At 68.0% G+C, this 53,298-nt stretch carries 48 protein-coding genes and 1 tRNA gene; 18 read left to right on the top strand and 31 right to left on the bottom strand.

What is annotated here, in order from left to right:
- Positions 1–1,002 (top strand): AMP-binding protein (locus VFG40_RS01660; RefSeq protein ID WP_324894220.1); only part of this gene is annotated, 1,002 nt, incomplete at its 5' end.
- A 54-nt stretch (positions 1,003–1,056) separates the two neighbouring features.
- Positions 1,057–1,731 carry a response regulator transcription factor gene (locus VFG40_RS01655; protein ID WP_324894218.1) on the top strand — a complete coding sequence of 225 codons (675 nt, stop codon included), beginning with the start codon at positions 1,057–1,059 and terminating at the stop codon, positions 1,729–1,731.
- A gap of 20 nt (positions 1,732–1,751) precedes the next feature.
- Here the strand turns inward: VFG40_RS01655 and VFG40_RS01650 are convergent, their stop codons facing one another.
- On the bottom strand, positions 1,752–5,222 hold the full coding sequence (locus tag VFG40_RS01650; RefSeq protein WP_324894223.1) for a hybrid sensor histidine kinase/response regulator: 3,471 nt from the start codon (positions 5,220–5,222) through the stop codon (positions 1,752–1,754).
- A gap of 83 nt (positions 5,223–5,305) precedes the next feature.
- On the opposite strand from VFG40_RS01650, the gene VFG40_RS01645 reads away from it, so the two are divergent.
- Positions 5,306–5,941 (top strand): 4'-phosphopantetheinyl transferase family protein, encoded by a 636-nt coding sequence (locus VFG40_RS01645; RefSeq protein WP_324894216.1) that lies wholly within the window; start codon positions 5,306–5,308, stop codon positions 5,939–5,941.
- 102 nt (positions 5,942–6,043) lie between these two features.
- Entirely contained in the window at positions 6,044–6,787 is a 744-nt protein-coding gene (locus VFG40_RS01640; RefSeq protein WP_324894214.1) for a pyridoxine 5'-phosphate synthase, read from the top strand.
- 101 nt (positions 6,788–6,888) lie between these two features.
- Here VFG40_RS01640 and VFG40_RS01635 read toward each other — a convergent pair whose 3' ends face one another.
- From VFG40_RS01635 to dnaA, 9 genes are all read right to left on the bottom strand, one after another.
- A complete protein-coding gene (locus tag VFG40_RS01635) occupies positions 6,889–7,290 on the bottom strand; it encodes an ExbD/TolR family protein (protein ID WP_324894212.1) in 402 nt (133 codons plus the stop codon).
- A gap of 5 nt (positions 7,291–7,295) precedes the next feature.
- The gene (locus tag VFG40_RS01630) at positions 7,296–7,709 is read right to left on the bottom strand and encodes an ExbD/TolR family protein (protein ID WP_324894210.1); all 414 of its coding nucleotides are present in this window, start codon (positions 7,707–7,709) and stop codon (positions 7,296–7,298) included.
- An 11-nt stretch (positions 7,710–7,720) separates the two neighbouring features.
- The gene (locus VFG40_RS01625; RefSeq protein ID WP_324894208.1) at positions 7,721–8,455 is read right to left on the bottom strand and encodes a MotA/TolQ/ExbB proton channel family protein; all 735 of its coding nucleotides are present in this window, start codon (positions 8,453–8,455) and stop codon (positions 7,721–7,723) included.
- A 47-nt stretch (positions 8,456–8,502) separates the two neighbouring features.
- Complete coding sequence (locus VFG40_RS01620) at positions 8,503–9,162, bottom strand: energy transducer TonB (RefSeq protein ID WP_324894206.1); 660 nt, start codon at positions 9,160–9,162, stop codon at positions 8,503–8,505.
- A gap of 198 nt (positions 9,163–9,360) precedes the next feature.
- Positions 9,361–10,653, bottom strand: coding sequence for a tetratricopeptide repeat protein (locus tag VFG40_RS01615; protein WP_324894204.1), 1,293 nt, complete (start codon positions 10,651–10,653; stop codon positions 9,361–9,363).
- Between the two features lie 232 nt (positions 10,654–10,885).
- Positions 10,886–13,306: a DNA topoisomerase (ATP-hydrolyzing) subunit B gene (gyrB, locus tag VFG40_RS01610; protein WP_324894202.1), complete on the bottom strand. Its 2,421-nt coding sequence runs from the start codon at positions 13,304–13,306 to the stop codon at positions 10,886–10,888.
- 75 nt (positions 13,307–13,381) lie between these two features.
- Complete coding sequence (gene recF, locus VFG40_RS01605; RefSeq protein ID WP_324894200.1) at positions 13,382–14,455, bottom strand: DNA replication/repair protein RecF; 1,074 nt, start codon at positions 14,453–14,455, stop codon at positions 13,382–13,384.
- 96 nt (positions 14,456–14,551) lie between these two features.
- On the bottom strand, positions 14,552–15,652 hold the full coding sequence (gene dnaN, locus VFG40_RS01600; protein WP_324894197.1) for a DNA polymerase III subunit beta: 1,101 nt from the start codon (positions 15,650–15,652) through the stop codon (positions 14,552–14,554).
- 253 nt (positions 15,653–15,905) lie between these two features.
- Positions 15,906–17,267, bottom strand: a complete 1,362-nt coding sequence (dnaA, locus tag VFG40_RS01595) for a chromosomal replication initiator protein DnaA (protein ID WP_324894195.1) — start codon at positions 17,265–17,267, stop codon at positions 15,906–15,908.
- Positions 17,268–17,473: 206 nt separating this feature from the next.
- Between dnaA and rpmH the strand changes: the two genes are divergently transcribed.
- The 4 genes from rpmH to mnmE all read left to right on the top strand — a co-directional run bounded on the left by rpmH (position 17,474) and on the right by mnmE (position 21,189).
- Positions 17,474–17,608: a 50S ribosomal protein L34 gene (gene rpmH, locus VFG40_RS01590; protein WP_008211413.1), complete on the top strand. Its 135-nt coding sequence runs from the start codon at positions 17,474–17,476 to the stop codon at positions 17,606–17,608.
- 14 nt (positions 17,609–17,622) lie between these two features.
- Positions 17,623–18,003 (top strand): ribonuclease P protein component, encoded by a 381-nt coding sequence (gene rnpA / locus VFG40_RS01585; RefSeq protein WP_324894183.1) that lies wholly within the window; start codon positions 17,623–17,625, stop codon positions 18,001–18,003.
- A 61-nt stretch (positions 18,004–18,064) separates the two neighbouring features.
- Positions 18,065–19,786 (top strand): membrane protein insertase YidC, encoded by a 1,722-nt coding sequence (yidC, locus tag VFG40_RS01580; RefSeq protein ID WP_324894181.1) that lies wholly within the window; start codon positions 18,065–18,067, stop codon positions 19,784–19,786.
- Between the two features lie 53 nt (positions 19,787–19,839).
- A complete protein-coding gene (mnmE, locus tag VFG40_RS01575; RefSeq protein WP_324894179.1) occupies positions 19,840–21,189 on the top strand; it encodes a tRNA uridine-5-carboxymethylaminomethyl(34) synthesis GTPase MnmE in 1,350 nt (449 codons plus the stop codon).
- 11 nt (positions 21,190–21,200) lie between these two features.
- On the opposite strand, the gene rbsK is transcribed toward mnmE, so the two are convergent.
- The 12 genes from rbsK to VFG40_RS01515 all read right to left on the bottom strand — a co-directional run bounded on the left by rbsK (position 21,201) and on the right by VFG40_RS01515 (position 33,862).
- Positions 21,201–22,097, bottom strand: coding sequence for a ribokinase (gene rbsK, locus VFG40_RS01570; protein ID WP_324894177.1), 897 nt, complete (start codon positions 22,095–22,097; stop codon positions 21,201–21,203).
- A gap of 474 nt (positions 22,098–22,571) precedes the next feature.
- Entirely contained in the window at positions 22,572–23,186 is a 615-nt protein-coding gene (locus tag VFG40_RS01565) for a hypothetical protein (protein ID WP_324894174.1), read from the bottom strand.
- Between the two features lie 36 nt (positions 23,187–23,222).
- Positions 23,223–24,560, bottom strand: coding sequence for an ATP-dependent protease ATPase subunit HslU (gene hslU, locus VFG40_RS01560; protein WP_324894172.1), 1,338 nt, complete (start codon positions 24,558–24,560; stop codon positions 23,223–23,225).
- Between the two features lie 155 nt (positions 24,561–24,715).
- Positions 24,716–25,249: an ATP-dependent protease subunit HslV gene (hslV, locus tag VFG40_RS01555; RefSeq protein ID WP_324894170.1), complete on the bottom strand. Its 534-nt coding sequence runs from the start codon at positions 25,247–25,249 to the stop codon at positions 24,716–24,718.
- An 81-nt stretch (positions 25,250–25,330) separates the two neighbouring features.
- On the bottom strand, positions 25,331–26,449 hold the full coding sequence (locus VFG40_RS01550) for a glycosyltransferase family 9 protein (RefSeq protein WP_324894168.1): 1,119 nt from the start codon (positions 26,447–26,449) through the stop codon (positions 25,331–25,333).
- Positions 26,450–26,552: 103 nt separating this feature from the next.
- Positions 26,553–27,437 (bottom strand): tyrosine recombinase XerC, encoded by an 885-nt coding sequence (gene xerC / locus VFG40_RS01545; protein WP_324894166.1) that lies wholly within the window; start codon positions 27,435–27,437, stop codon positions 26,553–26,555.
- A 1-nt stretch (position 27,438) separates the two neighbouring features.
- Positions 27,439–28,128, bottom strand: a complete 690-nt coding sequence (locus tag VFG40_RS01540; protein ID WP_324894164.1) for a DUF484 family protein — start codon at positions 28,126–28,128, stop codon at positions 27,439–27,441.
- The gene (gene dapF, locus VFG40_RS01535; RefSeq protein ID WP_324894162.1) at positions 28,125–28,970 is read right to left on the bottom strand and encodes a diaminopimelate epimerase; all 846 of its coding nucleotides are present in this window, start codon (positions 28,968–28,970) and stop codon (positions 28,125–28,127) included. Before dapF ends, VFG40_RS01540 begins: the two co-directional genes overlap by 4 nt.
- 3 nt (positions 28,971–28,973) lie before the next feature.
- A complete protein-coding gene (gene lptM / locus VFG40_RS01530; protein WP_324894160.1) occupies positions 28,974–29,234 on the bottom strand; it encodes an LPS translocon maturation chaperone LptM in 261 nt (86 codons plus the stop codon).
- 22 nt (positions 29,235–29,256) lie between these two features.
- On the bottom strand, positions 29,257–31,368 hold the full coding sequence (locus VFG40_RS01525) for a S9 family peptidase (RefSeq protein ID WP_324894158.1): 2,112 nt from the start codon (positions 31,366–31,368) through the stop codon (positions 29,257–29,259).
- Positions 31,365–33,488 carry a prolyl oligopeptidase family serine peptidase gene (locus VFG40_RS01520; protein WP_324894156.1) on the bottom strand — a complete coding sequence of 708 codons (2,124 nt, stop codon included), beginning with the start codon at positions 33,486–33,488 and terminating at the stop codon, positions 31,365–31,367. Before VFG40_RS01520 ends, VFG40_RS01525 begins: the two co-directional genes overlap by 4 nt.
- Positions 33,489–33,568: 80 nt before the next feature.
- Positions 33,569–33,862 (bottom strand): hypothetical protein, encoded by a 294-nt coding sequence (locus VFG40_RS01515; protein WP_324894154.1) that lies wholly within the window; start codon positions 33,860–33,862, stop codon positions 33,569–33,571.
- 209 nt (positions 33,863–34,071) lie between these two features.
- Between VFG40_RS01515 and VFG40_RS01510 the strand changes: the two genes are divergently transcribed.
- A complete protein-coding gene (locus VFG40_RS01510; RefSeq protein ID WP_324894152.1) occupies positions 34,072–34,656 on the top strand; it encodes a lipocalin family protein in 585 nt (194 codons plus the stop codon).
- A 10-nt stretch (positions 34,657–34,666) separates the two neighbouring features.
- Here the strand turns inward: VFG40_RS01510 and VFG40_RS01505 are convergent, their stop codons facing one another.
- Together VFG40_RS01505 and VFG40_RS01500 are read right to left on the bottom strand one after the other, a co-directional pair.
- Positions 34,667–35,563: a patatin-like phospholipase family protein gene (locus VFG40_RS01505; RefSeq protein WP_324894150.1), complete on the bottom strand. Its 897-nt coding sequence runs from the start codon at positions 35,561–35,563 to the stop codon at positions 34,667–34,669.
- A 2-nt stretch (positions 35,564–35,565) separates the two neighbouring features.
- Entirely contained in the window at positions 35,566–36,549 is a 984-nt protein-coding gene (locus VFG40_RS01500) for a helix-turn-helix transcriptional regulator (protein ID WP_324894148.1), read from the bottom strand.
- Between the two features lie 10 nt (positions 36,550–36,559).
- Here VFG40_RS01500 and VFG40_RS01495 point away from each other — a divergent pair, with 10 nt between their 5' ends.
- From VFG40_RS01495 to VFG40_RS01475, 5 genes are all read left to right on the top strand, one after another.
- On the top strand, positions 36,560–37,330 hold the full coding sequence (locus VFG40_RS01495) for a LolA family protein (RefSeq protein WP_324894146.1): 771 nt from the start codon (positions 36,560–36,562) through the stop codon (positions 37,328–37,330).
- Positions 37,331–37,419: 89 nt separating this feature from the next.
- A complete protein-coding gene (locus tag VFG40_RS01490; protein WP_324894144.1) occupies positions 37,420–38,031 on the top strand; it encodes a hypothetical protein in 612 nt (203 codons plus the stop codon).
- A 45-nt stretch (positions 38,032–38,076) separates the two neighbouring features.
- The gene (locus tag VFG40_RS01485) at positions 38,077–40,968 is read left to right on the top strand and encodes a molybdopterin oxidoreductase family protein (protein WP_324894142.1); all 2,892 of its coding nucleotides are present in this window, start codon (positions 38,077–38,079) and stop codon (positions 40,966–40,968) included.
- Entirely contained in the window at positions 40,965–41,744 is a 780-nt protein-coding gene (locus VFG40_RS01480; protein ID WP_324894140.1) for a 4Fe-4S dicluster domain-containing protein, read from the top strand. Before VFG40_RS01485 ends, VFG40_RS01480 begins: the two co-directional genes overlap by 4 nt.
- Before the next feature lie 65 nt (positions 41,745–41,809).
- Positions 41,810–42,736 carry a dimethyl sulfoxide reductase anchor subunit family protein gene (locus tag VFG40_RS01475; RefSeq protein WP_324894138.1) on the top strand — a complete coding sequence of 309 codons (927 nt, stop codon included), beginning with the start codon at positions 41,810–41,812 and terminating at the stop codon, positions 42,734–42,736.
- 24 nt (positions 42,737–42,760) lie between these two features.
- On the opposite strand, the gene hemC is transcribed toward VFG40_RS01475, so the two are convergent.
- The 4 genes from hemC to VFG40_RS01455 form a co-directional block, all read right to left on the bottom strand.
- Complete coding sequence (gene hemC, locus VFG40_RS01470) at positions 42,761–43,678, bottom strand: hydroxymethylbilane synthase (protein WP_324894136.1); 918 nt, start codon at positions 43,676–43,678, stop codon at positions 42,761–42,763.
- Positions 43,679–43,835: 157 nt separating this feature from the next.
- Complete coding sequence (locus VFG40_RS01465; RefSeq protein WP_324894133.1) at positions 43,836–44,564, bottom strand: LytR/AlgR family response regulator transcription factor; 729 nt, start codon at positions 44,562–44,564, stop codon at positions 43,836–43,838.
- 13 nt (positions 44,565–44,577) lie between these two features.
- On the bottom strand, positions 44,578–45,627 hold the full coding sequence (locus VFG40_RS01460; protein ID WP_324894132.1) for a sensor histidine kinase: 1,050 nt from the start codon (positions 45,625–45,627) through the stop codon (positions 44,578–44,580).
- Between the two features lie 3 nt (positions 45,628–45,630).
- The gene (locus tag VFG40_RS01455) at positions 45,631–46,305 is read right to left on the bottom strand and encodes an alpha/beta hydrolase (RefSeq protein WP_324894130.1); all 675 of its coding nucleotides are present in this window, start codon (positions 46,303–46,305) and stop codon (positions 45,631–45,633) included.
- 189 nt (positions 46,306–46,494) lie between these two features.
- Between VFG40_RS01455 and VFG40_RS01450 the strand changes: the two genes are divergently transcribed.
- Positions 46,495–47,358 (top strand): pirin family protein, encoded by an 864-nt coding sequence (locus VFG40_RS01450; RefSeq protein WP_324894128.1) that lies wholly within the window; start codon positions 46,495–46,497, stop codon positions 47,356–47,358.
- Between the two features lie 28 nt (positions 47,359–47,386).
- Here the strand turns inward: VFG40_RS01450 and VFG40_RS01445 are convergent.
- The 3 genes from VFG40_RS01445 to dtd all read right to left on the bottom strand — a co-directional run bounded on the left by VFG40_RS01445 (position 47,387) and on the right by dtd (position 50,099).
- A tRNA-Ile gene (locus tag VFG40_RS01445) sits at positions 47,387–47,459 on the bottom strand.
- 108 nt (positions 47,460–47,567) lie between these two features.
- Positions 47,568–49,427 carry an RNA polymerase sigma factor RpoD gene (gene rpoD, locus VFG40_RS01440; protein ID WP_324894126.1) on the bottom strand — a complete coding sequence of 620 codons (1,860 nt, stop codon included), beginning with the start codon at positions 49,425–49,427 and terminating at the stop codon, positions 47,568–47,570.
- A 231-nt stretch (positions 49,428–49,658) separates the two neighbouring features.
- Positions 49,659–50,099 carry a D-aminoacyl-tRNA deacylase gene (gene dtd, locus VFG40_RS01435; protein WP_324894124.1) on the bottom strand — a complete coding sequence of 147 codons (441 nt, stop codon included), beginning with the start codon at positions 50,097–50,099 and terminating at the stop codon, positions 49,659–49,661.
- A gap of 90 nt (positions 50,100–50,189) precedes the next feature.
- Between dtd and VFG40_RS01430 the strand changes: the two genes are divergently transcribed.
- From VFG40_RS01430 to VFG40_RS01420, 3 genes are read left to right on the top strand one after another with little or no spacing between them, the layout of a single operon-like run.
- Positions 50,190–51,110, top strand: coding sequence for a lauroyl acyltransferase (locus VFG40_RS01430; RefSeq protein WP_324894122.1), 921 nt, complete (start codon positions 50,190–50,192; stop codon positions 51,108–51,110).
- Positions 51,107–51,700, top strand: coding sequence for a PH domain-containing protein (locus VFG40_RS01425; RefSeq protein ID WP_324894120.1), 594 nt, complete (start codon positions 51,107–51,109; stop codon positions 51,698–51,700). The genes VFG40_RS01430 and VFG40_RS01425 overlap by 4 nt, the downstream gene beginning before the upstream one ends.
- Positions 51,684–53,213, top strand: coding sequence for a PH domain-containing protein (locus VFG40_RS01420; protein ID WP_324894117.1), 1,530 nt, complete (start codon positions 51,684–51,686; stop codon positions 53,211–53,213). The genes VFG40_RS01425 and VFG40_RS01420 overlap by 17 nt, the downstream gene beginning before the upstream one ends.
- The last annotated feature ends 85 nt before the right edge of the window (positions 53,214–53,298 follow it).

Raw genomic sequence — 53,298 nt, 5'->3', positions numbered from 1 at the left:
GTGGTGTACGGTCCGCTCGCCAACGGCGCCACCACGGTGATGTTCGACGGCGTGCCGAACTACCCGGACACCAGCCGCTTCTGGAACGTGGTGGACAAGCACAAGGTCACGCTGTTCTACACCGCGCCCACCGCGATTCGCGCGCTGATGCGCGAGGGCGAGGGCCCGGTGAAGGCCTGCTCGCGCGCCTCGCTGCGGGTGCTCGGTTCGGTCGGCGAGCCGATCAACCCGGAGGCGTGGGAGTGGTATTACCGCGTAGTCGGCGACGAGCGCTGCCCGATCGTCGACACCTGGTGGCAGACCGAAACCGGCGGCATCCTGATCACCCCGCTGCCCGGCGCCATCGACGCCAAGCCCGGCTCGGCGACGCTGCCGTTCTTCGGCATCAAGCCGGCGGTGGTCGACGCCAACGGCGAGGTGCAGGAAGGCGCGTGCGAGGGCAACCTGCTGATCACCGATTCGTGGCCGGGCCAGATGCGCACGGTGTACGGCGACCACCAGCGCTTCATCGAAACCTATTTCAGCGCCTATCCGGGCAACTACTTCACCGGCGACGGCGTGCGCCGCGACGAAGACGGTTACTACTGGATCACCGGCCGCGTCGACGACGTGATCAACGTGTCCGGTCACCGCATCGGCACCGCGGAGGTGGAAAGCGCGCTGGTGGCGCACCCCAAGGTGGCCGAGGCGGCGGTGGTGGGCTGCCCGCACGAGATCAAGGGTCAGGGCATTTACGCCTATGTCACCCTGGTCGCCGGCGAAACCGGCTCGGACGAGCTGCGCAAGGAGCTGGTGGCGTGGGTACGCAAGGAGATCGGCCCGATCGCCACGCCCGATTACCTGCAGTGGGCGCCGGGCCTGCCGAAGACCCGCTCGGGCAAGATCATGCGCCGCATCCTGCGCAAGATCGGCGAGAACGCGACCGACCAGCTCGGCGACATTTCCACGCTGGCCGATCCGGGTGTGGTGAAGAACCTGGTCGACGAGCGGCTGATCAAATGACCAGCACCCCCCGCGCTCTGCGTTGCTGCGCACGCCACGCCTACAATGGTCGTTATGCCTGACGTCCTGATCGCCGACGACCATCCGCTGTTCCGCGATGCCCTGCGCCGCGCGGTGATCACCGCGCTGCCCGATGCACACACCCACTGCGCCGACAGCGTGCACGCCCTGCTCGGCCTGATCGAGCAGTACCCGGAAGCGGACCTGCTGATGCTGGACCTGCACATGCCAGGTGCGCGCGGCTACTCGGCGCTGGCGCATATCCGCGGCCAGTACCCCGGGCTGCCGACCATCGTGGTGTCCGGCCACGAGGAGGCGCAGGTGGCGCGGCGGGCGCTGGCGCACGGCGCGTCCGGCTACATCCCCAAGTCGACCCCGGGCGACGAGATCGTCCAGGCGATCCACTCGGTGCTCGAGGGCAACACGTGGCTGCCGCACCAGCTGGTCGGCGGCGACATTGCGCTGAAGAATGACGAAGCCGATGTCGCCGCGCGCGTGGCCTCGCTTACGCCGCAGCAGTTTCGCGTGCTGACGATGATCGCCGAAGGCCAGCTCAACAAGCAGATTGCCTGGGACCTGGGCGTGTCCGAAGCCACGGTGAAGGCGCACATGACGGCGATCATGCGCAAGCTCGGGGTCAACAACCGCACCCAGGTGGCACTCGCCGCCAGTCAGCTGGCGGTGGACCCGGGCGCGATGCAGCCGTTGCCGGACGACGAGTCGGAATAGCGCAACCCGAAGGGCCTCGCTCAGCCGTTGCTGGCCTGCTTGCGCAGCAACGCGCCCAGCAGCGCGCGCAGGGCAGCCGGGCGCACCGGCTTGTGCAGCAACGGATAGCCCAGTTCGCGGGCACGCTGTTTCAGCTCGCTGCTGCCGTCGGCGGTAATCATCGCCACCGGCGGCAGCTTGCCCAGGCGCATGCGCAGGTGTTGCAGCGCCTGCAGCCCGTCGACGCTGTCGGCCAGGTGGTAGTCGGCCAGCAGCAGGTCGATCTCGCCACCGCGCAGCTGCGCCTCGGCCTGGGCCACGTCCTCGGCCAGCCGGCAATCCACGCCCCAGCGCTTGAGCAGGGCCTGCATGCCATCGAGGATGGTCGGGTCGTTGTCCAGGCACAGCACGGTCAGCTCCAGCTGTTCGCCAGTAGGCAGCCGCGGCGTGACCGCGGGCCGGCGCGGTACCGCCGGAACCCGCGGCACCACCACCGCGAAACAGCTGCCGTGGCCCACGCGCGAGGAAAGCTCCACCCGGTGGCCAAGGATGGCGGTGATGCGGTCGCAGATCGACAGTCCCAGGCCCAGCCCCTTTTCGCCCCAGGGCGAGGGCCGTTGCAGGCGCTGGAACTCGTCGAAGATGTTGGCGCGCTGCTCCGGCGCAATGCCTGGGCCGGTGTCCCACACCTGGATGCGCACCTCGTCGCCGGCCCGGCGCGCGCCAAGCAGCACGCTGCCCTCGCGGGTATAGCGCAACGCATTGGAAAGGAAGTTCTGCAGCACGCGTCGCAGCAGCTGCGCGTCACTGCGGATCGCCAGGTCGGTGGGCACCACGCGCAGGCGCAGGCCCCGCTGCTCGGCCACCACCGCGAACTGCGCCTTGAGCGAGTCGAACAGGTCCGCCAGCGCGAAGTGGCTGAACTCCGGCTGGTAGCGACCGGCGTCGAGGCGGGATACGTCCAGCAGCGCGTCGAGCAGGTCTTCGGCGGCGCGGAAGGACGCGTCGATCCGCTCGGCCAGCCGGCCCGACTCCTCGTCCAGCGCCGGCTGCTGGCGCAGCGCCGACGTGAACAGCCGCGCCGCATTGAGCGGCTGCAGCAGGTCGTGACTGGCCGCGGCGAGAAAGCGGGTCTTGGAAACCACCGCCATTTCCGCCTCGCGCTGCGCGCGCGCGGTTGCCGCCAGCGCTTCGCTCAGTTCGGCCGTACGCTGCTCCACCCGCTGCTCCAGGGTTTCGTTGGCCTCGATCAGCGCGAGTTCGGCGTGCTTGTAGGCGGTGACGTCGGTGTAGGTGGTGACGTAGCCGCCACCCGGCAACGCGCGGCCGCGCATCTCGATCACCGTGCCGTCCGGCCGCACGCGCTGGAAAAGATGCGGCGTGCCCGCGCGCAGATGACCTATGCGCTTGGCCACGTGGGCCTGCACCTCGCCCGGTCCGCACTCGCCGTGCTCGGCGTTCCAGCGGATCAGGTCGGCCACCGGTACGCCGATGTAGACCATGCCGTCGGGGTAGTCGAACAGCTCCAGGTAACGGCGGTTCCAGGTGACCAGGCGCATGCGCGCATCCACCACGCTGATGCCCTGCGAGACGTTCTCCAGCGTGGTGGAGAGCAGCTCACGGTTGAAGCGCAGCTCCTGCGACGCCTCGTCCATCAGCGCCATGGCTTCGGCGATGTCCAGGCCGGAGCCGGACAGCGCGCCCATCAGGATGCGCCGCGCACTGGCCGCACCCACGGCGCCGGCCAGCAGGCGCTCGGTGAACTGGATCAGCCCGCGTTCGGCCGACTCGCTCGGCTCCAGGGCCTTGCCCTGGCGCAGGCCGTACTCGGCGAATGCGCGCTGCGAACTGCGCTCGCCGACGATGCGGCCGGCAATGGTCAGAAGATCGCCCACCGCGACGCGGCCACGCCAGTCGCCGGCGCTGGAGGTACTGGTGACGAACGGGTCGACGAACATCGCTGCGTGGATGCGCTCGGCGAGCGTGGGGCGAAAGCGCAGCGAGATGAACACCAGGCAGGCCACGTTGACCAGCAACGACCAGAACGTGCTGTGCATCACCGGGTCCCAGCCGCTGAGCTGGAACAGCGCCTGCGGCCGCAGCCAGCCGATGCCGAACGGCCCGGACTGCAGCCAGGCGGCATGGCGGTCGATCGCCGGCAGCAGCAGGGTGTAGATCCAGGTGGCGAAGCCGGCGAGCAGGCCGATCGCCACGCCGGCCTGGCTGGCACCACGCCAGTACAGCGCCGCAATGATCGCCGGCGCGAACTGCGCAACGGCGGCGAACGCGAGCAGTCCGGTCGCGGCCAAGTTGGCATTGTCCGCCACGACCAGGTAGTAGCCGTAGGCCAGCAGCACCAGCGCCAGGATCGCCACCCGGCGAATGCGCAGCAGCAGCAGCGAGAGGTCGTGGCGCTGTTCCAGGCGCAGGCGGCGGATGCGCAGCAGCGCAGGCATCACCAGGTCGTTGCTGATCATGGTGGACAGCGCCACGGTGGAGACGATCACCATGCCGGTGGCCGCGGAGAACCCGCCCAGAAAGGCGACCAGCGCCGCGCCGCGATCGCCGTAGGCCAATGGCAGGTTCAGCACCCACGCGTCGGCGAGGCCGCCGCGTACCGAGGGCAGATGCATGCCGGCAGCCACGATCGGCAGCACGCCCAGGCTGATCAGCAACATGTACAGCGGGAACATCCAGCGCGCGCGCCGCAGGTCGCGTGGGTCTTCGCACTCCACCACGCCGATCTGGAACTGCCGAGGCAGGCAGAACATCGCGCAGAACGCGAGCAGGGTCTGCGCGAGGAAACCCGGCGACTGACCCTGGGTGAGCGGCACGTGCGGCATCTGCATCAGTGTCTGCAGCCCGGGACCGCGCCACAGCGCGTACGCGCCGAGGCCGAGAAAGGCCAGCAGCTTGATCAGCGATTCCAGCGCGATCGCGAGCATCATGCCGTGGTGATGCTCGCTGGCGTCGATGCTGCGCGTGCCGAACAGGATCGCAAACGCGGCCAGCAGCAGCGCGCACCACAGGGCGCTATCGGTGGAGGGCACGATCGACAACGGGCCGTTGCCCGACAGCACGTCCACCGACATCGCCATCGCCTTGAACTGCAGTGCCAGGTAAGGCACCACCGCCGTCACCGCAATCAACGCCACCAGGGCGGCGAGACCGTGCGACTTGCCGAAACGGGCGCCGATGAAGTCGGAGATCGTGGTGATGTTGCGTTGCCCGGCCACGGTGACCAGCCGCGTCATCAAGCCGAACCCGAACAGGAACAACAGCGCCGGGCCGAGGTAGATCGGCAGATAGCCCAGCCCACTGCGGGCGGCCGTGCCGACCGCGCCGTAGAAGGTCCACGAGGAGCAGTACACGGCGAGCGCGAGGCTGTAGACCACGGGGCGCAAACGCGCCTTGCGCGGATACAGGGGATTGCGATCGCCTTTCCACGCGACCACGAACAGCAGGCCCACGTAGAGCGCTGCAACGACCAGCAGCAGCCAGCCTGAAATCACGTCTTGCCCCTCGCCCGATGCGTGCGCTTCCATCGCGCGAAACGTCTCTTGTGCTGCGCCGTCACGGACAGTCACCATGCCGCATGCCCGGCAGCGCGCCACCGACCCGCAAACTAGCAGAGCCCCTGCGCCTTGACGAGGTTCACCTCTGGTCGGTGCCGTATGCGCGCGAGCGGCATCGCGCGCCATTGCGGCTTGTCCTGGGCAGCTACCTGGCCGCTGGCATCGACGGGGTCGAGCTGGTGGAGGATTCCCACGGCCGACCGATGCTGCGCGACTCGGCCGATCTGCGGTTCAACTGGTCACACAGTGGGCCGCGCGCGCTGATCGCCCTGGCTCGCGGAGTGCAGCCAGGCATTGACCTGGAGTGCTTCCCGCCACGCAGGTCGCGCGACGTGTTGGCCCTGGCGCGGCGGTTCTTTGCGGGGACGGAGGCAACGATGCTCGAGGACATGCCGGCGCACCAGCGTGAGCTGGGGTTCCTGCATCTGTGGACCGCGAAAGAGGCCATGCTCAAGGCCCACGGACGCGGACTGGCGTTCGGGCTCGACCGCGTCTGTGTCGATATCAGCACGGGTGCGCCGCAGTTGATGGCGTTCGCTGGCGACGAGCCCGCCGCGTGGCAGCTCCATGCGCTGAACCCGGGCGGGAAGTACATCGCTGCGCTCGCCTGGCGTGGCGGTCCACGCACGATTCGCTGGATGACGCCTTCGGGCTAGGTATTGCGGGGGCATACGGCGGCGCCTTGGCGTACTCTTGGTCTCCGCCCGCGCGGCCGGTTTGCGCGGCGGTCATCCCATGGCCCGTTGGTATCGCATCCGATGACCCTGCTCAGCGTCAACCTCAACAAGATCGCCGTACTGCGCAATTCGCGCGGTGGCGAAGAGCCGTCGCTCGCCCGCGCGGCGCAGACCTGCATCAACGCCGGCTGCGGCGGCATCACCGTGCACCCTCGCCCGGACCTGCGGCACGTGCGTCCGGACGACGTGCGCATGCTCGCGGCGCTGCTGCGCGGCCGGGTGGAATACAACATCGAGGGCAATCCATTTGCGCCAGCGCGGGGTGCCTATCCGGGGCTGGTCGAACTCGTCCGGGAGGTGCGTCCGACCCAGGTCACCCTGGTGCCTGACAGCGACGGCCAGATCACCTCCGACCATGGCTTCGACCTGGCGCGCGACGCAGAGCGGCTTGGTCCGCTGGTCGATCAGCTGCGAAACCTGGGCTGCCGCGTCAGCCTTTTCGTCGATCCCGGCACCAGCGACTTCGAACCTGCCGTGCGCATCGGCGCCCAGCGGGTGGAGATCTATACCGGTCCGTACGCCGAAGCGTTCGCAGGAGGCCGTGTCGACGAGGCGCTCCCGGCCTGCGCGGAAACCGCGCGGCGCGCGCAGCAGGCGGGTCTGGCCGTCAATGCCGGGCACGACCTGAGCCAGGCAAACCTGGGCACTTTCAAAGCCGCCATACCGGGGCTGGCGGAGGTCTCCATCGGTCACGCCTTGATCGGCGAGGCGCTCTACGACGGACTCGCGCAAACCGTACGACGGTACCGCCAGATCCTCGACTGACTCGCTTCGAGTCAACGGCACAGGCAGCCAAAAAAAATCCCCGCACATCCGCGGGGATTTTTTCGCCCCCAAACAAGGGGAGACCATCGCGCCAGGAAAGCTTATTCCTCGGTAAAACCAATCTTGGTCAAACCATAGCTCTTGGCGTCAGCCAGTACCCGCGCCACCGACTCGTAAACCACCGTGTCGTCCGCGTTGATCTGGATCTCTGGCTGGTTGGTCTGCTGTGCGATCACCGCCATCTGCGCCTTGAGGCCGCTCTCGTCGACCGGAACGTCGTTCCAGTAAAGCGAGCCCGAGGCGTCGATCTTGAGGCGAACCGGATCCACCGACTCCGGCGGGTTCGGGTTGTTCGTCGGCTGAGGCAGATCGATCTTCACGTCATGGGTCACGATCGGCGCGGTCAGCATGAAGATGATCAGCAGCACCAGCATCACGTCGACCAGCGGCGTGACGTTTATGTCAGCCATGGGGCCTTTGCCGCTTCCGGAACTGAATGCCATGGTCGTTACTCCTTGCCAGTCGTGATGAAGCCGACGTGGACCATGCCCTGACCCTTCGCATCGGCGAGGATCTTCTTCACGATCTTGTACTCGGTCGTCTTGTCCGCGCGAATCTGCAGCTCGGGCTGGGGCGACTTGGAGGCGGCCACCGCAAACGCGGCCTTCAGCTGGTTCTCGTCGACTTCCCGGTCGTCCAGATACATGCTGCCGTCCGGGGTCACCGCCAGATCCATCGGCTCGATGTGCTTGTCGTCGGTCGCCTTCGGATTGGCCGTGGGTAGCTTCACGTCAATCCTGTGGCTGGCCAGCGGTGCCGTGATCATGAAGATAATCAACAGCACCAGCATCACGTCGACCAGCGGCGTGACGTTGATTTCCGACATCGGACCGCCGGAACTGTCACCGGTGCTCATGGACATGGATCAGGCCCTCACTTGCCTTCGACGCGCGCGCCGGTGGCGAAGAAGTCGTGCAGGTCGTGCGCGAATTCGTCGAACTGGGCGTACGTCAGTCGGTTCGAGCGGTTGAAGAAGTTGTACGCAAGCACGGCCGGAATCGCGGTGAACAGACCGATGGCGGTCATGATCAGCGCCTCACCCACCGGGCCGGCCACGGCGGTCATCGACGCGTTACCCGCGGCCGCGATGCCGATCAGGGCGTTGTAGATGCCCCACACCGTACCCAGCAGACCGACGAACGGTGCCGACGAGCCGACCGTTGCCAGCAAGGTCAGGCCGCCTTCCAGACGCAGGCTCTCTCGAGCAACTGCCTGGCGCAGCGCGCGATCGATGAACTCGGACCGGCTCAGCGTCTGCGCAAGACCGTTGCCGCCGGCAGCAGCCTGCTGGTGATGCGCTACAGCCGATGCCGCGTCCAGCGCGATCTTGGAGAACGGCTCGCTCTTGGGCTGCGCTTCCAGCTCGCGAATCGCTTCCTGGGTCGAGCCGGTGTTCCAGAAGCCGGCAATCACCTTGTCGGCACGCGACCGGACCATGGCGTTACGGATGGCATTTGCCACGATGAAGTACCACGAGGCCACCGACATGATCACGAGCGTGACCAGCACGATCCAGCCAATCGGGTCGAGGTTGTGGACGAGGTCGCTGAAGCCCATCTGCTTCATGGCTTCGGAGTTGGTCAGTGGTGCAGAGGTCTGTTGGAACATAACGCTACCCTTGGGAAGTCAAGCGTGAACTGTAACTGTAATGGGGATTACAGCTGATTGAGGTTGAAGTTGACGGGTACGCGAGCGTAGCCCTCGACCTTCTGACCATTGCGGATCGTCGGATTGAAGCGCCAGCGGCGGGCGGCATCCATGGCTGCGCGATCAAGCTCGCGATAGCCGCTGGACTGGTCCACCTTGACATCCTTCACCGTGCCGTCGATGGCCACGAGGATCAGCAACGTCACCGTGCCCTCGTGCCGCTGACGAATTGCCTGCGGCGGATACCGCGGCTGCATCCGGCTGTTGTAGCTCAAATCCTGGCTCGCCGTGATATCCGACGGCGGAGCAGGCGGGGCCGGAGGCGAAGGCGGAACCGGCGGGGCCGGATTGGTCGTCGCTTCGTCCACAGCCGGCGGCGGAGCAGGCGGCGGCGGTGTCGGCGGCGGCGTCTTCTGTTGAATGATCTTGGGTGGCGGCTGCTTCGGCGGCTCCGGCGGCGGCGGCGGCGGGGGCGGCGGCGGCGGCGGCGGCTCGATGAAGTTCACCTGGACAACGCGATCCTTCTCTTTTTCCGCCTGCTTGGGCGGCGCCATCGGCGACACCAGCATCAGGAACGCGAAGGAATGCAGCGCGATGGCAGCCGCCAACGCCCAGGTGCGCCTCCAGTTGAACGACTTGTTGTCGGTTTCTTCGTTGCGTGAGGCCATCTGTCACTATCTTGAAGCGAGTCGATCGGTGGGCGTTCACCGCAGCGTGTCGTTCGCGCATCGCCATGAAAACTGGCACAAGACACGAACTACTTTTTACGCGCGGAAAGATTCCAACGGTACATCAGCCCTTGGGCTTTGTATAGCTATCGGCCTGTGAGATAGACGTCTATCTGATCACTGGCGCAAGCGCCCGGCTTACTTGCCGGCGCCCGCCTTCTGCAGCCAGGCCTTGGCCTTGCCAGCCGTCTCGGGATCCTGCGCTGCCTTGCGCATGGCATCGATCGCCGCCGACTTGTTCTTCAGGCCACGCTCGGCCTCGGCCAGCATCATGTATGCCGATCCCTTGTGCTTGACGCCCTTCGCGATGCCCTGCTGGATGAGCGTGCGCGCATCGGTGTACTTGTTCTGCGTGAGAAGCAGCTGTCCGGCACGTATCGCAGCCTCGCCGTCAGTGGCCGTAGGCATTGCCTTCTTGTATGCAGCGATCGCGGCAGCTTCGTTGCCCGCCACGTAGTTGGCATCGCCGAGCAGCTTGTAATTATCGTAGCTGGGCGTGACCACGCCCTTGCTCATGCCATCCTCAAGCACCTGCACAGCCTTGTCGGCGCTCGGTTTCGGATCGGAGGCGTCCTGACCAGTCACAAGATAGAGCTTGGCCAGGTTGACGAAATCCTTCTCTTGCTTGAGCGTACCGTTTGCCCTTGCCTTCTCCATCAGTGCAACGGCCTGCGGATATTTCTGCGCGCTCATCAACACGGCGACGGCGTTGTTCAGCGCGCTGGCATCATTGGGATTCGCCTCGAGCTGCTGTTCCGCAAGTTCCGCGGCCTGATCGCTTTGGCCGGACTCGGCATAGCTGGCCATCAGGATCTGGTTCCAGCTCTGCTGCGGCTTGTCGGTCATGGCCATCGCCTGCTTCATCGCAGCGATCGCCTCGGGATACTTTTGCAGTCTGTAGTAGGCGTTGCCCTCGAGCGCGTGGGACTCTGCCGTGTCCTTTTTGCCCTCGTTGCGCCACTTTGCCAGCGTGTCGAGTGCCGGCTGATACTGCTCGTCGGCGAGCTGGAACTGGGCCAGCTCGTACTCCAGCTGGAAGTAGGTGTCGTTCGGCAGGATGCCCTTGGCGAGTGCCTGGCTGAGCAGGTCGATCGCCCCCTTGATGTCACCGGCGTTGTACCTGAGGCTCGCCAGGCCCTGCAGCGCCAGCGCCTGAGCATATTTGCTCTTGCTCTTCTCCAGCAGCGGCTCGAGCAGTTCCTTCGCTTTCGCTTCGTCGCCGGCGTTGACCGCGTCGAGGCCGTCGTTGAGCGCCTTCTGATCCTTGCTGCTGGTCAGGTCGAGCTTCGGCTCCTTGCGCGTGGCATCGGGATACTGAGCCTCTTTCTTCGCCTGCTCCGCGCGCGCGGCATGCGCGTCGAAGGAGTTGCCGGCCAAGGTCAGTGCAAAGGCCATACCGGCCATCAACTTGAACAGGGGGGCACGCTTCATGGCTGTCCTCTTGTCGGGATTGCGCCCGCAGGCGCAAGGGGATTAGCGAGACTACCCGGACATGCAACCGATAACAAGTTGCGGCGCCGCACGATGATTTTATAAAAATCAAACATTTAGCATGCGCCGGCGTATCGTGGGCGTGTGCCTAACCGGCAACGATTCCGACCACCCGGCGAGCTCGCCACTGGCTCCCTCGCCGCGCGACGCCCTCGGCTGCCTAGATCTCGAGCTAGATATCGAGGTTTGCCACCTTGAGAGCGTTCGCCTCGATGAAGTCGCGACGTGGCTCGACTGCCTCGCCCATCAGCATGGAAAACATCTGATCGGCGGCTACCGCGTCCTCGATACCCACTTGCAGCATGCGGCGGGTCTCCGGATTGACGGTGGTCTCCCACAGCTGCTCCGGGTTCATTTCGCCCAAGCCCTTGAAGCGCTGGATGGAGCGACCCTTCTTCGCTTCTTCCAGCAGCCAGCTGCGGGCTTCGCCAAAGCTGGTGATACCGCGCGAGCCGTTACCGCGCCGGACCACGGCATCGGCCTGGATCAACCCGGCAAGCTGTTCGCTGGCCTGGAGGATCGGGCGGAATTCCCCGCCAGCGAAGAATGGCTGGGGCAGCAACCAGGTGTGCTCCAGTCCGTGCTGTTCGCGCACGACTTCGATGGCCGGCGGCTGATCTGTGGTGGCTTCGCGCAAGCGCATCCGAAAACGCGGTTTGCCCAGGCCGCTGGCCGCGAGGCGCGCTTCGGCGCCTTTCAACCACATCTGCATCGCCTGCGGGTCGGACCAGAGCGCTGCATTCGCCGGCGCGTGTTCAAGCAATGCGGTCAGCACTGCCGAATCAAAGCGATGGCCGAGGCGGGCAATCTGATCAAGCGCTGTCTGGTAGTCGCGCAGCAGCTTCTCGAGCGCACCACCGCTGATCGCTGGCGCGGTCGGGCTGTATGCGAGCTCGGCGTTGTCGACGGCATTTGAGATCAGATAGTCATTGAGCGCCGCGTCGTCCTTCAGGTACATCTCCTGCTTGCCCTGCTTGAGCTTGTACAGCGGCGGCAGTCCGATATAGACATGGCCACGCTGGATGAGCTCGGGCATCTGCCGGTAGAAGAAGGTCAGCAGCAGCGTGCGGATGTGGGAGCCGTCCACGTCCGCGTCGGTCATGATAATGATGTGGTGGTAGCGGAGCTTGTCGGGGTTGTAGTCGTCCTTGCCGATGCCGGTGCCCAGGGCCGTGATCAGCGTGCCGACCTCCGCCGAGGAAAGCATCTTGTCGAACCGCGCTTTCTCGACGTTGAGGATTTTGCCCTTCAGCGGCAACACGGCCTGGGTTTTCCGGTTGCGTCCCTGCTTGGCCGAGCCGCCGGCCGAATCACCCTCGACCAGGAACAGCTCGCACAGTGCAGGATCCTTTTCCTGGCAGTCGGCCAGCTTGCCCGGCAGGCCGGCGATATCCAGCGCGCCCTTGCGGCGAGTCATCTCGCGCGCCTTGCGCGCCGCTTCGCGGGCGCGGGCCGCATCGACGACCTTGGAGGCGATGGCCCTGGACTCGTTCGGATGTTCCAGCAGGAACTCGCCCAACTTCTCATTGACCGCCTGCTCCACCGCAGTCTTCACCTCGGACGAGACCAGCTTGTCCTTGGTCTGGGAGGAGAACTTCGGATCGGGCACCTTGACCGACAGCACCGCGATCAGGCCTTCGCGCATGTCATCACCGGACAACGCTACCTTGGCGTTCTTCGCCAAGCCTTCCTTCTCGATGTAGTTCTGCAGGGAGCGTGTAAGCGCGGCGCGGAAACCGGTGAGATGGGTGCCGCCGTCGCGCTGCGGGATGTTGTTGGTGAAGCAGAACATCGTCTCCTGATAGGAGTCGGTCCACTGCATCGCCAGCTCCACCACGATGCCGTCGGTCTCCGACTCGGACTTCAGGCTGATCACGTGCGGGTGCAACGGCGTCTTCAACTGCGCCAGATGCTGCACGAAGGAGGCGATGCCACCCTCGTAGGCGAATCGATCATGGCGACCTTCGCCGCGCTCGTCATGCAGGTCGATCGTGACGCCGGAGTTCAGGAACGCCAGCTCACGCAGTCGCTTGGCGAGGATGTCGTAGTGAAACTCGATGTGCGTGAACGTGTCCGGGCTGGGGACGAAGCGCACACGGGTACCCCGCTGGGAGGTGTCGCCAACGACTTTCACCGGATACAGCGGTTCACCGTGAGCGTACTCCTGGAGATGCTCCTTGCCCTCCCGCCAGATCGTCAGCCAGAGACGGGAGCTGAGCGCATTGACGACCGAGACGCCCACGCCGTGCAGGCCCCCGGAGACCTTGTACGAGTTGGCGTCGAACTTGCCGCCAGCATGCAGGACGGTCATCACTACTTCCGCGGTGGATTTTCCTTCTTCCGGGTGCTCATCCACCGGAATGCCGCGGCCGTTGTCAGTCACACTGACCGAACCATCGTCGTGAATGACGACGGTGACCTGGTCGCAGTAACCGGCCAAAGCTTCATCAATCGAGTTGTCGACGACCTCGAACACCATGTGGTGCAGGCCGGTACCGTCATCGGTGTCGCCGATGTACATGCCGGGACGCTTGCGCACCGCCTCCAGGCCCTTGAGTACCTTGATGTTGCTCGAATCGTAGGTCGTGTTCATGCGGTGATCGTTCTCCGGCGCCGGAGTCCTCCCGGCGCGGCGCCATGGTGGGCCGGAGAGGGGTTAACCGGTCGATTATAGCAGGGGCGTCACGGCGCCCTGTTCCACGTGGAACATGCGCACCTGAGCTCCCAGCCCCCGGGGTCGTTCCGTGCCCGTTATCAGGAATTGCGCCCGCGCGGACAGCAGCTGTTCGATCAACGCCTGCTGATGTGAGGCGTCCAGCTCCGATGCAAGATCGTCCAGGCAGACAACAGGCCATTCCCCCTTCGCCTGCGCGTGGAGCCGCGCTTGGGCGAGCAGGCACGCCAATGCAGTCAGCTTCTCCTGACCTCGCGAAAGGTGTTCCCGCAACGGGGCGTTTTCGTAGGACAAGCTCCAGTCCGCCCGGTGCGAACCGATCGTCGTGTGGCCACGGGCCTGGTCACGAGCGCGCTGGCTTTCGAGAAGCTCTTTCAGCCCCGCGTCTTCATGCCAGCCTTGCCGATAGTGAAGCGATACCTGCCCGAGCTCCGGTACAGTGGCGGCAACTTGAGCGGCGAGAAGCGGCGCAAGCGCCTCAAGATACTGGCGACGCCATTCGCTTATCTGCCACCCCTGCTCTGCAAGCTCAAGCTCCCAGGGGACGTACACGGCAGGATCAAGGGACCCACTGCGCAGCAGCGCATTTCGTTGCTTTAGCGCGCGCTGGTACCGACGCCAGGCCTGAAGAAAATCGTGTTCCACGTGGAACACGCCCCAGTCCATGAAGCGCCGACGTTCTTCTGCGGCTCCTGCAATTAATGCGTGCGAACCTGGATCAAAGCTGGTGACGGGACACACGCGCACCAACTTACCTATGGTCGCTGTCTCTCCATCCAGGCGACCGATCCACCGACTCCCCTCTTTGCCAAGCCCGAGTCGGTGCACGCCGCCGCCGCCGCTCTCCACCGCCGCATAGATGTTCAGTGCATCGGATCCGCGCTGCAGCAAAGCATCCCGCGATCCCGCCCGAAACGACCTGCCGTGAGACAAGAGGAACGCCGCCTCGAGCACGCTTGTCTTTCCGGCGCCGTTCGCTCCCACGAACATGTTCATCCCTTCGCCGAGCTCGAGCACGACATCGTCGAGGCAACGCAGGCCCCGGACGCGCAGCTGCTCAATCCTCATGGCAAGTACGAAAACGAACAACGCCGGAGCGTCTGTGGACGACTCCGGCGTTGCTGGGTGGCAGAACCAGATCAAATAGCGCCATAAGCCCCGACGTCAGAGGCGGAGCGGCATGATGACGTGGCGAGACTGTTCCGTATCGTCCTCCTGCACCAGGCAGCTCGACTGTGCATCGCGCAGATTCAGCCGGGCCTTCTCGCCCTTCAGCGCAGCCAGTGCATCGAGCAAATAGCCGACGTTGAAGCCAACCGCGAGATCCGATACCGACGTGTCCGCTTCTACTTCTTCTACGGCCTCTTCCTGCTCCGGGTTGTGCGCAACGATCCGCAGCTTGCCGGGCGACAGCTCGAGTTTCACGCCACGATACTTTTCGTTGGAAAGGATCGCGGCACGCTGCAGTGCCCCACGAAGCACCTCACGATCGAGTGTCGCTCGCTTGTCCGCGCCAAGCGGAATCACGGCTTCATAGTCGGGGAAGCGTCCGTCGATCAACTTCGAGGTAAACACCACGTCGCCGCGACGCACACGCAGATGGTTGCGGCCGAATTCCAGCTCGACCGTACCGTCTCCGGTCTCGAACAAACCGATCAACTCGTTCACACCCTTGCGTGGAATGATGATCTGGCGTCGCGTGGAGACCGAGCTTTCGAGCTGAGTCTCCTTCAGCGCCAAGCGGTGGCCGTCGGTGGCTACGCAGCGCAGCGTGTGCTCCTGCAGATCCAGCAGCATGCCGTTGAGGTAATAACGCACATCCTGGTTCGCCATGGCGAACGCCGTACGTTCCATCAGGTCGCGCAATACCTCCTCCGGCAGACTCACCTTCTCCACCAGCTCGATCTCGTCGATCGTCGGGAACTCTGCGGCCGGCAAAGTCGCCAGGGTGAACCGGCTACGCCCGGCGCTGAGCGCGACGCGATCCCCATTAAGCTTGAGGTCGATCGTGGCGCCGTCGGGCAGTGCGCGGACGATGTCGAACAACTTGCGCGCCGGGATTGTCACCTCGCCGTCGGCAAGTTTGTCGGCCGTGGTGGTGGCAACCATCTCCACTTCCAGATCAGTGCCGGTCAGTGACACCCGACCCTCACTGACACGAACCAGCAGGTTCGCGAGCACGGGCAACGTCTGCCTACGTTCGACCACGCCCACGACCTGCTGCAGCGGCTTGAGCAGGGCTTCTCGTTGGATGCTGAATTGCATAGTTGGGTGTCCCCTAAAACTGCTTTACTGTTTTTAAAAGAAGGATAGTGGTTGTTGTAGGGGCGGTGCGTAAGCCCGGAAGGCAAGTTTTTATCTTATGGAACAGTAACTTGCGTAACATTGAGCCTGTGTCTGGCGACCCCGCCTGCCTGTGCGCCAATTGTGGATAAATTCAGCCGGCAAAACATCCCCCTGTTATCCACAGCCTGCACGGTGAGTTATCAAGAGCTTGTGGTTTCGTCGCTACTTGGCCTCAACCGGTGAGGGTCCGGATCAACTGCTCCCAGTCCTGGCGCATGCGTGCATCGGTTTCGCACAGTTTCTTGATGGTGCGGCAGGCATGCAGCACCGTGGTGTGGTCGCGTCCACCAAAGGCCTCGCCGATTTCCGGAAGGCTGTGCTCGGTAAGTTCTTTCGAAAGCGCCATCGCCATCTGTCGCGGTCGTGCCAGCGAACGCACCCGCCGCTTGGACAGCAGGTCCTGCAGGCGCACGTTGAAGTACTCGCCGACGATCTTCTGGATGTTCGGGACGGTTACTGCCTGCGCGTGGGTGGCCAGCAGATCGCGCAGCGTCTCTTCGGCGAAGTCGGTGGTGATCGGTCGCCGGAAGAAGTTCGCCTTCGCCGCCAGCGTGTTTAGCGCCCCCTCGAGATCGCGCACGTTCGAACGGATCCGCTTGGCAAGCAGCATTGCCACGCTCTCGCTGACCTCGACGCCCTTGTCCTGTGCCTTGGAAAGCAGGATCGCGGCGCGCGTCTCGAAGTCCGGAGGCTCGATTGCCACCGACAGACCCCAGCCGAGGCGCGATTTCAGCCGCGGCTCCAGCTTGTCCACTTCCTTCGGGTAGCGGTCACAGGTGAGGATGATCTGCTGCTTGGACTCGAACAGCGCATTGAACGTGTGGAAGAACTCTTCCTGGGTGGTGTCCTTGCCGGCGAAGAACTGGATGTCGTCGATCAGCAGCGCGTCCACGGAGCGGAAGCGCTGCTTGAACTGGTCCATGCTCTTGGCGCGCAGCGCCTCGATCATCGAGCCCACGAACTGCTCCGAGCGCAGATACAGCACCTTGCACTCGGGATTGCGCTCGCGCATCAGGTTGCCTGCCGCGTGCATCAGATGGGTCTTGCCCAGTCCGGTGCCGCCATACAGCAGCAGCGGGTTGTAGGCCCGCCCGGGATTGGTGGCCACCTGCATGGCGGCAGCCTTGCCCAGCTGGTTGGACTTGCCCTCGACGAACGTCTCGAAGGTGTAGTGGGGGTCCAGGTTGTGGCTGAAGGCCGGTGCCGCCGGTGGGGACTGGCTCTTCGCCCCGCTCGCCGAACCCGCATTTCGGGCCGGAGTACCCGACGCCTGCCGTGAAGGTGCCGCCCGGGGCGTGCTGGAACCGACCTCCAGCCGTACCTTCAGCTCATGTCCCGTCAGCTGCTGGAGAATCGATTCGATCAGGGGCAGGTAACGGTCGCGAACCGTATCGAGCGTGTAGGGATTGGGCGCGAACAATTGCAGCCCCGTGGTCTCGTCACGGGCCTGCAGCGGCATCAGCCAGGTATGCAGTTCGTCGGCGCCGATCTCGCCGTCCAGACGCTCCAGACAGCGCCGCCACAAATCACTCATGAATAGTCTTCTTGAACCACGGGCCAGGGCGCTTGCGCGCAGGGTGGATCGGCAAGTCTAGCAGCTGCGTCGGGCTGCTTTCACACAGCTATCCACACCTCTATCCACAGGCTTGCCAACAGCCCCGACTGGCGACGATTGACAGCGCCCCGGTTTGTTCCTCATACTTTTCAACCTTTTTCTCAACCCTTACTCAGGAGGAAGCCATGAAGCGGACCTTCCAGCCCAGCAAGCTCAAGCGCGCTCGCACGCACGGCTTTCGTGCCCGTATGGCCACGGCCGACGGTCGCAAGATCCTCAACGCCCGCCGCGCCAAGGGCCGCAAGCGCCTGATCCCGTAAGCGGCGCGCAGATGATGCGTGCCGCCGGCTTGCCGCGCGAGGCGCGGCTATGCCGCGCCGGTGACTTTGCTGCCTTGCGTCAAGCCAGCGGCCGCTTCGGCGGCCGCTGTTTTTCTGTGCGTTATCGCCCCAACGCCCTGGGCCACCCGCGACTCGGCCTGGCGATCTCCAAGCGCGTATCCAAGCGCGCCGTGGAACGCAACCGCATCAAGCGGCTCGCACGTGAATCCTTTCGGCGCATCCAGCACGAGCTGCCGGCGGTCGACATGGTCATCATGGCCCGCGAGCAGGCCTCCGGCTTGCCCGGCAGCGAGCTCCTCGCCGAGCTCGACGCGCTGTGGCGCAAGCTCTTGCCGTTGAAGCGCGACCAAGCGGCCGGCACAATCGCGCGTTGACCTTCCCTTTCCTCGCCCTGTCGTCGCGCGCAGTCGCGGCGCCCATCGGATCCGCCCCGCGATGAATCAAACGCGCACCTTCCTCCTCTTTGCCTTGGTCGCCGTGGCGTACCTGCTGTGGAACGCCTGGGAAAAGGATTACGGCCCGCAGCCGTCGACGTCGGTGACGACCTCGGCCTCGGCCGAGAAGACGGGAGCTGCCAACGGTACCGACGGCGTGCCCGGCGCCGTCACCGCGGCGAAGGTGCCGGTGGACGCAGCGCCGGCGGGCGAGACCGCCGGCCAGCTGATCACCGTGACCACCGACGTGCTGCGCCTGACCATCGATACCCGCGGCGGCAGCCTGATCCGTTCGGAGCTGCTCGGTTATCCGGTCACGCCGCGCACCAAGAAGAACCCGGACCCGGCGCCGATCCGCCTGCTGGATGATCGTGGCGAACACTTCTTCGCCGCCCAGGACGGCCTGATCAGCGCCAGCGGCGCCGCGCCGGATCACCGTACGCTGTTCCAGGCCGCGCGGACCCGCTACACGCTTGATCCGGGCCAGAACACGATCGAGATCCCGCTCACCTGGACCGATGCCTCCGGCGTGCGCGTGACCAAGCGCTACACCGTGCACCGCGGCAGCTATGTGGTCGAGCTGAGCCAGGAGATCGACAACGGCAGCGCCAGTGCCTGGACCGGGAACGCTTATCGCCAGCTGCAGCGCGTGGTGCCGCCGCCGCCGGTGCACAGCAACTTCCTGGAGAAGTTCTCCGATCAGTCGCGTTACAGCTTCTTCGGCGCGGCGTGGTACAGCCCGGAGAAGAAATTCGACAAGCTTGCGTTCGACAAATTCTCCGAAGATCCGCTCAACCTGGTTGTCACCGGCGGCTGGCTTGCGATGGAGCAGCACTACTTCGTCACCGCCTGGCTGCCGCCGGCGAACGAGGCACAGACCTTCTCCACCACGGTGCTGAGCGACCCCAACGGGCCGCGTTACCTGGTCCGCGACATGGGACCGTCGATCACCGTGGCGCCGGGCCAGCAGCAGACCAGCCAGGCCCGACTCTACGTGGGTCCGAAGCTGCGCGAGCAACTTGCCACGATCGCACCGGGACTCGAACTCACGCTCGACTACGGCATGTTCTCGATCGTCGCCAGTCCGCTGCACTGGGTGCTCAACCAGCTCGAGAAGCTCACCGGCAACTGGGGCTTCGCGATCATCCTGCTGGTGCTGTTGATCAACATCGCCATCTACAAGCTCAGCGAGGCGCAGTACGTCTCTGCCGCGCGCATGCGCAAGCTCAAGCCGCGGATGGACGCGCTCAAGGAGCGCTACGGTGACGACAAGCAGAAGATGCAGCAGGCGATGATGGAGCTGTACAAGAAGGAGAAGATCAACCCCGTCGCCGGCTGCCTGCCGGTGCTGATCACGATCCCGATCTTCTTCGCCCTGTACACCGTGCTGCGCGAGAGCGTCGAACTGCGTCAGGCACCGTTCGTGGGCTGGATCCACGATCTGTCGGCCGCCGACCCGTATTTCGTGCTGCCGGCCATCTATGTGCTGGTGATGCTTGCCACGCAGTGGATGATGCCGCAGCAGCCGGGCATGGATCCGACCCAGGCCAAGATGATGAAGTTCATGCCGCTGATGTTCGCGGTGATGTTCGCCTTCTTCCCTGCCGGCCTGGTGGTCTACTACATCGTCAACGGCCTGTGCCGGCTGGTTCAGCAGTGGTGGGTCACCCGCCGGATCGACCGCGCCGATGCCGCCAAGGGCCAGGCGATCGCCAAGGGCTGATCAAGCAGCGCGTCCGCCGTGCGGCGGACGGCGGCTGCGTGGAGTGATGCCGCATGCGTGATGCCGCACCGGTGGACACCATTGCTGCCATTGCCACCGCGTCGGGTGCGGCCGGCGTGGGAGTGGTGCGGGTGTCCGGTCCGGCAGTGCCGGCGATCGCCCGGCAGCTGCTCGGCCGCACGCCGCTGCCGCGACATGCCCACTTTGTCGCGCTGCGAGGCGGTGGCGGCGAGCTGATTGACCGCGGCCTGTTGCTGCATTTTCCCGCCCCGGCCTCCTACACCGGTGAGCACGTGCTTGAACTGCAGGGCCACGGCAGCGCGGTGCTGCTCGACGCGGTGCTGCGGCGCGTGTGCGAGCTTGGCGCCCGGCTTGCCCGTCCCGGCGAATTCACCGAGCGCGCATTCCTCAACGGCAAGCTCGACCTGGCCCAGGCCGAGGCCGTGGCCGACTTGATCGCGGCACGTTCGCAGGCGGCTGCGCGCGCGGCGCTGCAGTCGATGGAGGGCGCGTTCTCGCAGCGTGTGGCGATCCTGCTGCAGCAGCTGATCAGCCTGCGCGTGCATATCGAAGCGGCGATCGATTTTCCGGAAGAGGAGATCGATTTCCTCGCCGACCCCGAGATCACCAGCCAGCTCGATCAGCTGCGTGCCGGTCACGCCCAGCTTTTGCGCGAGGCGCGCCTTGGCCTTCGCCTCACCGACGGCCTGCGCGTGGCGATCATCGGCCGCCCGAACGCGGGCAAGTCGAGCCTGCTCAACGCGCTTGCCGGGCGCGACCGCGCGATCGTCACCGCGATCGCAGGGACCACCCGCGACGTGCTGCGCGAGAACGTCGCGCTGGATGGCGTATCGCTGGAGCTGGCCGACACCGCCGGCCTGCGCGAAACCGATGACGAGGTCGAGCGCGAGGGGGTGCGCCGCGCCCGACACGAACTGGCGGGTGCCGACGTCGCCCTGCTGGTCACCGAGCAGGACCATCTGGCGGAGGACCTGTGCCTGCTCGAGGGACTCGACGCCGCCGTCGCGCAGGTCGTCGTGGTCAACAAGATCGACCTTTCCGGCGCGTCAGCGGGACGCGACTGCGTGGCTGGACGCACCGTGCTGCGCTTGTCGGCGCGGCGCGGCGAGGGGCTCGATGCGCTGCGCGCGCATCTTCGCGAGCTCGCCGATCCCGGCGGCGGTGAAGGTGCCTTCAGCGCCCGTCGGCGACACGTTGCGGCGCTGGAGCGGGTCGGCGAACAGCTGGAGCGGGCCGACAGCGTGCTGCGCTGCCGCCGTGCCGGCGAGCTGGCGGCCGAAGAGCTGCGCCAGGCACAGCACGCGTTGGGCGAGATCACCGGCAGGTACAGCAGCGACGACCTGCTCGGTGCGATCTTCGGATCGTTCTGCATCGGCAAGTAGTGCCGGCGGGGTCAGCCGCCGGAACGCGCCAGGAAAGCCTCGAGTTCCCGCCGCGTAGGCATTCCCCCTTGCGCGCCGAGCTTGCCGACCGACAATGCGGCGGCGGCGCAGGCCATGCGGGTCGCCGCGGCGACTCCCTCGCCAAGGAACACCGCCAGCGCACCGTTGAAGGTATCGCCGGCGCCGGTGGTATCGACCACTGGCACCTCGAAGCCTGGCTGGTGGATGGCTGCAGCATCCTCCCGGTACCACGCGCCCTCTGCGCCGCGGGTCAGCACCACCGGACACGGCGCCTGCTGCATCAGCGCGCGGAAATCGTCGTCGGGCGCGGCGCCCAGCAGGGTGGCCAGCTCGTGCTGGTTGGGGGTCACGTAGCGCGCCAGCGCCAGCCAGTCACGTGGCACGCGCTGGGCCGGAGCCGGATTGAGAATGACCGGCACCCCCAGCCGATGTCCCAGCCGCACGGTCGCCTCCACCGTCTCCAGCGGTACCTCCATCTGCACCAGCACGGCATCGGCCCGGGCGATGCATGGACGGGCGCGTTCGACGTGCGTGGGCGTGAGGCGAGCGTTGGCTGCGGGAACCACCACGATCTGGTTGTCACCCTCGGCCACCGTGATCGAGGCCGTGCCGCTGCCCTCGTGCTCGAGCGTGGCGAGCTGGCCAAGGTCGATGCCCTCGCTGCGCAGGCCATCGCGCAGCTGCTGCCCGAATGCGTCCGCGCCGACTGCGCCCACCAGGGCAACTTCCGCGCCCAGGCGTGCGGCGGCCACGGCCTGGTTGGCCCCCTTGCCGCCGGGCACGGTCAGGAACCGATTGCCCAGCAGCGTCTCGCCAGGCGCGGGAAAACGAGGCGCCAGCGTGACCAGATCCATGTTGATGCTGCCGACAACGACGATGCGGACCATGCAACCTCCTAGACGCACGTGCAGCCCCTCAGCATACGCGATGGGCCTTGCTGCCTGGAGCAGCGCCTCGACAGCGATCGTGCAGTGGAATCTCTGACAAGCCCTCATCGCGGACGCCGACATGCACCTTCCGTGCCGGTGGCGACTACGCCATGGCCGACATGGGGGTGGTACCGGTGGATCGTGCCGCACACGGCGCACAGGCACGGTGCTGGAAGATTTTTCCCCACTGCCGGTGCAGATCGAGCGCGGCCGCGATTACCCCGGCGACGATCCCGCACGTGCCGTGGCGGATTCCATCATGGGAAGGCCAACCTCGCCGCCGAGGCGCAGGCCCGCAAGCACGTGTTCGGGATGGAGCTGCGCGGATCGAGATAATCACCGCGGCAGCGCGCCGGGCCGCAGTCCGGCTTGTACCAGCACGCCGCCCACCGATGACGGTGGTCCGCGCAGCGTGTGCGCCGATCGCCCGGCCTACTGAGCCCGGCCGACGCCGGAATCGCCCTGCTCGAGCGGCGGTGCGGTGCCGGCGACCGCCAGCAGCGACTGGGCGTAGCCGTCTTCGAGACTGATGGTGGAAACTTCTTCCCACGCAAAGAACGACGCCTCGCGCAGCCACTCGCCGTCAGGCGTGATCTCCTGCATGTTGAAGCCGTCTTCCTCGACGCTGATCAGGCGGCCGATGTAGCAGACCTCGGCCTCTTCCTCGCTGTCGACGTGGATGCCGATCACCGGCGCCTGCAACCCGGCGGCCTGCACCACCTCGCGAATGTTGTCCAGCGGAAACCCGCGCGGGAGCCGCGGCAGGATGCCCTTCAGGGCCAGCGCCTTCTCCATGAAGATGTGATGGGTGTCGGGCGCTTCCAGCTCGGTGATGTCGCGATGGCGCATCACGTACATGCCGTCGTAGGTGACTGCGTCGCCCACCACCCAGAGCAGGAAGAATTCACGTCCGACGCCGCCCACGTAGCCGCAGAAGCTGCCGTGTTCGAGATCGCCACGCCATAGCCGGATCAGCTGGTGCTTCTGCTGCGCTTCGCGCAGCTGGGCACGCTGGCCGGTGATTTTCAGTTCGATGACCTTGCCCATGGCGGCGATTTTAGCAGAGCGGGCGGCGGGGCTTGTTCACAGGATGTAGCGGCTCAGGTCTTCGTCCTGGACCAGTGCATTGAGGTTTTTATCCACGTAATCGGCGTCGATAAGATACTTTTCGCCACTTTTGTCGGCCGCCTCGTAAGAGATCTCCTCCAGCAGCCGCTCCATCACCGTATGCAGCCGCCTCGCGCCGATGTTCTCCGTGCGCTCGTTCACCTGGAAAGCCACCTCGGCCAGCCGGTCGATGCCGGACTCGGCAAACTCGACCGCCACGCCCTCGGTCTGCAGCAGCGCCACGTATTGCTTGGTGAGCGCGTTGCGCGGCTCGCGCAGGATGCGTCCGAAGTCACCCACGCTCAGTGCCGACAACTCCACCCGGATCGGCAGGCGCCCCTGCAGCTCGGGGATCAGGTCCGAGGGCCGCGCCAGCGAAAACGCTCCGGACGCGATGAACAGCATGTGGTCGGTCTTGACCGGCCCGTAGCGCGTGGACACGGTGGAGCCTTCCACCAGCGGCAGCAGGTCGCGCTGCACGCCCTCGCGGCTGATACCCGCGTGGCCGTGCTCGGATCGCTGCGCCACCTTGTCGATCTCGTCGATGAACACGATGCCGTGCTGCTCGGCGGCAAACACCGCCTGCGTGCGGACCTCCTCGTCATTGAGCAGCTTGCCCGCCTCCTCGTCGATCAGCAGCGGCCGGGCCGCCTTGATCGCCAGCTTCCGGCTCTGCGTCTTGCCGCCACCGAGGTTCTGGAACATCTGGCGCAACTGCGCGCCCATCTCTTCCATCCCGGGCGGCGACATGATTTCCACGCCCACGTTCTGCGCCACGTCGATCTCGATCTCGCGCTCATCCAGCGCGCCCTCGCGCAGCTGCTTGCGCAGCTTCTGGCGGGTGTCGTTGTCGCCGCCGCTGCTCGCCGTGTCATGACTCCAGTCCGACGGCGCCTGCCGACGTGGCAGCAACGCGTCGAGGATGCGGTCCTCGGCCCGGTCCTCGGCCTGCGTGCGCACGCGCCGCACCGCCTGCTCGCGGGTCAGCTTGTAAGCCACGTCGACCAGGTCGCGGATGATCGACTCGACATCCTTCCCGACGTAACCCACCTCGGTGAACTTGGTCGCCTCCACCTTCACGAACGGCGCGTTGGCGAGCGTGGCAAGCCGCCGTGCGATCTCGGTCTTGCCCACGCCGGTGGGGCCGATCATCAGGATGTTCTTCGGCGTGACCTCGTTGCGCATCTCCGGCTCCAGCTGCATCCGGCGCCAGCGGCTGCGCAGCGCGACGGCCACGGCGCGCTTGGCGTCGTGCTGGCCGATGATGAAGCGGTCAAGTTCGTTGACGATTTCGCGGGGAGTGAGCTCGGACATGACGCGGTCCTTCAAAAGCGGGGAACGGGGAACCGGGAACGTGTGATCCGTGCGTTGGCCGGAAGCACCACCGGTCGAGCATGGTCATGGCGGGAACGGTGGAGTCGCCGAGGACGGCACGTTTGCCGTCCCGGGTTTTTCGTCCCCGACACTTCTCACAGCTCTTCGAGAGACACGTTGTGATTTGTGTAGATGCAGATGTCGCCAGCGATCTTCAGCGCTTTTTCCACCACCGTGCGCGCGTCCATCTCGGTGTTCTGCAGCAGCGCCAGCGCGGCGGACTGGGCGAACGGACCGCCCGAGCCCATCGCGATCAGCCCGTGTTCGGGCTCCAGCACGTCACCGTTGCCGGAGATCAGCAATGACACGTCCTTGTCGGCTACCGCGAGCATCGCCTCGAGCTTGCCGAAGCGGCGATCGGTACGCCATTCCTTGGCCATCTCGACCGCGGCGCGAGTCAGGTTGCCGCCGTGCTTGTCCAGCTTCTGCTCGAACAGCTCGAACAGCGTGAATGCGTCAGCGGTAGCGCCGGCGAAGCCGGCCAGCACGTCGCCTTTGCCGAGGCGGCGGATCTTGCGCGCGTTGGCCTTCATCACCGTATTGCCGAGGGTGACCTGGCCATCGCCGCCGATCACGACCTTGCCGTGGCGACGCACGGAAACGATGGTGGTGGCGTGGAACGATTCCATGGGGGTTCCGTTGAAGACACGAACCGCCTCAGTGGGGCCCACCGCGATTGATTGCAAGCGCCTGACGCTCCCCCGCTGGCCTCACGTTCGGCCAGCAGCTGGATCGCCAAGCGCATCCAGAAAGGCCGTTGCCGCTTCCGCGGCGATGCATGCGGCGTGGTCTGGCTCGACCCGGATTGCGCCATCGCGCGGACCGTAGGGCCGGTATCGCGCCAGATTCGACCGGGTGAACAAGCCCAGCGTCGGTGTGCCAGTTGCGCAGGCCAGGTGCATCACCCCGCAGTCCGCGCTGATGTACGCGTCGCAAGCCGAAATCAAAGCGGCCATCCGACGCACATCGCTGGAATAAAACGCGGGGAACCTGCCATCCAGTTGCGAGCGGCCGTCCGCCGCGACCATTTCGATCACCCGCAGCGTCCGGTCGTGCGCCGACAGGCCGGCGATGAACTCGCGCCACCAGGATCCGGAAAGCCGCTTGCTTCCGGTGGCATTGGGGAAGATCGCAACCACCCGCGTGCCTCGTTCGGCAATTCCCGACGCCCCGAGCAGCTGGTCCAGCGTGGCGCGCCCATCGCGCAGTTCTTCCTCCCGCAGCCGGATCGCCAGCGACGGCATCGGCGCGGCGGACGGCTCAGTGCTGCCAAGTGCGCAACGCAGCGCATGGACCGCATCGAGGCCGAAGTGACCGTCGGCCTTGCCCCAGGCGGCGCGCCATGCGATGCCTGCGCGCGCCAGTTCAGCACCGTCGGCTGGCGGCGCGACCCACTGACGCGGCCGACACCAGTGCACAAGCCAGCGACCCGAACGCGAACCGCGGGCGCAGTCGATGGCGAGGTCATAGCGGCGGCGCCGGAGCGCGCGCAGCAGGCGAAACAGACGCACCGGATGATGGCCGGGCCGGCGCGTCAGTTGATGCACGTGGCGCACCTGCCGGAAGCCGGCGAGCAGATCACCGGCCGCCTCGCAGCCGGTCACCACGTCCACTTCGGCGCCCGGAAAATGTTGCTCCAACTCTGCCAGCAGCGGTGTCACGAGCAGCGTGTTGCCGAGGCGGTGGTTGGGCCGGAGCACCACGATGCGATGCACCCCACGCGCAACCAGCCCGCCGAGCGTGGCGCGTCCTTCCGCCCCCAGCGCTTGCGGCAACGCCAATGCGAGCGGAGAAACGGAGACGCGTTGCGGTGGGGTCGGCGCTGCCATCGAGCGGGCCTTGCGGTCGGGAGACGCCCGACTCTGGCGGCGGCGGCTTTCGCGCCGCTTACGCCGCCGCCACTGCGGCGATTCGCCATCACACGTAGGCGATCTACTTGCGCCGCGCGCGTGGATGCGCCGCGTCGTACACCTTCGACAGGTGCTGGAAATCCAGGTGGGTGTAGATCTGGGTGGTGGCGATGTCGGCGTGGCCGAGCAGTTCCTGCACGCCGCGCAGGTCGCCGGAGGATTCGAGCACGTGGCTGGCGAAGCTGTGCCGCAACAGGTGCGGGTGCACGCGCTTGAACAGGCCCTGCTGCTGCGCCAGCAACCGCAGCCGCAACTGCACCGCGCGCGGGGTGATCGGCCCGTTGCGGCCGGGGAACAACGGCGCGTCGTTCGAACCGGGTTGCGATTGCGAACGCCACTGCGCCAGCGCCGCGCGCGCATGCGACCCGACCGGCACGCTGCGCTGCTTGCGGCCCTTGCCCAACACCGTCACCAGGCCGTCGTCGAGATCCAGGTCGCGCCAGCGCAGGCCACACAGTTCCGACAAACGCAGGCCCGAGGAATAGAACAGTTCGAGCAGGGCGCGATCGCGCACGCCCAGCGCGGTGTCGGTCGGCACTTCGACCAGCACCTTGGCCTCGTCCGGATCCAGCACCTGCGGCAGCTTGCGCGGCGCCTTGGGCGGCTTGATCGCGGCGGCGGGGTTGGCCTCGATGCGGCCGTGCCTGAGCAGCCAGCGATAGAAGCTGCGGCACGCCGACAGGCGCCGCTGCACGCTCTTGGGCGAGAGCCCGCGGCGATGCTCGTTGGCGACGAACGCGCGCAGGTGCGCGGCGTCCAGCGCGTCGACCGCCATCCCCTGCGCCAGCGCCCAGGCATCCAGCGCACCGAGGTCGCGACGATAGGCATCCAGCGTATGCGCCGAGGCCTGGCGCTCGACCTGCAGGTGGTCGAGGAAGGCGTCGACCGGCGCGGTCGCGGCGTTCATCTCACGGCCGGTCGAAACGCCGCAGTGCCGTCGCCAGCGCCTCGCCCATCATCCGCAGGAACAGGGTGCCCATGCCCGGGTAGAAGCGGTTCGGATCGCGGCTGCCGACCGCGAGCAGGCCCAGGCCCGGCATCGGCAGCAAGGCGCTCGACTGCACTTCGTCGACGCGTGCGCCGTACAGCAGCGCGTTCTTGTCCGGATGCAGGCGACCGCAGATCGGTTCGGCATCGGCCAGGCAATCGCGGAAGGGCGCCAGCCGGGTATCGTCGGACGCGACCGCCTGCAGCCAGTCGACGTCGTCGAGCCCTGGCACGGGATCGAACAGCACCACCCGCACCAGGTCGCCCTGGAAATCCTCGGCCAGGGTCGCGGCCACCGCGCGCAGGGTGTCGGCGGCATTGTCCTGGCGCAGCAGGCCCAGCGTCAGCTGGTGCGTGCGCACCGCCAGCCGTTCGTTGTCCTGGGCGTTGCCGAACAGTTCGTGCAGGCGCCGGGTCAGTTCGCGGTTCTTGTCGCGCAGCACTTCGAGCTGGTAGCTGGCCAGCGACGCGGCCGGGCCGTCCTCGCGCGGCACCACCATGCTGATCGCAAGGTCGGGGAACTGCTGCAGGAACTGCGGATGCCGGCGCAGCCACGCGGCGACTTCATGCGCGCCGAGTTTTTCCTGCGCGTGCCGATCGCTGTCGCTCATGGATTCAATTCCCCTTCGAAGACAAACGTGGCCGGGCCGGCCATGCCGATGCTGACGGTATCGGCAGCCCAGTCGATGTTCAATTCGCCGCCGGGCAGAGCGACCACGACCTCGCGGTCGACGCGACCGCGCCGGATCAGGATCGCCGCGGCGGCACAGGCGCCGCTGCCGCAGGCCAGGGTTTCGCCGGCGCCACGCTCGTACACGCGCAGGGCGATACGGCCGCGCGACTGCACCTGGGCGAAGCCGACATTGACCGAATCCGGGAACGCCGCATGCGCCTGCAGGGCCGCGCCGAGCGTGGCCACCGGCGCGCGCGCGAGGTCGTCGACTTCGAGCAGCACGTGCGGGTTGCCCATCGACACCGCGCCGAACCGCAGCGACGCGCCGTCGACATCCAGCGCGTACTCGTCCTGGACCTGTCCGCAGCCCTGCAGCGGCACCGCCTGCGGCGCGAACTGCGGCACGCCCATGGCGATGCGGTAGCGGCCGCCGGCGAGCCGCTGCACCGCGTGGCTGCCGCTGGGGCTGTCGAGTTCGAATGCGTCGTCCTGCGCGGCGCCGTCGCGCACCAGCCACGCGGCCACGCAGCGCGCGCCGTTGCCGCATTGCGCGGCGGCGCTGCCGTCGGCGTTCCAGATCCGGTAACTGGCCAGCGCATGGGCGCTGCGCGGCGCTTCGATGGTCAGGATCTGGTCGCAGCCGACGCCGCGGTGGCGGTCGGCGAGATGCCGGCTCAGGGCAGGCGACGGCGGCGCGGCGCCCGCACGCAGGTCGAGCAGCACGAAGTCGTTGCCGGCGCCGTGCATCTTGCTGAAGCGCAGCGGCGCGGCATGGGCCATGGCTCAGCCGTTGCCGCCGCCATCGTCGACGGGCGGCGGTGCGTCGGGATCCGGCGCGGGCGCTGGCACGTCCGGCGTGCCGGTGTCGTCGGCGGGCGGTGGCACGGTGTCGTCGGGCGTTGCCGCCGGTTGCGGCGCCGGCGCGTGCTCGGCGGCCTGCTGTTCGGCGGCCTGGGACGGCTTGATCAACGGGCCCTTGTTGCCGCAGGCAGCCAGGCTGGCCAGTACGGCGGCGGCAATCGCATAGCGGAGGATGGTGTTCATGGCGCGAGTATAGCGGCGCCGGTTACCGGTCCGGCGCCGTGGCCACGCCAAGCTGGTCGAGCGCGAACGCATACATCTCGGCCAGTTCGCGGTAGCGGCGGAAACGCCCGGACTTGCCGCCGTGCCCGGCATCCATGTTGGTGCGCAGCAGGACCGGCCCGCTGGCCGTGTTCAGCTCGCGCAGGCGCGCCACGTACTTGGCCGGCTCCCAGTACTGCACCTGCGAATCCCACAGCCCGGTGCCGACGAACATCGCCGGATAGGCCTGCGCGCGCAGGTTGTCGTAGGGCGAGTAGCCGAGCATGTAGTCGTAGAACGCGCGCTGTTCGGGATTGCCCCACTCGTCGTATTCGTTGGTGGTGAGCGGGATGGTCGGGTCGAGCATGGTCGTGACGACATCCACGAACGGCACCTGCGACAGGATCACCCGGTATTTCTCCGGCGCGAGGTTGGCGATCGCGCCCATCAGCAGGCCGCCGGCGCTGCCGCCGTAGGCGGCGACACGATCGGGTGCGGCGAATCCCTCGCCCACCAGGAAATCGGTGACGTCGATGAAGTCGGTGAACGTGTTGCGCTTGTTGAGCAGGCGGCCGTTGTCGTACCACGCGCGACCCATTTCCTGGCCGCCGCGGATGTGGGCCACCGCATACACCATGCCGCGGTCGAGCAGGCTCACGACCGGGCCGTTGAACGCCGGGTCCTCGGAATGGCCGTAGCTGCCGTAGGCGTATTGCAGCATCGCGGCGCTGCCGTCCTTGCGCAGGCCCTTGCGGTACACCACCGACACCGGCACTCGCGTGCCGTCGCGCGCGGTCGCCCACAGGCGTTCGGTGGCGTAGGCGTCCGGTTCGTAACCGGGCACCGCCTGGCGTTTGAGCAGGCGCCGCGCGCCGCTGCCGGTGTCGAGTTCGTAGGTGGTCGCCGGCGTGGTCAGCGAGGTATAGACATACCGCAGCAGCGGCGTGTCGGGTTCGGAGTTGGCCGACAGCCCGATCGAATACGCCGGCTCGTCGACCTGCACGAGGCTGGTCCCGCCATCGCCGCGGCGCAGGCACAGGCGCTCGAGCCCGCCACTGCGCTCGGCGATGGCGATGAAGTCGTCGAACAGTTCGTAATCGTCGATGAACACGTCGTCGCGATGCGGCACCAAGTCCTGCCACTGCGCGCGCGAACCGGCGTCGCTGGGTGCGGTCGACAGCTTGAAGTTGGTCGCGCCGGCATCGTTGCTGCGGATCACCCAGCGGCCGCCGAGGTGGTCGGCCTGGTATTCGACATCGCGCGCGCGCGGGGCCAGCACCCGGAACTCGACCGGATCGGACGCCGGCGCGTAGCGCAGTTCGCTGGACACGGTGCTGTCGAGTTCGATGCACAGGAAGCGATCGTCGCGGCTGCGATCGATGCCCATGTAGAAGCTGTCGTCGTGCTCCTCGTAGACCAGCGCGTCGTCGCTGGCGGGCGTGCCGAGCACGTGCTGCTTCACCCGCACCGTCAGCAGCGTGTCCGGATCGTTCTCGACATAGAACAGGGTGCGGTTGTCGTCGGCCCAGACCAGGTTCGGCGCGACGCCGCCGATCGTCTCCGTGGCCTCCACGCCGGTGGCGAGGTCGCGGAACCGGATCGTGTACTGGCGCCGGCCGACCGCATCCTCGGCCCAGGCCAGCCGCATGTTGTCCTGGCTGATGGCGTAATCGCCGATGCTGAAATAGTCCTTGCCCGCGGCCATGGCGTTGACGTCGAGCAGCACCTGTTCGCCGTCGCTGCCGGCTTCCACCGCCGCCAGCACCGCGGCGGCATCGGCGCCGGGATGGTCGGCGCGGCGCGCATGGATCGGGTAATCCTTGCCGGCCTCGAAGCGGCTGTAGTACCACCAGCCACGCTCGCGATACGGCACCGAGGTGTCGTCCTGGCGGATGCGGCCGACGATTTCCGAGTACAGCTGCGCCTGCAGCGGCTCGAGCGGGGCCAGCAGCGCGTCGGCGTAGGCATTCTCGGCATCGAGGTGGGCGATGACTTGCGGGTCCACGCGCTTGTCGTCGCGCAGCCAGTAATAGGCGTCCTCGCGTTCCGCGCCATGCGGCGCGCGCACGACATGCGGGGTTTTTGTCGCGCGCGGCGGCTGCGGTCGATCGCTCACTTGGCCAGTTCCCGCCACAGGAACGCGTAGGTCAGCGCCCACACGTGGGCCTGCTGGGCATTGGTGGCGCCGGCGCCGTGGCCGCCCTCGACGTTCTCGTAATAGCGCACGTCCTTGTCGGCGGCGAGCATCTCCGCCGCCATCTTGCGGGCGTGGCCGGGATGCACGCGGTCGTCGCGGGTCGTGGTCCAGATGAAGGTCGGCGGATAGTCCTTCGCCGGGTCGAACAGCTGGTAGGGCGAGAAGGTCCGGATGTAGTCCCAGTCGGCGGTGTCCGGATCGCCGTACTCGGCCATCCACGACGCGCCGGCGAGCAGGTGGCTGTAGCGCTTCATGTCCAGCAGCGGCACCTGGATCACCACCGCGCCGAACAGCTGCGGGTACTGCACCAGCATGTTGCCCACCAGCAGGCCGCCGTTGCTGCCACCCATCGCGCCCAGGCGTGCGGGCGAGGTGACCTTCTTCGCGATCAGGTCCTGCGCGACCGCGGCGAAGTCCTCGTAGGCCTTGTGCCGGTTCTGCTTGAGCGCGGCCTGGTGCCAGCGCGGGCCGTATTCGCCGCCGCCGCGGATGTTGGCCACGACATAGACGCCGCCCCCGCGTTTATCGGTCGCCTCCAGCCAGCCGCGGCCGACCGTGCCCGAATACCCCGGCGTCAGCGACACCTCGAATCCGCCGTAGCCGTACAGCAGGGTCGGATGGCTGCCGTCGAGCGCCATGCCTTTGGGATGCACGATGAAATACGGGATGCGGGTGCCGTCGAGCGAGGTCGCGAAATGCTGTTCGATCACGTCGTGCGAGGCGTCGAAGAACGCCGGCATCGTCTTCAGCATTTCCGGCGCGCTGCCGAGCTGCGCCAGCGACAGCGTGCTCGGGGTCAGGTAGTCGGTGGCGACCAGCCACACCGCATCGCTGTCGTCGGGATCGACCGCAGTCACTTCCAGCGTGCCGAAATCGGGCGCGCCGACGAACGCCGCGCGCGTCCAGCCGCCGTCGCCGGGCGTGAGCACGCTCAGCCGGTTCTTGACGTCGTCGAGCACGTTCAGCACGAGGTGGTGGCGGGTCCAGGCGTAGCTCTCCAGCGAGGTGTGTTCGTCGGGCTCGAACAGCACCTCGAACGCGCGCTTGCCGGCCATGAAGTCGTCGAACTTCGCCGCCAGCAATGCGCCCGAGGCATAGGTGCGGCCAGCGACGGTCCACGGATCGCGCAGCTGCAGCAGCAGCCACTCGCGATGCACGTCCTTGCGGATCGAATCGGGGACGTCGATCTTGGCGAGCTGGTTGTCGGCGCCGCGCAGGTACAGTTCGTCGCTGTAGAAATCCAGCGTGCGGCTGACGAAGTCGCGGGCGAAGCCGGGCGTGCTGTCGTGGTAGGCGCCGATCGCCAGGTCCTCGGGCTTGCCCGCGTAGACCTGGGTCGCGGCCTCGAGCGGGGTGCCGCGCTGCCACAGCCTGGCGATGCGCGGATACCCGGACGTGGTCATGCTGTCGGGTCCGAGCTCGGTCTGCACGAACACATGGTCGCGGTCGATCCAGCCGAGCGAGCCCTTGGCCTCGGGCCGGAAGAACCCGTCCTTGACCCACTGCTTGTTCGCAAGGTCGAACTCGCGGGTGACGTCGGCATCGCTGCCGCCGCGCGACAACGCCACCAGGCAACGCGCGTAGTCGGGCTTGAGGCAGTCGGCGCCGTGCCAGACCCAGTTCTCGTGCTCGGCCTGCGACAGGGCATCGAGGTCGATCACGGTTTCCCATTGCGGTTGCGGCTTGCGGTACTCGTCGAGCGTGGTGCGGCGCCACAGCCCGCGCACGTGCTCGGCGTCCTTCCAGAAGTTGTAGTAGTACGCCCCGATCTTCTCGGCCAGCGGGATCTTGTCGCGCGAGTCGAGCACTTCGAGCAGGCGCGACTGCAGCGTTGCGAAACCCGGGTCGGCGGCCAGTTCGGCCTCGGTGCGCGCGTTCTGCTGCTTCGCCCAGGCCAGCGGCTTGTCGCCGGTGATGTCTTCCAGCCAGGCGTAGGGATCGGGGGTGGTCATGGCGGCCTCGCGCGGTGCGTCGGCGGCCTGGGCCGGTGCAAGTGCGGCGACCAGCAACCACGCCAGCGCAGCGCGTGCAACGGTCATCGATCCAGACATGGGCAGCCTCGCGGATTGATCGGAGGCCGCACGCTAGCACAGGCACGTCCCGTGCCCGCGGGGCGGAATCACGCCGCGCGCTGCATCCATGCGACCCGCCGCCGCGCGGGGGCGCGACGCCGTGCCTGCGCGTTCGGGCGACGTCGTGCGCGCGCCATCCGGGACGGCCACTGCGGCAGCCGGAAACGATGCAGCGACCACCACGCCACCAGCGGCATGCCCAGCAGCCACAGCGGCAACGCACCGAACCAGGCGCTGCTGCCACGGGCCGCCGGCAGGGCCAGCACCAGCAGCGCGCCACAGGCGACGATGCGGCGGATCAGGGATTCGAGCCGGGACAGCGTGGTGGCCTGGGCGTGCATGGTCTGGCTCCGTCGGGACTGGCCACAGGCTGCGACGGCGGGGTCTCACGGCCTGCGACCGCGCCACGGCGAAACCCGCTTGCGGTGCTTTGCAACGCACCGCGGCGCGCCGCGGCATGCGTTCCCTGCTTGACCTGCGCGGGCATACTGCATTGACACGACCTTCGCCCGCGGCCGTGGAACCTGTCGCCCCCGCCGAGGATCCGCGCATGCATCGTTTCCGTTTCCTGCACCGATGCTCGATCCGGCTGGCCGTGTTCGCGTACGCCATCGCCCTCGCGGCCTGCGCCACCCCCGGCGTGCGCGGCCAGGAGACGCCGATCGACCTGGCGCGGTTCATGGGCACCTGGCATGTGATCGCGCACGTGCCCTATGCCGCCGAACGCGGCCATGTGTCCGCGCGCGACGAATACACGCTGCGTCCCGGGGGCGGCGTCGACGTGCATTACGTGTACCGCAACGGCTTCCATTCGCCGCTGCGCGTGGTCGAGGCGACCGCATCGGTCCAGCCCGACAGCGGCAACCGGATCTGGAAGCTGCGGTTCTTCCACGTCATCCCGGCGCGGCAGCGGATCCTGGAGATCGCGCCGGATGGCGCGTGGGCGCTGATCGACTCGCCCGGACGCGAACTGGCGTGGGTGTTCGCGCGCAAGCCGACGATGGACGATGCGACCTACCAGGACCTGCTGCGGCGGCTGCGCGGCTACGGCATCAACAGCGACAAGCTGTGGCGGGTGCCGCAACTGCCGTCGCAGGTGGGCAGGCTGGGCTTCGACCGTCCGCGCGAGGAGTGAAGCGCGCGGCTCAGTAGCCGGCGGCGTCGAGCGCCTTGTCGGCTTCGCGCCGGCCCAGTGCGATCAGTTCCTTCGCGCGCCAGAACTCGTAGAACAGGCAGGCATCGCGCGGGATGCGGATCACCAGTTCCGGCGGGTCCAGCGCCAGCTGCACCCGCGAGATCTGCGCCTGCATCGTGTCCAGCGATCGCGACATCAGTTCCAGCAGGCCGATGTCGGTATCGCTGCCGACGACGCCGAGCTTGCGTTCCACCCAGCCGGCGAAACGCGAACGCAGCGACTCGGCATGCCCGCCATTGCTGTCGGCCAGCGTGCCCGGCGGCCGCTGCGGCCAGCCATGCATGTCGACCGCGATCAGCCGGTGCGCATCGGACAGCCGCGTGGCCGCGATCGGCAACGGCGCCAGCAGGCCGCCGTCGACCAGTTCGCGGCCGTGCACCGTGTGCGGGGTGAACAGGCCGGGGATCGCGAACGAAGCGCGGATCGCCTGCCACAACGGGCCGCTGCGCAGCCACACTTCGCGCTGGCGCTGCAGGTCGACCGCGGCGGCGGTGAAATGCACCGGCAGCGATTCGATCAGCGGGTCGCCGACCACTTCGCGCATCGCATGCACCAGGCGATGGCCATGCAGCAGCCCGGCCTGGCCCAGCGCCGGATCGAGCAGGCGCAGGAAATCGCCGCGGTTCATCCGTTCCAGCTCGGCGCGGAACGGCGCGAGCTTGCCCGCCGCGAAGATGCCGCCGACCAGCGCGCCGCTGGAGGAACCGGCGACCGTGACCACGTGCAGGCCACGCGCTTCGATCGCCTCGATCACGCCGATCTGCGCCAGCCCGCGCGCGCCGCCGGCACCGAGCACCAGCGCGATCTTTTCCGACTGGCGGATCTTCGGGGCTTCGGCGCCGGCCATCGTCAGCGGTCGTAGTTGCCCAGCGCCAGCGTCAGCAACGCGCGCGCCTGTTCGCGCAGCGAGGGCGGCTCGAGGATCTCGGCATCGCTGCCGTAATGCAGCACGTCCATCAGCAGTTCGCGCGGCGCGCTGTACGGCACTTTCAGTTCGTAGCGGCCATCGGGCAGGAACCGGCCCTGCTGCTGCGAATGCCAGCGCTCGTCCGCCACCCAGCGCGCCGACTTGGCGCTGAACACGATCCTGGCCCAGCCCTTGGGCGTCCCCGAGAAAATGCCGTAGCTGCCACCCAGGTGCTCGTCGAGTTGCGCGTCGTCGATGTCGCGCGCCTTCGCATCGAGCATGCGCGCGCCGGAGATGCGATCGACCGAGAAGCTGCGCAGCGCCTCGCGATCCTGGTCCCAGGCGTCGAGGTACCAGTTGTCGCGGTAGTGGGTGATGCGCTGCGGCGAGACCGTGCGCCGGGTCTTTTCGTCGGTCGAGCGTGCGCGGTAATCGAACGCCAGCTGGCGGCGCTCCAGCACCGCCGAGCACACCACCCGGAAGGCGTGTTCGTCCATCTGCCGGATGCGATGCGGGATCACCCGCACCCGCTCCACCGGCCAGCGCTTGGGGCTCCCGTCCTTGCCGCGCGAATGTTCGTCGAGCAGCTTGTCGATGCGCTGCTGCAACGGCGCCAGCGCGCCCGACAGCAGGCCGCCGCCGCTGCGCGCGAGCAGTTGCTGCGCGGCCAGCAGCGCGTGCAGTTCCTCGGAGTTGAGCCACAGGCCCGGCAACTCGAAGCGGTTGCCTTCCTGCAGGTCGTAGCGGAAGCCGGCTTCGCCGTCGCCGACCACCGGCGCCATCAGCGCGTCGCGCAGGAAGGCGAGGTCGCGATAGACGGTGGCGCGCGAGCAGCCCAGTTCGTCCTGCAATCGCGCCACGGTGACTGGCCGGCGCGCGGCCTGCAGGATGCGGTGCATCCCGATGATGCGTTCGTAACGGTCCATGCCGGCGATTATGGCGCGTCCGACCGGCGGCCGCGGCGACGGCCGCGGACTTGGCTTAGGCTTGCCCTTCGCTGATCGCCTATTCCCCATCGGAGCCATGCGCATGCAACGTCCCGCCCGCATCCTTTCGACCGCCATCGGCCTGGGCCTCGCGCTCGCGGCCTGCAAGCCGGCGACCCAACCCGGCAACGAGGCCACGGCAGGCGGCAACGTGTCGCCGCCGGTCGCGGCCGCGGCGGCGAAGCCCGAACCCGCCATCGCGATGCGCACGGCGGCCGACGCGGTCAAGGCGTCGCTCGCGAAGTTCAGCCAGGTCCACAGCTACCACGCGGCGATGCAGATCGACGGCGGGCTGGGCGCGGCCGGCGGGCACCCGGAGATCGACTTCGTCGCGCCCGACCGCTACCGGATCACGACCGCGATGGGCGCGCAGACCATCATCGGCGACACCATGTACATGCAGGTGCAGGGCCGCAGCATGAAGATGCCGATGCCCAAGGGCACCATCAGCCAGTGGCGCGATCCGGCGCGGCTGGCCGAAAGCGAAGCGGACATGACCGTGCGCGACGCCGGCAGCGACAGCCTCGACGGCGTCGCCGTGCACAAATACATGATCCATCACGAGCAACCGCATCCGGCCGATGTCACCTTGTGGATCGGCGCCGACGACCTGCCGGTGCAGATGCAGGTGCAGGGCATCGCCAAGGGCAAGATGGGCACCAGCACCATCCGCTACTCGCAGTACAACGATCCGGCGGTCCAGGTCGAACCGCCGAAATAAGCCGGCTCCTGCGAATTGCCAACACGCGCATAACCCGCGATTAACCGCGCCCTGCCCACACTCCGCGCCGGCAACGGCAGGGTGAGCGCATGCGGACAGGGACGTGGCGCGACCGGATGGTCGCGTGGGGGCTGGTGCTGGGCTGGCATGCGCTGCTGGGATGGGTGCTGGTGCGCGCGGTGCAGGGCATGCCGGACACCGATGCCGGCGATGCGCCGGCGATGCTGGCGCAGTTCATCGTGCTCTCGCCATCGGGTGCGACGCCGGCGGCGTCGCCATCGCAGCGCATCGACCCGGCACGCCACGCGCGAGCCGCGAGGCCCGCCGCGCACTCGCCCGCACCGGCATCGGCCTTGTCGGTGGTCGAACTCGACCCCGGCCCGCAGCCCCCGCCCGATCTCGCCGCACAGGTCCAGGCCCAGGCACGCCAGGACGCGCCGATCGCGTTCGGCCCGCGCGACCCCCTGGCCGATCGCACGGCGCGGCTGCCGAGCGCCAGCGATGACACGTTCCGGATGCGCAGGACGCAGCACCTCGGGCACACCGCGGTGGCGGTGATGGCCTATCTGTTCGCGCCCAAGGGTTACGACGCCGACCCCTGCCCGCGCACCCGCGACAACATCGGCAACCTGATGGCCTCGGGCGACAGCGCGGCGCTGCGGCAGGAACTGGACACCGAGCGGCGCAAGTGCCGGCCATGACCGGATGCCATGTCGCGCGCGAGGCGCGTGGTTTAACCTTGCGCGATGCGCGAGCCCACGCTCAACACCTCGCCGTCGCCCGGCGACGAGGCCAAGACCACGACCTGCTACATGTGCGCATGCCGTTGCGGCATCAAGGTGTGGCTCGCCGACGGCAGGATCCGCTACATCCAGGGCAATCCCGCGCACCCGGTCAACCAGGGCGTGCTGTGCGCGAAGGGCTCGGCCGGGATCATGCAGCACTATTCGCCGGCGCGACTCAACAAGCCGCTGCTGCGGGTCGGCGAGCGCGGTCGCGGCGAGTTCAGGGAAATCGAATGGGACGAGGCGCTGCAGCTCGCCACCGACTGGCTGGCGCCGATCCGCGCGCGCAATCCCGATGAACTCGCGTTCTTCACCGGCCGCGACCAGTCGCAGGCACTGACCGGCTGGTGGGCGCAGCAGTTCGGCACCATCAACTACGCCGCGCATGGCGGCTTCTGCTCGGTCAACATGGCCGCCGGCGGGCTGTACACGCTCGGCGGTTCGTTCTGGGAATTCGGCGAGCCGGACTGGGAACACACCCGCTACCTGATGCTGTGGGGGGTGGCCGAAGACCACGACTCCAATCCGATCAAGCTCGGCCTGGGCAAGCTCAAGGCGCGCGGCGCCAAGATCGTCGCGGTCAACCCGGTGCGCAGCGGCTATGGCGCGATCGCCGACGAATGGATCGGGATCCGCCCGGGCACCGACGGGTTGTTCGCGTTCGCGCTGATCCACGAACTGCTGCGCATGGACCGCATCGACCTGGAGTACCTGGTGCGCTATGCCAACGCGCACTGGCTGGTGATCCGCGCTCCGGGCGCGGCCGATGACGGCCTGTTCGCGCGCGATGCCGACGGCCACGTGCTGTGCTGGGACGGCCGCGCCGCGACCCGCGCCGATGCCATCGACATCTCGCCGGTGGTGGTCGGCGAATGCACCCTGCCCGACGGCCGGGTCGCGGTGCCGGTGTTCCAGCTGCTGGCCGAACGCTACCTCGACCCGCAGTTCGCGCCCGACGCGGTCAGCGAACGCTGCGGAATCCCCCCCGACACCATCCGCCGGATCGCGCGCGAGCTCGCCGCCGCCGCGTTCGACAGCAAGTTGAGCCTGCCGGTCGCATGGACCGACAGCTGGGGCCGCGAGCACGCGGAGATGACCGGCAGGCCGGTCTCGATGCATGCGATGCGCGGGATCAGCGCGCACAGCAACGGCTTCCACACCTGCCGCGCGCTGCACGTGCTGCAGATGCTGCTGGGCGCGATCGACACGCCCGGTTCGTTCCGCTACCAGCCGCCGTATCCGAAGCCCATCCCGCTGCCCAATCGCCCGGGCAAGGCGCGCAGGCCCGACGGCACGCTCGACGCCGGCCCGCTGGGCTACGTGCACGGTCCGGAAGACCTGCTGGTCGATGCGGATGGCCAGCCGCGCCGGATCGACCACGCGTTCTCGTGGGCGTATCCGCTGGCCGCGCACGGGATGATGCATACCGTGATCCGCAACGCGCACGCCGGCAACGCGCCGGGCGCCGGCGGGCAACGCATCGACACGCTGATGATGTTCATGGCCAACATGAGCTGGAACTCGGCGATGAACACCGGCGAGACGATCGCCTGGCTGACCGACAAGGATGCGGACGACAACTACCGCATTCCCCGCATCATCTATGCCGATGCCTATGCGTCGGAGATGGTCGCCTACGCCGACCTGGTGCTGCCGGACACGACCTATCTCGAACGCTTCGACGCGATCAGCCTGCTCGACCGCCCGATCGCCGATGCCGATGGCGTGGCCGACGCGATCCGGCATCCGCTGTTCGATCCCGCGACCCAGGCCGAGGGCCGCGACGTGCGCGGCTTCCAGTCGGTGCTGCTGGACCTGGGCGCGCGCCTGGGCCTGCCGGGCATGGTCCATGCCGACGGCTCGCCGAAGTACCGCGACTACGCCGACTACATCGTGCGCCACGAACGCGCGCCCGGCGTCGGCCTGCTCGCCGGCTGGCGCGGCGTCGACGGCGAGGCCCATGGCAAGGGCGCGCCGAACCCGGAACAGCTGCAGCGCTACATCGAGCACGGCGGCTTCTGGCGCGAGGAGCTGCCCGAGTCCGCGCGCTACTACAAGATGGCCAACCGCGATTACCTGCGCTGGGCGCAGGGCTTCGGCTTCGCCGCCAGCGATGCGCCGATCGTGCTGCAGCTGTATTCGGAAACGCTGCAGAAATTCCGGCTCGCGGCGCAGGGCCACGGCCCGGTGCAGCCACCGGACGCGCATCGCCAGCGCGTGGCGACCTACTTCGATCCGCTGCCGATCTGGTACGAACCGTTCGAGCACGACCAGACCAGCCGCGAGGCCTATCCGCTCAATGCCGTGACCCAGCGGCCGATGTTCATGTACCACGCCTGGGGTTCGCAGAATGCGTGGCTGCGGCAGATCGCCACGCGCAACGTGCTGTACCTGCATCCGGACACCGGCGCGAAACATGCCGTCGCCGACGGTGACTGGATCGAAGTCGGTTCGCACCACGGCCGCATCACCGTGCAGGCGAAGTTCGCCAGCAACGTCCAGCCCGATACGGTGTGGAGCTGGAACGCGATCGGCAAGCGCAAGCGCGCGTGGGCGCTGGCCAAGGATGCGCCGGAATCGAACCAGGGCTTCCTGCTCAACCACCTGATTTCCGACGTGACGCCCCGCGGCGATTACGCCAATGCCGATCCGGTCACCGGGCAGGCGGCGTGGTTCGACCTGCGCGTCTCGATCCGCAAGGCCGACGCCACCGGGACGAGCCAGCCGCAGCTGCCGGCGCTGGCCTTCGCCGAGGCCGACGAACGTCCGCTGCGCTACGGCGCGCGCCTGCGCAATGCCCAGTTCCACAGCAAGGCCGCGCCCGAACAGCCGCGCCGGAAACCACGCCCATGACCGGCCTGCCGCCGCCCTCGAAAAAGAAGCTCGGCCTGGTCATCGACCTGGACACCTGCGTCGGCTGCCACGCCTGCGCGGTCAGCTGCAAGGAATGGAATGCCGGCGGCATCGCCGGGCCGCTGACCGACACCGATCCCTACGGCAAGGATCCCAGCGGCGTCTGGTTCAACCGCGTGCACAGCTACGAGCTGGAACCGGTGCCGGCGTGTGGCTCCGGCCACGACGCGACGCCGGCGCAGCCGGCGCAGACCCTGCACTTCCCGCGCAGCTGCCTGCATTGCGAAACCCCCGCATGCGTGACCGTGTGCCCGACCGGTGCCAGCTACAAGCGCGCCGAGGACGGCATCGTGCTGGTCGACGAGGACAAGTGCATCGGCTGCAAGCTCTGCAGCTGGGCCTGCCCCTATGGCGCGCGCGAGTACAGCGCGGTCGAGGGGGTGATGAAGAAATGCACGCTGTGCGTGGACCGCATCTACAACGACAACCTCGATGAAGCCGAGCGCCAGCCGGCCTGCGTGCAGGCGTGCCCGACCCGCGCGCGCCACTTCGGCGACCTCGGCGATCCGGACTCGGACATCTCGAAATTGGTCGCCGCGCGCGGCGGCGTCGACCTGATGCCCGAACTCGGCTACCGCCCGACCAACCAGTACCTTCCGCCGCGGCCGCGGCGCAACGGCGCAAGCGAAGCGGAGGCGGACGCGAGAGGCACCGCGGCGGAACTCGATGCCGGCAATCCCCTGCAACGCTGGATGCAACGCGTGTTGCGGCGCTGACGCGCTGCCACATCCGGACCAGCGGGAACGACCGCAGCCACGCACGACGAGACCCACCACCTGCCATGCATCCCGCCCTCTCCGTCATCTTCTTCACCACCCTGTCCGGCGCCGGTTTCGGGCTGTGGTTCTGGGTCGGCCTGCGCATCGCGCTCGGCCCGACGCCGCAGGGCTTCGAGGCACTGGGTTGGTGGCTGCTGCTGGTGGCCGGCGGCATCGCGGCGGCGATCGGCCTGGCGGCTTCGTTCCTGCACCTGGGCAAGCCGCAACGGGCATGGCGCGCGTTCTCGCAATGGCGCACCTCATGGCTGTCGCGCGAAGGCGTGGCGTCGGTGGCGAGTTTCCTCCCGGCGCTGGCCCTGCTCAAGCTGCTGCCGCAGGTGACGCCCGCCACCCGCATCGTCGCGGCGCTGCTGTGCGTGCTGTGCCTCGCAACCATCGCCTGCACCGCGATGATCTACGCCTCGCTCAAGCCGATTCCGGCGTGGCGGCACCGGCTGGTGGTGCCGGGTTACCTGTTGTTCGCGCTGCTTACCGGCGGCTTGCCGCTGCTGATGGCCGGCGGCCTCGCGCAACGCGGGTTCGCCGCGCTGCTGCTGCCGTTGCTGGCCGTGGCCGCGATCGCGCTGGTGCTGCTGAAACTCGCCTACTGGCGCGACATCGACCGTACGCCATTGCCACAGACCCGCGGCGATGCGATCGGGCTGCCGCAACGCCAGGCCCGGGTGTTCGAGCGCCCGCACACCGAGGCCAACTACCTGATGCGGGAAATGGGCTTCGTGCTCGCGCGCCGGCATGCGCGGCCGTTGCGCGCGACGGCGCTGGGGCTGTTCGGCCTGCTGCCGCTGCTGTGCCTGGCGCTGGCGTGGGGTTCGGGCGACCTGGCGTGGATCGCGCTGCCGGTCGCGGTGGTGTCGGCGCTGGCCGGTGCGTTCGTCGAGCGCTGGCTGTTCTTCGCCCAGGCCCGGCACCTGGTGACGCTGTATTACTGACCGCTGTCGCGGTTCGGGGCCTCGCTAGGGGTGCGCGTCGAGCAACGCGCGCGCGCCCTGCGCCAGCAGCTTGTCGGCCACTTCGATCCCCAGCCCTTCGGGCATGTCGCCGCGACCGCCCAGGTGCGCGCGCAGCAGGTGGCCATCGCCGGCCGAACCGACCAGCCCGTGCAGGTGCAGGTGCGCGCCGTCGAGCTGCGCGAATGCGGCGACCGGCACGTGGCAGCTGCCATGCAGGGCCCGGTTCATCGCGCGCTCGGCTTCGACGCAGATGCGCGTGGCCACGTCATCGAGCGCTACGCACAGCGCCTGCACATCGGCGTCGTCGCTGCGGCACTCGATCGCGATCGCGCCCTGCGCCGGTGCCGGCAACCACTCCGGCGCCTCCAGCCGCGCGCGAATGCGCGGCTCGAAGCCCAATCGCTGCAACCCGGCGCAAGCCAGCACGATCGCGTCGTAGTCGCCGGCATCGAGCCGGGCCAGCCGGGTGTTGACGTTGCCGCGCAGGTCGAGCAGCTGCAGGTCGGGCCGCCGCGCGCGCAGTTGCGCCTGGCGGCGCAGCGACGAGGTGCCGACCCGCGCGTGCTGCGGCAGCGCGGCGAGGTCGTCGAAGCGGTTGCTGACGAACGCATCGGCGTGGTCGGCGCGCGCCAGGATTGCCGGCAGCGCGAAGCCCGGTTCCAGTTCCATCGGGACGTCCTTGAGCGAATGCACCGCGCAATCGGCGTCGCCGCGCTGCATCGCCAGTTCCAGCTCCTTGAGGAACAGGCCCTTGCCGCCGATCGCCGCGAGCGAGCGGTCCAGCACCTCGTCGCCGCGGGTCGACATCGGCACCAGTTCGACCACCAGTCCCGGATGCGCCGCGCGCAGTCGGCCGGCGACGTGTTCGCTCTGCCACAGGGCGAGCGGGCTCTTGCGGGTGGCGATGCGTAAACGATTCATTTCTGCATTATCCGCCCAGCACGCGAGGATGTTCCGGACGGTCTTGCCGGAATCCGCGGCGGGACCGTGCGCGGCATGGATGCCGCGCCCGAGCCTCCATGGATGGATTCACGGCGTGTCCTGCTGCGGATTCCGGCAAGGGCCGCGGCGGAACAGTCTACAAATGCTTGATCGTCTCGCGCAGGTGCGACACGCAGCGGCGGCTGACTTCCAGCGGCTGGCTGCCATGGCGCAGCACCGCCTGCACGTGGCCATCGCCGGCGCGCTTGAGTTCGACGATCTCATGGCGCGCCACCAGGCAGTTGCGATGGATGCGCACGAAGCGGTCGCCGAACTCCTCCTCCAGCGACTTCAGCGATTCCTCGATCAGGTCCTCGCCGCGGGCGTGGTGCACGACCACGTATTTTTCCTCGGCCTGCAGGTAATGCACGTCCTCGACCGGGATCAGGCGCAGGCTGCCGCGCATCCGCGCGCACAGGTGGGTGCGGCTCTTGCCATGCCCGGCGCTGCCGGCATGCTCGCGGCCGGCGGCGAAGGTGCGGACGCGTTCGAGCGCCGCGGCCAGGCGCTCGGGTCGTACCGGCTTGACCAGGTAGTCGATCGCCTGCGCGTCGAACGCCGACAGCGCATGCGCATCGAACGCGGTGCAGAACACCACCGCCGGCCGCGGTTCGAACGCGGCCAGGTGGCGCGCGGCCTCGAGCCCGTCGATGCCCGGCATCGCGATGTCCAGCAACACCAGGTCGGGGTGGTGTTCGGCGCAGGCATGCAGCGCGGCGCGGCCGTCGTCGGCCTCGGCCACCACCTCGACCCCGTCCTGGCTATCGAGCAGCTCGCGCAGGCGGCTGCGGGCCAGGGGTTCGTCGTCGGCGATCACGATCCGCATGTGCCGTGGTCCCTCAAGGCGCCGGTGCGGTCCCCACCGGCACGGTCAGTTCGCAGCGATAGTAGCCCGGGTCCGCGCGCGACGTCATGCCGGCGCGCGGCCCGAAGGCATAGGCCAGGCGGTGGCCGATGCTTTGCTGGGCGTGGTGCGCGCCCCCGCCGTCGTGCGGCTGCGGCGGCGCCGGGTTTTCCACGGCCAGGCGCAGCAGGTCGCCCTCGACCCGCAGCGTGATCGTCACCTTGCCGCCGGCCGGCAATTGCGAGATGCCGTGCAGCACGGCGTTTTCCACCAGCGGCTGCAGTACCAGCCGCGGCAGCGGCAGCGACCACGGCAGCGGTTCGTCGCGCTGCCATTGCACCTGCAGGCGCGGCCCCAGCCGCAGCGCCTCGATCGCCAGGTAGCGTTCGGCCAGTTCCACTTCCTCGGCCAGGGTCGAACCGCTGTCGGCGCCCAGCGCCGCACGGAACAGGTCGGACAGGTCGAGCACCGCGCGCTCGGCGACCAGCGGGTCGCTGCGCACCAGCCCGGCGATGGTGTTCATGCTGTTGAACAGGAAGTGCGGCTTGATCCGCGCCTGCAGGGCGTCGACCCGCGCCCTCGCGCTCGCGCGCACCTGCGCCTGCCAACCGTCGATCACGTACAGGTAGCGCAGCACCACCGCGGTGATCAGCGCCGCGATCGTGCCGCTGCCGGGCACGAACTGGGCCAGCGACACCTGCCGGGGCACCAGGTTCGTGCCGAGGCTGCGGTCGAGCTCGAACACGATCGCCGCGCCCAGCATCGCCACCAGCGCGGCGCCCAGCACCGCCAGCGCGGCGCCCAGCGGCCTCGGCCAACGCGACAGCCGCCGGCGCGAGGCGCACAGCAGCACCGAAATGCTCAGCGCCAGCCACAACACGAAGCCACTGGCCGACGCGAACCGCTGCAGGTTCCATTGCGCGCCGCCATCGGGGGCCAGCGCCAGCACCAGCACCACCAGTTCGGCAACCCCGAACAGGGTCGCGAGCCGCGGCAACCGGCACAGGTCGGGCAACCACGGTTCGCTGGCCTGGAGGTCGGCCATCGCTCAGCGCGCCGCAAACCTGCGCGACATCCACGCCGCCAGGTCGGCGACCTCCTGCGCGCACACCGAATGCGGCATCGGATAGCGATGCCATTCGACCTCGAACCCCATCGCCCGCATCCGCGCCGCGCTGGTCTCGCCGGCGATGCAGGGCACCACCGGATCCTGCAGGCCGTGGGCCATGAACAGCGGCTGCGTGTTCGCACCAGCGCCCAGTTGCGCTGCCGCCTGCGCGCCACCGGGCAGGTATGTCGACAGTCCAATCAACCCGGCCAGCGGCACCGCGCGGCGCACGCCCGCCGCCAGCGTGATCGCCCCACCCTGCGAGAACCCGGCGAGCAGCACCCGCTGCGGCGGGATGCCGCGCTCGCCTTCGCGCGCGATCAGCGCCTCGACCTGGCGCACCGATTCATCGACGCCCTGCGCATCGGCGCGATGGTCGAGCTCGTCGCGATCGAAACTGCGGATGTCGTACCAGGCCCGCATGCGCGCGCCGCCGTTGATCGTCACCGCGCGCACCGGCGCGTGCGGGAACACGAAGCGCAGCGCCGGCCAGTCCGCGCGCACCAGGTCCGGCACGATCGGCGCGAAATCGTGGCCATCGGCGCCCAGGCCGTGCAGCCACAGCACGCTCCACTGCGGCTGCGGGCCGGTCTGCCGCTCGACGGTATCCAACAAGGTTTGGGTCTCCATCGCCGCATTGTCGCCGTGGCGCGGGTGCTGGCGTCAACCTTGTCCGGTGGCCGCGTCCACGGCGCCCGGCGTTCTGGCAGTGGAACGATCCGGTCGGCCGATGCCCCTGTTGTCGGTACCGGAACGTCGCAAGATTGCAGGCATCCGCCGCGATTGGCCGACCAGGAGTCCCCCATGAAACAGATCACTGCCATCCACGACGCGCCGGCCCGGCACTGGGTCGGTGACGGGTTCCCGGTCCACGGCATGTTCGGCTACGGCCAGGACAGCCAGGCGCGCAGTCCGTTCCTGCTGCTCGATTACGCCGCGCCGACGCGCTTCGAGCCGACCACGCAGCGACGCGGCGTCGGCCAGCATCCGCATCGCGGCTTCGAGACCGTCACCATCGTCTATGCCGGCGAAGTCGAGCATCGCGATTCCACCGGCAACGGCGGCGTGATCGGCCCCGGCGACGTGCAATGGATGACCGCCGGCAGCGGCATCCTGCACGAGGAATTCCACTCGCCCACATATGCGCAGGCCGGCGGCCCGTTCGAGATGGTGCAGCTCTGGGTCAACCTGCCGCGCGAACACAAGATGACCGCGCCCGGCTACCAGGCCATCACCGCGGCGCAGATCCCGACGGTCGCCCTGCCCGACGGCGCCGGCGAAGTGCGTCCGATCGCCGGCGGCTTCGGCGCTGCGCAGGGCCCGGCGCATACCTTCACCCCGATCCGCCTCTGGGACGTGCGCCTGGCCGCAGGCAGGCACGCCGACCTGGCGCAGCCGCAAGGCTGGCCGGTGCAACTGGTGGTGCTGGCCGGGACCGTGCTGGTGAACGGCCAGACCGTGCTCCGCGAGAAGCAGGCCGCGAGCCTGTCCGCCGACGGCACCGATTTGCGGATCGAAGCCAACACCGACGCCAAGCTGCTGCTGCTGTCCGGCGAACCGATCGACGAACCGATCGTCGGCTACGGCCCGTTCGTGATGAACACCCAGGCCGAAATCGCCGAAGCGGTGCGCGATTTCAACAGCGGAAGGTTCGGACAGATGGGGTGAGGCGATGCGCGTCGGCGATTGCGGGAACTGGGCCCACCAGGACTCGAACCTGGAACCATAGGATTATGAGTCCTGTGCTCTAACCATTGAGCTATAGGCCCGTCGCGCTGGGATTATGCCGTGCGCCGCTGTCGTTGTCGGCCTGCGCGTGGCCGCAAAAAGAAGCCCCGCATTGCGGGGCTTCGTGTTGCTGCGGCCTGGCTGCGTCGTCACTCGATATCGAGGAACGAGCGCAGCGTCTCCGACCGGCTCGGATGGCGCAGCTTGCGCAGCGCCTTGGCTTCGATCTGGCGGATGCGTTCGCGGGTGACGTCGAACTGCTTGCCGACCTCTTCCAGGGTGTGGTCGGTGTTCATGTCGATGCCGAAGCGCATGCGCAGCACCTTCGCTTCCCTCGGGGTCAGGCCCGCGAGCACGTCGCGCACCGTTTCCATCAGGTTGGTGTTGGTGGTGGCCTCGATCGGGGACTCGACGTTGGTGTCCTCGATGAAGTCGCCCAGGTGCGAGTCCTCGTCGTCGCCGATCGGGGTTTCCATGGAGATCGGCTCCTTCGCGATCTTCATGACCTTGCGGATCTTGTCCTCGGGCATGTCCATTTCCTTGGCCAGTTCTTCCGGCGTGGCCTCGCGGCCGAACTGCTGGAGCATCTGGCGGGAAATGCGGTTCAACTTGTTGATCGTTTCGATCATGTGCACCGGGATGCGGATGGTGCGCGCCTGGTCGGCGATCGAGCGGGTGATCGCCTGGCGGATCCACCAGGTCGCGTAGGTCGAGAACTTGTAGCCGCGGCGGTATTCGAACTTGTCGACCGCCTTCATCAGGCCGATGTTGCCTTCCTGGATGAGGTCGAGGAACTGCAGGCCGCGGTTGGTGTACTTCTTGGCGATCGAGATCACGAGGCGCAGGTTGGCCTCGACCATTTCCTTCTTCGCCTTGCGCGCCTTCGCCTCGCCGTAGGCCATCGCGCGGCTGATGTCCTTGATGTCGGACAGGTCGAGGAACAGTGCCTGCTCGATCGCGATGGTCGCTTCCTGCTCGGCGATGATCTGGTCCTTCACCTCGCGCAGGCCCGACGACCACTTCTGCTTGCGCTTCAGCATTTCGTCGACCCAGCCCAGGTTGGTCTGGTTGCCTTCCCACGCGCGGATGAAGTCCTTGCGCGGCATGCGCGCGATGCGGGTGGACAGGTCGAGGATGCGGCGCTCGTGGTCCTTGATCTGGCCCAGCACCTCGCGCAGCTTGCGCACCAGCGTGTCGGTGAGCGCCAGCGGCAGCTTCAGCGTCATGAACTGGTCGGCCATCTCCTGGCGCAGTGCGGCCATGGCCTTGTTGCCGGCGCCGCTCTTCGCGTAGGTCTTCTGGAACTTGGCGTAGCTCGCCGCCAGCAGTTCCATGCGGCGCGCGACCTCGGCCGGATCCGGGCCGGTCGGCGCGCTGTCGTCGGCACCGGCGACGTCTTCTTCCTCGGCTTCGTCCGCGTCGTCGGCGATCGCGGCGTCGTCGGCGATCTCGGCGACCGGGATCTCCTCGGCCGGTTCCTCGATGTCGTTGAAGCCGGCGACGATGTCGGCCAGGCGCTTCTTGCCGGCCTTGTGCAGTTCGTACTCTTCCAGCAGCAGCTGCACCGACCACGGGAAGCTGGCCAGCGCCGACATCATCTGGGTCAGGCCTTCCTCGATGCGCTTGGCGATCGCGATCTCGCCCTCGCGGGTCAGCAGTTCGACCGTGCCCATCTCGCGCATGTACATGCGCACCGGATCGGTGGTGCGGCCGCCTTCGCCGTCGAGCGCGGTCAGGGTGGCGGCGGCTTCCTCGGCCGCGGTGTCGTCGACCTCGCGGCCGCCGGTGTTGCCGTCGGCGAGCAGGAGCGTGTCGACATCGGGCGCGACTTCGTGCACCTCGATGCCCATGCCGTTGATCATGCCGATGATGTCTTCGATCTGCTCCGGATCGACAAGGTCGTCGGGGAGGTGATCGTTGACCTCGGCATAGGTCAGATAGCCCTGCTCCAGGCCCTTGCTGATGAGCTGCTTGATGTCGGACTGGGGAGCCGGACGTTCGTTGGCCATGAGGACGCCACCGTTGGAAAAAGTGAACCCGTAATTATAACCGCCCCGGGACGGATCCGGGGCCACGCGCCGGACGGGAGGCGGCGCGACAGGGGGCGGGCATCGGGGCGGGGCAGGCGCGGGATGCGGGTGCCGGGCGGGGAAGTCGTGACGACGGAAAAGCTTCCGGCCAGCGATGTGGTGCGTCGCCCGCCGGCATTCACGCCGGCACGGCCGCCCGGCGGACGGGATTCAGGCGCGGAGCAGGAACGTGACCGGCCCGTCGTTGACCAGCGCGATCTGCATGTCGGCCCCGAATCGGCCGGTTTCGACGGCATTCGGATGATGTTGCCGGCAGTAGACCACCAGTTCGTCGAAGGTCCGTTCGGCTTCCGCGGGCGGCGCGGCGGTGCTGAAGCTCGGACGCAGGCCGGACCGGGTGTCGGCCGCCAGGGTGAACTGGCTGACCAGCAGCAGCCCGCCACCGATGTCCGCCAGCGACCGGTTCATCTTGCCGGCGGCGTCGGAGAACACCCGGTAGCGCAGCAGCCGCTCGCCGAGCTTCGCCACCTGCGCCGGGCCATCGCCGGGTTCCACCCCGACCAGCGCCAGCAGGCCGGGGCCGATCGCGCCGACCGTCTCGCCGGCCACGGTCACCCGGGCGTCGGTCACGCGCTGGATCAGGGCGAGCATGGCGACTCCGGGCGAAGCGGTGCAGGGGCGGGCGAGGATCACCGGGAACGCCCGGCATCGCAAGCGGATGCTGCCGGTAGACTGCGCCCGATGACCGATGCGTTCGCCCGACTCCTCCATCTGATCGCCGCCGCGCTGGCGCGCCTGCCCTGGGCGTGGCTGCGCCGGCTGGCCGACGCCATCGCCGCGCTGTGGCGACGGATCGGCGCTCGCGAGAGCCGGGTGGCGGCGCGGAACCTGGAGCTGGCCTATCCGCAGCTGCCCGCCGGCGAGCGCGACGCCCTGCAGCGGGCGATCCTGCGCACCACCGCCCGGCAGGCGCTGGAGACGCTGCGGCTGTGGACCCGGCCGCACGCCGACAACCTGCGGCTGATCCGCGAAACCGAGGGCGTCGACCTGTTCGACGCCGCGATCGCGGCCGGCCGCGGGGTGATCGTCGCCGCGCCGCACTACGGCAACTGGGAGCTGCTGAACCAGTGGCTGGCCGCGCACACGCCGCTGGCGATCCTCTACCGGCCGCCGGAGTCGGCGCTGGGCGAGGCGTTCCTGCGCATCGTGCGGGCCGACGACGACGGCCGGGTCGAGCAGGTCCGCGCCGAGGCCGCGGGCATCCGCCAGCTGTTCAAGCGGCTGCGCGGCGGCGGCGTGGTCGGCATCCTGCCGGACCAGCAGCCCAAGCGCGGCGACGGCGAGTTCGCGCCGTTCTTCGGCCGCCCGGCCTACACCATGACCCTGCTGCCGCGGCTGGCCGAGCGCAGCGGCGCGACGGTGCTGTTCGCCTACTGCGAGCGGATCGGCGACCTGGCCTTCGCGCTGCGGATCGAGCCGGCGCCGGCGGAGATCGCCTCCGCGGACACGGCGGTCGCGACCGCGGCGCTGAATGCCGCGGTGGAACGCATTGCGGCGCGCGATCCGGCCCAGTATCAATGGACGTACAAGCGCTACACGCTGCACCCGTCGATGAACCCGTTCCACAACCCCTACCGCGACCTGCAGGAACGCCGCGCATGACCGAACCGCTGGCCACCCTGGACGACGTGCCCGTGCCCCCATTTGCGCCCGCCGTGACCGCCGCCGCGCCCGACCGTCCCGCAGCGTGGGACGGGCCCGCGGGCTGGCAGCGTCTGCCGACGCGCTCGTTCGGGGTGTTCGTGGTCGCCTCGCTGGTGTCGTCGCTGATCCCCGGCGCGATCCTCAGCCTGATCCTGCGCCGCCTGTTCATCCACTACCACCACGGCCAGTACGTGATGACCGCGATTGCGGTCGGCTGGGGGCTGGTGGTGCTCGGCGCGCTGTGGATCGCGTTCCGGCGCTATCGCTACACCTTCTGGCGGCTGGACACCGACGGCTTCGCGGTGCGCCGCGGGCGGCTGTGGCTGTGGGAGACGCAGGTGCCAGCCTCGCGCGTGCAGCACCTCGACATCAAGCGCGGGCCGCTGGAACGCACGCAGCGGCTGGCGTCGCTGGTGCTGCACACCGCCGGCACGCGGCTGGGCGGCGTGCACGTGTCGGGCCTGGACGAAACCGTCGCCGAACGCCTGCGCGAGCACTTCAGCCGCGAGATCGAACGCCAGGCGGAAGACGATGACGATCGCGCCTGAGGCCATGGGTGCGCCGACGCCGTCGCCCGCGCTGCAGCCGGAGCGCCGGCTGCATCCGCTGTCGTGGCTGTTCGTGCTGCTGGCGCACCTGAAGCAGTTCATCTTCCCGATCCTGGTGCTGCTGTTCTTCGGCCGCGGCGACCGCAACGACCTGTGGTCGGTCGTGGTGATCTGCGTGCTCGCGACGTTGTCGATCTGGCGCTATTACACGTACCGCTTCCGCATCGGCCAGGACAGCCTGCAGATCCGCAGCGGCATGCTCGAACGCAGCCTGCGCGAGATCCCGTTCGCGCGGATCCAGAACGTCGCCCTGCACCAGACGCTGCTGCACCGGATCTTCGGCGTGGCCGAGGTGCGGCTGGAGTCGGCCGGCGGCATCAAGCCCGAGGCCGAGATGCGCGTGCTGGCGCTGTCCGACGCGCTGGCGCTGGAGGCGCTGGTGCGCCGGCGCCGCGGCGAGACCGTCGCCGAGGCGCATGGCGCAACGCCGGTGGGCGAGGTGCTCTACGCGCTGACGCTGGGCGACATCCTGCGCCTGGGCCTGATCTCCAACCGCGGCATGATCGTGATCGGCGGTGCGTTCGCCGCGCTCGCGCAGTTCAGCACCGACCTGATCTCCGACCTGCTGGAGAAATGGGGCCGGGCGATGTTCGGCGTGTTCGAGGGGTTCTTCTCGGGCTTCGGCCATGGCCACGTGGCCAGCGCGGCGCTGGTGCTGATCGTCGGCTTCGAGCTGGCGCTGCGGGTGTTCTCGATCGGCATCGCGCTGCTGAACTACGCCGGGTTCCGGCTGGAGGAGCATGGCCGCCGCCTCACCCTCGAGCGCGGGCTGTTCACGCGCCTGCGCACCAGCACGCCGCGCCGGCGCATCCAGTCCTGGATCCTGCACGAAGGCATGCTGCACCGCTGGTTCGGCCGGCGCACGCTGGAAGTCAGCACCGCGGTGCTGGAGAACGGATCGCGCCACCATCATCCGCGTTCGCTGCGCGAACTGGCGCCGGTGGCCACGCCCGAACGCTGCGACGCGCTGATCCGCCACCTCGCCCCGCAGATGCACTGGCCGCCGGCCGAATGGAAGCCGCTGCACCGGCTGGCGTTCTGGCGGCTGTTCCTGCCGCAGCTGCTGCTCGCCTGCGCGATCGGCGCGGCCGCGTGGTGGCGCCTCGGCAAGCTGGGGCTGATCTTCGTCGCGCTGTGGGTGCCGTGGATCGCCTACATCGCGTGGCAGAACGCGCGCCACGCCGGCTACGCCGCGGACGACCGCCTCGTCGCGGTGCGCGGCGGCTGGTGGACCCGCGAATGGCGCTTCGCCGAGATCGGCAAGCTGCATGCGATCCGCTGGGGCCAGACGCCGGTCGACCGCATGCTCGGCATGGCCCGGCTGCTGCTGGACACCGCCGGCGGCAACGCGATGGAGAAGCCGCTGCAACTGCGCTTCCTGCCCGAAGCCGAGGCCCGCGCGCTGTTCGAGCGCCTCGGCCGCGCGCAGGCGCGGAAGTCGTTGCGGTGGTGAACAGCGCCCGGATTTTTGTATATGTAGGAGCGACGTGAGTCGCGACGAAAAGAGAAAAGCCTTGCCGCAGGCGGTCGCGACTCAC

The sequence above is a fragment of the Dyella sp. genome (genome assembly GCF_035685805.1).
Classification (GTDB): Bacteria; Pseudomonadota; Gammaproteobacteria; order Xanthomonadales; family Rhodanobacteraceae; genus Dyella_A.
This window is presented reverse-complemented; position numbering and strand designations above follow the sequence as displayed.

Coding starts and splice junctions, on each gene's coding strand:
- VFG40_RS01655 (WP_324894218.1), top strand. CDS start 1,057: ATGCCTGACGTCCTGATCGCCGACGACCATCCGCTGTTCCGCGATGCC.
- VFG40_RS01645 (WP_324894216.1), top strand. CDS start 5,306: ATGCCCGGCAGCGCGCCACCGACCCGCAAACTAGCAGAGCCCCTGCGC.
- VFG40_RS01640 (WP_324894214.1), top strand. CDS start 6,044: ATGACCCTGCTCAGCGTCAACCTCAACAAGATCGCCGTACTGCGCAAT.
- VFG40_RS01635 (WP_324894212.1), bottom strand. CDS start 7,290: ATGGCATTCAGTTCCGGAAGCGGCAAAGGCCCCATGGCTGACATAAAC.
- VFG40_RS01630 (WP_324894210.1), bottom strand. CDS start 7,709: ATGTCCATGAGCACCGGTGACAGTTCCGGCGGTCCGATGTCGGAAATC.
- VFG40_RS01625 (WP_324894208.1), bottom strand. CDS start 8,455: ATGTTCCAACAGACCTCTGCACCACTGACCAACTCCGAAGCCATGAAG.
- VFG40_RS01620 (WP_324894206.1), bottom strand. CDS start 9,162: ATGGCCTCACGCAACGAAGAAACCGACAACAAGTCGTTCAACTGGAGG.
- VFG40_RS01615 (WP_324894204.1), bottom strand. CDS start 10,653: ATGAAGCGTGCCCCCCTGTTCAAGTTGATGGCCGGTATGGCCTTTGCA.
- gyrB (WP_324894202.1), bottom strand. CDS start 13,306: ATGAACACGACCTACGATTCGAGCAACATCAAGGTACTCAAGGGCCTG.
- recF (WP_324894200.1), bottom strand. CDS start 14,455: ATGAGGATTGAGCAGCTGCGCGTCCGGGGCCTGCGTTGCCTCGACGAT.
- dnaN (WP_324894197.1), bottom strand. CDS start 15,652: ATGCAATTCAGCATCCAACGAGAAGCCCTGCTCAAGCCGCTGCAGCAG.
- dnaA (WP_324894195.1), bottom strand. CDS start 17,267: ATGAGTGATTTGTGGCGGCGCTGTCTGGAGCGTCTGGACGGCGAGATC.
- rpmH (WP_008211413.1), top strand. CDS start 17,474: ATGAAGCGGACCTTCCAGCCCAGCAAGCTCAAGCGCGCTCGCACGCAC.
- rnpA (WP_324894183.1), top strand. CDS start 17,623: ATGCGTGCCGCCGGCTTGCCGCGCGAGGCGCGGCTATGCCGCGCCGGT.
- yidC (WP_324894181.1), top strand. CDS start 18,065: ATGAATCAAACGCGCACCTTCCTCCTCTTTGCCTTGGTCGCCGTGGCG.
- mnmE (WP_324894179.1), top strand. CDS start 19,840: ATGCGTGATGCCGCACCGGTGGACACCATTGCTGCCATTGCCACCGCG.
- rbsK (WP_324894177.1), bottom strand. CDS start 22,097: ATGGTCCGCATCGTCGTTGTCGGCAGCATCAACATGGATCTGGTCACG.
- VFG40_RS01565 (WP_324894174.1), bottom strand. CDS start 23,186: ATGGGCAAGGTCATCGAACTGAAAATCACCGGCCAGCGTGCCCAGCTG.
- hslU (WP_324894172.1), bottom strand. CDS start 24,560: ATGTCCGAGCTCACTCCCCGCGAAATCGTCAACGAACTTGACCGCTTC.
- hslV (WP_324894170.1), bottom strand. CDS start 25,249: ATGGAATCGTTCCACGCCACCACCATCGTTTCCGTGCGTCGCCACGGC.
- VFG40_RS01550 (WP_324894168.1), bottom strand. CDS start 26,449: ATGGCAGCGCCGACCCCACCGCAACGCGTCTCCGTTTCTCCGCTCGCA.
- xerC (WP_324894166.1), bottom strand. CDS start 27,437: ATGAACGCCGCGACCGCGCCGGTCGACGCCTTCCTCGACCACCTGCAG.
- VFG40_RS01540 (WP_324894164.1), bottom strand. CDS start 28,128: ATGAGCGACAGCGATCGGCACGCGCAGGAAAAACTCGGCGCGCATGAA.
- dapF (WP_324894162.1), bottom strand. CDS start 28,970: ATGGCCCATGCCGCGCCGCTGCGCTTCAGCAAGATGCACGGCGCCGGC.
- lptM (WP_324894160.1), bottom strand. CDS start 29,234: ATGAACACCATCCTCCGCTATGCGATTGCCGCCGCCGTACTGGCCAGC.
- VFG40_RS01520 (WP_324894156.1), bottom strand. CDS start 33,488: ATGACCGTTGCACGCGCTGCGCTGGCGTGGTTGCTGGTCGCCGCACTT.
- VFG40_RS01515 (WP_324894154.1), bottom strand. CDS start 33,862: ATGCACGCCCAGGCCACCACGCTGTCCCGGCTCGAATCCCTGATCCGC.
- VFG40_RS01510 (WP_324894152.1), top strand. CDS start 34,072: ATGCATCGTTTCCGTTTCCTGCACCGATGCTCGATCCGGCTGGCCGTG.
- VFG40_RS01505 (WP_324894150.1), bottom strand. CDS start 35,563: ATGGCCGGCGCCGAAGCCCCGAAGATCCGCCAGTCGGAAAAGATCGCG.
- VFG40_RS01500 (WP_324894148.1), bottom strand. CDS start 36,549: ATGGACCGTTACGAACGCATCATCGGGATGCACCGCATCCTGCAGGCC.
- VFG40_RS01495 (WP_324894146.1), top strand. CDS start 36,560: ATGGCGCGTCCGACCGGCGGCCGCGGCGACGGCCGCGGACTTGGCTTA.
- VFG40_RS01490 (WP_324894144.1), top strand. CDS start 37,420: ATGCGGACAGGGACGTGGCGCGACCGGATGGTCGCGTGGGGGCTGGTG.
- VFG40_RS01485 (WP_324894142.1), top strand. CDS start 38,077: ATGCGCGAGCCCACGCTCAACACCTCGCCGTCGCCCGGCGACGAGGCC.
- VFG40_RS01480 (WP_324894140.1), top strand. CDS start 40,965: ATGACCGGCCTGCCGCCGCCCTCGAAAAAGAAGCTCGGCCTGGTCATC.
- VFG40_RS01475 (WP_324894138.1), top strand. CDS start 41,810: ATGCATCCCGCCCTCTCCGTCATCTTCTTCACCACCCTGTCCGGCGCC.
- hemC (WP_324894136.1), bottom strand. CDS start 43,678: ATGAATCGTTTACGCATCGCCACCCGCAAGAGCCCGCTCGCCCTGTGG.
- VFG40_RS01465 (WP_324894133.1), bottom strand. CDS start 44,564: ATGCGGATCGTGATCGCCGACGACGAACCCCTGGCCCGCAGCCGCCTG.
- VFG40_RS01460 (WP_324894132.1), bottom strand. CDS start 45,627: ATGGCCGACCTCCAGGCCAGCGAACCGTGGTTGCCCGACCTGTGCCGG.
- VFG40_RS01450 (WP_324894128.1), top strand. CDS start 46,495: ATGAAACAGATCACTGCCATCCACGACGCGCCGGCCCGGCACTGGGTC.
- rpoD (WP_324894126.1), bottom strand. CDS start 49,427: ATGGCCAACGAACGTCCGGCTCCCCAGTCCGACATCAAGCAGCTCATC.
- dtd (WP_324894124.1), bottom strand. CDS start 50,099: ATGCTCGCCCTGATCCAGCGCGTGACCGACGCCCGGGTGACCGTGGCC.
- VFG40_RS01430 (WP_324894122.1), top strand. CDS start 50,190: ATGACCGATGCGTTCGCCCGACTCCTCCATCTGATCGCCGCCGCGCTG.
- VFG40_RS01425 (WP_324894120.1), top strand. CDS start 51,107: ATGACCGAACCGCTGGCCACCCTGGACGACGTGCCCGTGCCCCCATTT.
- VFG40_RS01420 (WP_324894117.1), top strand. CDS start 51,684: ATGACGATCGCGCCTGAGGCCATGGGTGCGCCGACGCCGTCGCCCGCG.